General features: G+C 41.9%; 51 protein-coding genes (1 of these 51 cut by a window edge). 23 read left to right on the top strand and 28 right to left on the bottom strand.

Annotated features, from left to right (window positions below; all coding sequences use genetic code 11):
• Together CDC33_RS28355 and purT are read left to right on the top strand one after the other, a co-directional pair.
• Nucleotides 1–297: the 3' portion of a pentapeptide repeat-containing protein gene (locus CDC33_RS28355; protein WP_109011768.1), read on the top strand. Its footprint begins 186 nt before the window's first position; 297 of the gene's 483 nt are visible here — the last part of the coding sequence; its start codon lies beyond the left edge, outside the window; the stop codon is at nt 295–297.
• A 64-nt stretch (nt 298–361) separates the two neighbouring features.
• Nucleotides 362–1,525 (top strand): formate-dependent phosphoribosylglycinamide formyltransferase, encoded by a 1,164-nt coding sequence (gene purT / locus CDC33_RS28350; RefSeq protein WP_109011767.1) that lies wholly within the window; start codon nt 362–364, stop codon nt 1,523–1,525.
• 113 nt (nt 1,526–1,638) lie between these two features.
• Here the strand turns inward: purT and CDC33_RS28345 are convergent, their stop codons facing one another.
• Both CDC33_RS28345 and crtH read right to left on the bottom strand, forming a co-directional pair.
• Nucleotides 1,639–2,214 (bottom strand): TetR/AcrR family transcriptional regulator, encoded by a 576-nt coding sequence (locus CDC33_RS28345; RefSeq protein ID WP_109011766.1) that lies wholly within the window; start codon nt 2,212–2,214, stop codon nt 1,639–1,641.
• Between the two features lie 252 nt (nt 2,215–2,466).
• Nucleotides 2,467–3,963 carry a carotenoid isomerase gene (crtH, locus tag CDC33_RS28340; protein WP_109011765.1) on the bottom strand — a complete coding sequence of 499 codons (1,497 nt, stop codon included), beginning with the start codon at nt 3,961–3,963 and terminating at the stop codon, nt 2,467–2,469.
• Between the two features lie 338 nt (nt 3,964–4,301).
• Here crtH and upp point away from each other — a divergent pair, with 338 nt between their 5' ends.
• From upp to CDC33_RS28325, 3 genes are all read left to right on the top strand, one after another.
• A complete protein-coding gene (gene upp / locus CDC33_RS28335) occupies nt 4,302–4,952 on the top strand; it encodes a uracil phosphoribosyltransferase (protein WP_109011764.1) in 651 nt (216 codons plus the stop codon).
• 75 nt (nt 4,953–5,027) lie between these two features.
• Complete coding sequence (locus CDC33_RS28330) at nt 5,028–5,381, top strand: ssl2009 family thylakoid membrane protein (protein WP_109012741.1); 354 nt, start codon at nt 5,028–5,030, stop codon at nt 5,379–5,381.
• Nucleotides 5,382–5,508: 127 nt separating this feature from the next.
• The gene (locus tag CDC33_RS28325) at nt 5,509–5,766 is read left to right on the top strand and encodes a YggT family protein (protein WP_109011763.1); all 258 of its coding nucleotides are present in this window, start codon (nt 5,509–5,511) and stop codon (nt 5,764–5,766) included.
• A gap of 248 nt (nt 5,767–6,014) precedes the next feature.
• Here CDC33_RS28325 and CDC33_RS39175 read toward each other — a convergent pair whose 3' ends face one another.
• Nucleotides 6,015–6,185, bottom strand: coding sequence for a hypothetical protein (locus CDC33_RS39175; protein ID WP_219930070.1), 171 nt, complete (start codon nt 6,183–6,185; stop codon nt 6,015–6,017).
• 31 nt (nt 6,186–6,216) lie between these two features.
• Complete coding sequence (locus tag CDC33_RS28315) at nt 6,217–7,599, bottom strand: cytochrome P450 (RefSeq protein WP_109011761.1); 1,383 nt, start codon at nt 7,597–7,599, stop codon at nt 6,217–6,219.
• A gap of 273 nt (nt 7,600–7,872) precedes the next feature.
• On the opposite strand from CDC33_RS28315, the gene CDC33_RS28310 reads away from it, so the two are divergent.
• The 7 genes from CDC33_RS28310 to CDC33_RS28275 all read left to right on the top strand — a co-directional run bounded on the left by CDC33_RS28310 (nt 7,873) and on the right by CDC33_RS28275 (nt 13,591).
• Nucleotides 7,873–8,505 (top strand): AAA family ATPase, encoded by a 633-nt coding sequence (locus CDC33_RS28310; RefSeq protein WP_109011760.1) that lies wholly within the window; start codon nt 7,873–7,875, stop codon nt 8,503–8,505.
• A gap of 2 nt (nt 8,506–8,507) precedes the next feature.
• Nucleotides 8,508–9,131, top strand: a complete 624-nt coding sequence (locus CDC33_RS28305) for a hypothetical protein (RefSeq protein WP_109011759.1) — start codon at nt 8,508–8,510, stop codon at nt 9,129–9,131.
• A gap of 28 nt (nt 9,132–9,159) precedes the next feature.
• Nucleotides 9,160–9,540 carry a tautomerase family protein gene (locus CDC33_RS28300; RefSeq protein WP_109011758.1) on the top strand — a complete coding sequence of 127 codons (381 nt, stop codon included), beginning with the start codon at nt 9,160–9,162 and terminating at the stop codon, nt 9,538–9,540.
• Nucleotides 9,541–9,792: 252 nt separating this feature from the next.
• Nucleotides 9,793–10,104: a BMC domain-containing protein gene (locus CDC33_RS28295; RefSeq protein WP_100899977.1), complete on the top strand. Its 312-nt coding sequence runs from the start codon at nt 9,793–9,795 to the stop codon at nt 10,102–10,104.
• 85 nt (nt 10,105–10,189) lie between these two features.
• Nucleotides 10,190–10,537, top strand: a complete 348-nt coding sequence (locus CDC33_RS28290; protein WP_109011757.1) for a carbon dioxide-concentrating mechanism protein CcmK — start codon at nt 10,190–10,192, stop codon at nt 10,535–10,537.
• Nucleotides 10,538–11,261: 724 nt separating this feature from the next.
• Complete coding sequence (locus CDC33_RS28280) at nt 11,262–12,437, top strand: HetZ-related protein 2 (protein ID WP_109011756.1); 1,176 nt, start codon at nt 11,262–11,264, stop codon at nt 12,435–12,437.
• Nucleotides 12,438–12,907: 470 nt separating this feature from the next.
• Entirely contained in the window at nt 12,908–13,591 is a 684-nt protein-coding gene (locus CDC33_RS28275) for a Crp/Fnr family transcriptional regulator (protein WP_109011755.1), read from the top strand.
• Between the two features lie 293 nt (nt 13,592–13,884).
• On the opposite strand, the gene bcsA is transcribed toward CDC33_RS28275, so the two are convergent.
• From bcsA to CDC33_RS28250, 5 genes are all read right to left on the bottom strand, one after another.
• Complete coding sequence (bcsA, locus tag CDC33_RS28270; RefSeq protein WP_109011754.1) at nt 13,885–16,497, bottom strand: UDP-forming cellulose synthase catalytic subunit; 2,613 nt, start codon at nt 16,495–16,497, stop codon at nt 13,885–13,887.
• A 57-nt stretch (nt 16,498–16,554) separates the two neighbouring features.
• Complete coding sequence (locus CDC33_RS28265) at nt 16,555–18,894, bottom strand: cellulose biosynthesis cyclic di-GMP-binding regulatory protein BcsB (RefSeq protein ID WP_109011753.1); 2,340 nt, start codon at nt 18,892–18,894, stop codon at nt 16,555–16,557.
• A 180-nt stretch (nt 18,895–19,074) separates the two neighbouring features.
• Nucleotides 19,075–20,331, bottom strand: a complete 1,257-nt coding sequence (locus CDC33_RS28260) for a family 8 glycosyl hydrolase (protein ID WP_109011752.1) — start codon at nt 20,329–20,331, stop codon at nt 19,075–19,077.
• Nucleotides 20,332–20,370: 39 nt separating this feature from the next.
• Nucleotides 20,371–22,728, bottom strand: a complete 2,358-nt coding sequence (locus tag CDC33_RS28255; RefSeq protein ID WP_109011751.1) for a tetratricopeptide repeat protein — start codon at nt 22,726–22,728, stop codon at nt 20,371–20,373.
• Nucleotides 22,725–24,464: a porin gene (locus CDC33_RS28250; protein ID WP_369694367.1), complete on the bottom strand. Its 1,740-nt coding sequence runs from the start codon at nt 24,462–24,464 to the stop codon at nt 22,725–22,727. The genes CDC33_RS28255 and CDC33_RS28250 overlap by 4 nt, the downstream gene beginning before the upstream one ends.
• A 321-nt stretch (nt 24,465–24,785) precedes the next feature.
• Between CDC33_RS28250 and CDC33_RS28245 the strand changes: the two genes are divergently transcribed.
• The gene (locus CDC33_RS28245; RefSeq protein WP_109011749.1) at nt 24,786–25,580 is read left to right on the top strand and encodes a hypothetical protein; all 795 of its coding nucleotides are present in this window, start codon (nt 24,786–24,788) and stop codon (nt 25,578–25,580) included.
• 306 nt (nt 25,581–25,886) lie between these two features.
• On the opposite strand, the gene CDC33_RS28240 is transcribed toward CDC33_RS28245, so the two are convergent.
• Nucleotides 25,887–26,681, bottom strand: a complete 795-nt coding sequence (locus CDC33_RS28240) for a hypothetical protein (RefSeq protein ID WP_109011748.1) — start codon at nt 26,679–26,681, stop codon at nt 25,887–25,889.
• Nucleotides 26,682–27,353: 672 nt separating this feature from the next.
• Here CDC33_RS28240 and CDC33_RS28235 point away from each other — a divergent pair.
• Together CDC33_RS28235 and CDC33_RS28230 are read left to right on the top strand one after the other, a co-directional pair.
• On the top strand, nt 27,354–28,958 hold the full coding sequence (locus tag CDC33_RS28235; RefSeq protein WP_109012740.1) for a cellulase family glycosylhydrolase: 1,605 nt from the start codon (nt 27,354–27,356) through the stop codon (nt 28,956–28,958).
• An 83-nt stretch (nt 28,959–29,041) separates the two neighbouring features.
• Nucleotides 29,042–30,826: a M61 family metallopeptidase gene (locus CDC33_RS28230; RefSeq protein ID WP_109011747.1), complete on the top strand. Its 1,785-nt coding sequence runs from the start codon at nt 29,042–29,044 to the stop codon at nt 30,824–30,826.
• A 96-nt stretch (nt 30,827–30,922) separates the two neighbouring features.
• On the opposite strand, the gene pyk is transcribed toward CDC33_RS28230, so the two are convergent.
• On the bottom strand, nt 30,923–32,692 hold the full coding sequence (pyk, locus tag CDC33_RS28225) for a pyruvate kinase (protein ID WP_109011746.1): 1,770 nt from the start codon (nt 32,690–32,692) through the stop codon (nt 30,923–30,925).
• 379 nt (nt 32,693–33,071) lie between these two features.
• Between pyk and crtR the strand changes: the two genes are divergently transcribed.
• Nucleotides 33,072–33,962 carry a beta-carotene hydroxylase gene (gene crtR, locus CDC33_RS28220; protein ID WP_109012739.1) on the top strand — a complete coding sequence of 297 codons (891 nt, stop codon included), beginning with the start codon at nt 33,072–33,074 and terminating at the stop codon, nt 33,960–33,962.
• Nucleotides 33,963–33,983: 21 nt separating this feature from the next.
• Here the strand turns inward: crtR and CDC33_RS28215 are convergent, their stop codons facing one another.
• From CDC33_RS28215 to CDC33_RS28205, 3 genes are all read right to left on the bottom strand, one after another.
• Nucleotides 33,984–34,310: a DUF5615 family PIN-like protein gene (locus tag CDC33_RS28215; protein WP_109011745.1), complete on the bottom strand. Its 327-nt coding sequence runs from the start codon at nt 34,308–34,310 to the stop codon at nt 33,984–33,986.
• The gene (locus CDC33_RS28210) at nt 34,294–34,518 is read right to left on the bottom strand and encodes a DUF433 domain-containing protein (protein ID WP_109011744.1); all 225 of its coding nucleotides are present in this window, start codon (nt 34,516–34,518) and stop codon (nt 34,294–34,296) included. The genes CDC33_RS28215 and CDC33_RS28210 overlap by 17 nt, the downstream gene beginning before the upstream one ends.
• A 288-nt stretch (nt 34,519–34,806) precedes the next feature.
• Entirely contained in the window at nt 34,807–35,358 is a 552-nt protein-coding gene (locus CDC33_RS28205; RefSeq protein ID WP_181374161.1) for an opioid growth factor receptor-related protein, read from the bottom strand.
• Between CDC33_RS28205 and CDC33_RS39170 the strand changes: the two genes are divergently transcribed.
• Nucleotides 35,350–35,514: a hypothetical protein gene (locus tag CDC33_RS39170; protein WP_181374160.1), complete on the top strand. Its 165-nt coding sequence runs from the start codon at nt 35,350–35,352 to the stop codon at nt 35,512–35,514. The genes CDC33_RS28205 and CDC33_RS39170 overlap by 9 nt on opposite strands.
• A 22-nt stretch (nt 35,515–35,536) precedes the next feature.
• Here CDC33_RS39170 and aroH read toward each other — a convergent pair whose 3' ends face one another.
• The 3 genes from aroH to CDC33_RS28190 form a co-directional block, all read right to left on the bottom strand.
• Nucleotides 35,537–35,938: a chorismate mutase gene (gene aroH, locus CDC33_RS28200; RefSeq protein WP_244919370.1), complete on the bottom strand. Its 402-nt coding sequence runs from the start codon at nt 35,936–35,938 to the stop codon at nt 35,537–35,539.
• A gap of 113 nt (nt 35,939–36,051) precedes the next feature.
• The gene (sppA, locus tag CDC33_RS28195) at nt 36,052–36,873 is read right to left on the bottom strand and encodes a signal peptide peptidase SppA (RefSeq protein WP_109011742.1); all 822 of its coding nucleotides are present in this window, start codon (nt 36,871–36,873) and stop codon (nt 36,052–36,054) included.
• A gap of 537 nt (nt 36,874–37,410) precedes the next feature.
• The gene (locus tag CDC33_RS28190) at nt 37,411–37,707 is read right to left on the bottom strand and encodes a hypothetical protein (protein WP_109011741.1); all 297 of its coding nucleotides are present in this window, start codon (nt 37,705–37,707) and stop codon (nt 37,411–37,413) included.
• Nucleotides 37,708–38,193: 486 nt separating this feature from the next.
• Here CDC33_RS28190 and CDC33_RS28185 point away from each other — a divergent pair, with 486 nt between their 5' ends.
• The 6 genes from CDC33_RS28185 (at nt 38,194) to CDC33_RS28160 (ending at nt 45,357) form a co-directional block, all read left to right on the top strand.
• Nucleotides 38,194–38,988 (top strand): MlaE family lipid ABC transporter permease subunit, encoded by a 795-nt coding sequence (locus CDC33_RS28185; protein WP_109011740.1) that lies wholly within the window; start codon nt 38,194–38,196, stop codon nt 38,986–38,988.
• A gap of 284 nt (nt 38,989–39,272) precedes the next feature.
• The gene (locus CDC33_RS28180; RefSeq protein WP_181374159.1) at nt 39,273–39,659 is read left to right on the top strand and encodes a DUF3119 family protein; all 387 of its coding nucleotides are present in this window, start codon (nt 39,273–39,275) and stop codon (nt 39,657–39,659) included.
• A gap of 137 nt (nt 39,660–39,796) precedes the next feature.
• Nucleotides 39,797–41,080, top strand: a complete 1,284-nt coding sequence (locus CDC33_RS28175) for a DUF3086 domain-containing protein (protein ID WP_109011739.1) — start codon at nt 39,797–39,799, stop codon at nt 41,078–41,080.
• A gap of 76 nt (nt 41,081–41,156) precedes the next feature.
• The gene (gene plsY, locus CDC33_RS28170; protein ID WP_109011738.1) at nt 41,157–41,834 is read left to right on the top strand and encodes a glycerol-3-phosphate 1-O-acyltransferase PlsY; all 678 of its coding nucleotides are present in this window, start codon (nt 41,157–41,159) and stop codon (nt 41,832–41,834) included.
• A gap of 288 nt (nt 41,835–42,122) precedes the next feature.
• Nucleotides 42,123–43,337: a lipid-A-disaccharide synthase-related protein gene (locus CDC33_RS28165; RefSeq protein ID WP_109011737.1), complete on the top strand. Its 1,215-nt coding sequence runs from the start codon at nt 42,123–42,125 to the stop codon at nt 43,335–43,337.
• Between the two features lie 283 nt (nt 43,338–43,620).
• On the top strand, nt 43,621–45,357 hold the full coding sequence (locus tag CDC33_RS28160; protein WP_109011736.1) for an ABC transporter ATP-binding protein: 1,737 nt from the start codon (nt 43,621–43,623) through the stop codon (nt 45,355–45,357).
• A gap of 2 nt (nt 45,358–45,359) precedes the next feature.
• Here CDC33_RS28160 and CDC33_RS28155 read toward each other — a convergent pair whose 3' ends face one another.
• The 11 genes from CDC33_RS28155 to CDC33_RS28105 all read right to left on the bottom strand — a co-directional run bounded on the left by CDC33_RS28155 (nt 45,360) and on the right by CDC33_RS28105 (nt 57,069).
• Nucleotides 45,360–45,617, bottom strand: coding sequence for a hypothetical protein (locus tag CDC33_RS28155; protein ID WP_109011735.1), 258 nt, complete (start codon nt 45,615–45,617; stop codon nt 45,360–45,362).
• A 63-nt stretch (nt 45,618–45,680) separates the two neighbouring features.
• On the bottom strand, nt 45,681–45,920 hold the full coding sequence (locus tag CDC33_RS28150) for a hypothetical protein (RefSeq protein WP_109011734.1): 240 nt from the start codon (nt 45,918–45,920) through the stop codon (nt 45,681–45,683).
• A 580-nt stretch (nt 45,921–46,500) separates the two neighbouring features.
• Nucleotides 46,501–47,073, bottom strand: coding sequence for a hypothetical protein (locus CDC33_RS28145; protein WP_109011733.1), 573 nt, complete (start codon nt 47,071–47,073; stop codon nt 46,501–46,503).
• Between the two features lie 274 nt (nt 47,074–47,347).
• The gene (locus tag CDC33_RS28140; RefSeq protein ID WP_109011732.1) at nt 47,348–48,946 is read right to left on the bottom strand and encodes a TrbI/VirB10 family protein; all 1,599 of its coding nucleotides are present in this window, start codon (nt 48,944–48,946) and stop codon (nt 47,348–47,350) included.
• The gene (locus CDC33_RS28135; protein WP_109011731.1) at nt 48,943–49,647 is read right to left on the bottom strand and encodes a hypothetical protein; all 705 of its coding nucleotides are present in this window, start codon (nt 49,645–49,647) and stop codon (nt 48,943–48,945) included. Before CDC33_RS28135 ends, CDC33_RS28140 begins: the two co-directional genes overlap by 4 nt.
• A 253-nt stretch (nt 49,648–49,900) precedes the next feature.
• The gene (locus CDC33_RS28130; protein WP_109011730.1) at nt 49,901–50,728 is read right to left on the bottom strand and encodes a hypothetical protein; all 828 of its coding nucleotides are present in this window, start codon (nt 50,726–50,728) and stop codon (nt 49,901–49,903) included.
• Between the two features lie 366 nt (nt 50,729–51,094).
• Entirely contained in the window at nt 51,095–52,165 is a 1,071-nt protein-coding gene (locus tag CDC33_RS28125) for a hypothetical protein (RefSeq protein WP_109011729.1), read from the bottom strand.
• A 152-nt stretch (nt 52,166–52,317) separates the two neighbouring features.
• A complete protein-coding gene (locus tag CDC33_RS28120; RefSeq protein ID WP_109011728.1) occupies nt 52,318–53,178 on the bottom strand; it encodes a hypothetical protein in 861 nt (286 codons plus the stop codon).
• Nucleotides 53,179–53,353: 175 nt separating this feature from the next.
• Nucleotides 53,354–56,101, bottom strand: a complete 2,748-nt coding sequence (locus CDC33_RS28115) for a putative type IV secretion/conjugal transfer ATPase (protein WP_109011727.1) — start codon at nt 56,099–56,101, stop codon at nt 53,354–53,356.
• Complete coding sequence (locus CDC33_RS28110; RefSeq protein ID WP_109011726.1) at nt 56,055–56,426, bottom strand: hypothetical protein; 372 nt, start codon at nt 56,424–56,426, stop codon at nt 56,055–56,057. The genes CDC33_RS28115 and CDC33_RS28110 overlap by 47 nt, the downstream gene beginning before the upstream one ends.
• Nucleotides 56,427–56,451: 25 nt before the next feature.
• Nucleotides 56,452–57,069, bottom strand: a complete 618-nt coding sequence (locus CDC33_RS28105) for a hypothetical protein (protein WP_109011725.1) — start codon at nt 57,067–57,069, stop codon at nt 56,452–56,454.
• Nucleotides 57,070–57,671: the final 602 nt, after the last annotated feature.

Here is a 57,671-nt window from a genome sequence, read left to right as displayed (position 1 = left end):
AAATTTCCTAATCTTATAGGAGCAGATTTATCTGGTTTAATTTTAGATGGGGTAAACTTAATTCGGGGAAATTTATCAGAAGCTAATCTACAAGGTAGTAGTTTAGTCAATGCAGACCTATTATTTGCAAATTTTACGAAAGCCGATTTGAGAAATGCTGATTTACGAGGCACAACTCTTAACGAGACTATTTGGCTAGAGACTTTAGTTGATAAGTGTCAGTTTGGGGAAGGTATTGGTCTAAATGAACTGCAACGTCAAGATTTGCAACTACGCGGGGCTAAATTTAATTCTTGAAAAAATGGTAATGAAAACACAAAAAATTATAAGATGATTAAATTGAAATTGACTGGATAAGTTAATGAGTATTAAGTTGCCCCAAAAATTGATGTTGCTGGGTTCAGGAGAACTAGGCAAAGAATTTGCGATCGCAGCTCAACGTCTTGGTAATTATGTGATTGCCGTTGACCGCTACGCCAATGCTCCAGCGATGCAAGTTGCTGATGCTTATGAAGTTATTTCTATGCTCAGTGCTGATGATTTAGAAGCTGTAGTAACAAAATATCAGCCAGATATTATTATACCAGAAATTGAAGCAATCAGAACAAAAAAGCTGATCGAATTTGAGCAGCAAGGGATTACAGTTATACCGACTGCGGCTGCTACTAACTATACAATGAACCGCGATAGAATTCGAGAACTGGCACATCAACAATTAGGCATCAGAACGGCTAAATATGGTTATGCAACAACTCTAGAAGAATTGATTGCAGTTTCTGATGAAATTGGGTTTAGTAATGTTGTTAAACCTGTGATGTCATCCTCTGGTAAAGGTCAGTCTGTAGTGCAAGAAAAGAGTGAAGTTGAGAAGGCTTGGAATTATGCGATCGCTAATTCTAGAGGAGACAGTCAAAAGGTCATCGTAGAAGAATTTATTAATTTTGAAATTGAGATAACTTTACTGACAATTAAACAGTGGAATGCACCCACTATTTTCTGTTCTCCTATTGGTCATCGCCAAGAAAGAGGAGATTATCAAGAGTCGTGGCAACCCGCAGAAATTTCTGAAGACAAGATATTAAAAGCTCAAGAAATAGCCATAAAGGTCACTGATGCTTTAGGAGGAGCCGGAATTTTTGGTGTTGAGTTTTTCATTACCAAAGATGAAGTGATTTTTTCTGAACTTTCTCCCAGACCTCACGATACCGGAATGGTGACATTAATCTCACAAAATCTCAATGAATTTGAACTTCATCTGCGAGCAATTTTAGGCTTGCCAATTCCTCATATAGAACAGCTAGGAGCATCAGCTAGTGCGGTAATTTTAGCTTCCGAAAAATCTGATTCTATTGCTTTTAGTGGTGTAGCCGATGCTTTGTCAGAAAAAGATGTAGATATTAAGTTATTCGGTAAACCTAATGCTCATCCATATCGGCGAATGGGTGTAGCTTTAGCGAAAGGTATTAATGTCCAAGAGGCTAGAGAAAAAGCTACGAAAGCTGCAAGTAAAATTCAAATTATCTAGCTCTGTTAACTAAGTTGACTTACATCTTGTACCAGAACACCGAACAACTAGAAGTCACGGTTATATAAGCGAAGTTTACCTAATTTTTTTGTGTAATTGACCATGTGTCTATGTCAATTTCCTATGTTGGCATCAATTAGAACCGAGAGGGCACTTTGAGCAAATGTTGCTCCGTTGGGTGACTGTTCGATTGTTGCCATTAAGCTGGCTCCTCCAATCAGCAGAAGGTACTGTTGCGAAAAGAATTCCGGATTTTTAACGCCAGCCTCAGCCGCCAAGCGCACAATAATTTGTCGAATTGACTCACGTAGGTCTATTGAAACCTGATGTGCTTTATGAGAAGCATCGGCAATTTCCAAAACAGCATTGATAAACGGACAACCCCGAAAATTGGGACTTGAGTACCACTCACGCAACACATCAAACGTTCCTAATAAACGTTCTTTGGGTGTAATACCTCGCTCTGAAACTGCATCCTCAAACCAGTACAACCACTGGATAGCGCGATATTTCATCACTTCCTCGATTAATAAGTCTTTGGAAGGGAACCAACGGTAAAGCGTCCGTTTAGCAACACCTGACGCTGCAATGACTTCATTAATACCGACATGCTGAATTCCCTTCTGATAAAAGAGTTCAGAAGCCGTTTCTAAGATTTGTTGCCGAGCGTGACTTGATTCAGTAGTCATAGTTAAATGAGTAGACAAGGTTGTCTCCTTTGAAATACAATAGCACCAACTTTTAGTAGACAAGATTGTCTACTTTCTTTGTACATTTGAGGCAACAACCAGAAGTCATTCTGGGCATAGCAATTAAAGTGATGCACAACTACACAAACCACATTGCTAAAACGCCTCTTGATAAACCATTCAGCCATATATTTGGTCAAAGCCTGGAATCGAGAGCGTCAATAGCATTTGACGGAACTTTAAAGGGGTAGTTCACAATCCTAAATCTACGGCAATGCGGTGGGCACAAGCAAACCCAGAAAAAGCTACTGCATTCAACCCTTGACCCGGAAAGGTACTATCCCCCACACAATAAAGTCCTGGAATAGCTGTGCGATTAAAAGGCATATTCAATAACCCCCACAACTTGCGCCGGGGAATTGGCCCATAAGTGCCATCTTGACGACCCAAAAAGCGGCGATGGGTGCGAGGTGTTCCCACTTCCAGATAATCCAATCCAGCATCAAATCCGGGAAAAATATTTTCTAAGCGATCAATAATTCGCCAAGCTGCCTCTTCTTTCTTGGCTTCGTACTCACTTGGAGAAAGTTTTTGCCAATCATCAATCCAGTGAGGCGTAAATGCGTGAATGATGTGATACCCAATTGGTGCTAAATCTGGATCAAGCAATGTAGGAATCGAAACGAAAATAGTGCCTTCTGCTGCTGTCATCTTTTCCCAATCTTCCAGCAAAATATGGTGACACTCTGTCCCCGCAGGTAAAACTGACTCCTTTACCCCGATGTGCAAACTCAAGAAGCTTGGAGATTTTTGATAATTTTGTTGCCACTTTTTCTCATTATGTGGCATTTCTTCTACTGATAATAATTGTTCAAATGTATCCCAGCGTGTAGCATTAGAAACTATGCGTTTACCCCGGTATACTTTACCATTAGCTAGTTGCACACCTACCGCTTTTCCCTGTTCTGTAAGAATTTTCGTGACTCTAACTTGGTACTGAATCTTACCTCCAGCTTTCTCTAGACCTTCCACCAGTTTTTGGGCAATTTGTCCCACCCCGCCTTTAGGATAATTAACTCCGCCATAATGCCTGTCAGAAAAGACCATCCCAGCATTAATCATTGGTGTCATGTCTGATGGAACCACCGACCAGCAATAACACTCCATATCGATAAATCTCAATAATTGCGGGTCTTTGATGTAGCGCCGTGCTACATTCCCGGCATTTTGAGGCAGATACTTAGCTAAACCGAGACACGCCAAAGGATGTTGGAAAAATGTTCGCAGTAGATACCGAGGTTCTTCTAGGGACAGCAAATCCATGCTGTTGAGGCATTTGAATACTTTTTGGCATTCGTCATAAAAGCGACGAATCCCCTGGTCTTCATGGGGAAAATGAGCAATAAGATTTTGCAAAAATGTTTCATAAACCCGGTCAACCTTCAAGTTTAAACCTTGGGGTAGATGATAGTGAATCTGTACCGGATCTGCGATCGCTTCTTGGCTAACATTCACAGCTGACAAAGCGCGGGTGAGTAAATTAGTAGTGCCGTTCTGTCCCAGCCCAAAAATCATTGATGCACCAACATCAAATCGATAGCCTTGGCGTTCAAAATAACCAGCACTCCCACCTGGAATCAAATAACGTTCCAGTACCAGCACTTTCGCTCCCTTAGCTGCTAACTGGGTTGCTGTTACTAATCCGCCAATCCCAGACCCAATCACGATCGCATCAATAATATTAGTCATTTGTCATTTGTCATTTGTCATTTGTCATTAGTTATTCTCCCCCATGCCTAATGCTCAATGCACAATCCCTCAATCCCCAGTCCCCAATCCCCAATCAAAAAAAAGAGGGACGAGCCTGCTGCTGCTGGCTAATCCCGTCTGCCGATCCTTAAAAGAGAGGAGAACACTGTATAACAATATAGTTTGATTGAGAATTAATGTCAACTATTAATGAAAAATTTTATCAATAAGATTGATAGCCTTAATTAAGCGTTAATTATCAGCTGTCAGCCGGATGCAGGAAAGAGTATTATGGTGTTTTCAGTTCTTATACAATAAAAAAGCCCTTATTTCTGGCTATGACGCTACAATTGCGGGTTTATGTTCCACCCCATCCCCTGATCAAACACTGGCTGGCAGTTGCCCGTGATGCAGGCACACCTTCAGTGTTATTTCGCAGTGCCATGACTGAATTGGGAAGATGGCTGACTTATGAAGCTGCGCGAGACTGGTTGCCAACCCAAGAAACGACCGTGCAGAGTCCCTTGGATACTTGTTCAGCAACCGTGATTGATCCGCGAATACCAGTGGCAGTAGTACCGATTCTACGGGCTGGACTAGGATTACTTGAGGGAGCGCAGACTTTACTGCCTTTAGCTTCTATTTACCATTATGGTTTGGTTCGAGACGAAGAAACACTGCAACCTCATTGTTATCTGAACAAGTTACCAGAAAAATTTGACCCCGAAACACGAGTGTTAATTACCGATCCGATGTTAGCAACAGGAGGGTCAATCATGGCGGTAATGGCAGAATTGACACAACGGGGTGCTGATCCATCCTTGACCCGGATTGTCTGCGTGGTGGCGGCTGCACCAGCTTTGCAAAAACTGAGTGTAGCTTATCCAGGTTTAATAATTTACACGGCGACTATTGACGAAAAACTGAATAACAAGGGGTATATTGTGCCAGGATTGGGAGATGCAGGCGATCGCATCTTTGGGACTTAAGCTACTATGCAGCTAGGGCAGCAAGATAGCATAACTACTGTAAAAGTTGCAAGGTTTGTTGAAGGCGGTAAAGATATGAGTCAACGAGATGGTTTTGGCAGTGGTTTTGTAGCAGGGGCGTTTGTCGGTGGTGTATTTGGCGGTGTTATTGGGGCACTGATTGCTTCTCGACGCAATCCAGAGTTGCTAGCAGAGGAGGAGACAGAACTAACGGATAGCCAAGCCGAAGCCAAGAAAATAGCAGCAAAGCGGCGTCAGATGAAAGCCTCAGAAAGCGAGAGCATCGGTATAGAGACGGCTAGGCGATCGCTAGAAGATAAAATTGCCCAGCTAAATGCCACAATAGATGATGTGCGGAAGCAACTGGGAAATGTTAATAGTGGTTCACCCCAAGCAAGCAATGACCGCTCCCTCACTAAAGACTCTTGAAGTCTGTTCAGGCGTGGTGAAAATGTCAAGTGTGGTAAGTGCTAAATCCGCAAACATCATGACATAGACTAAATTAAAATTAAAAGATAAGACCGCGTTTGACACTTAGTAGGAAACAAAGCTATCCATGAGTTTACTGATTACGACACTAGTTACCTTTGTCACCTTTTATAGCTATTTGCTACTCATCCGGGTTTTGTTGACCTGGTTCCCGCAAATCAACTGGTATAATCAGCCATTTGCTGCTTTAGCCCAGATAACCGACCCTTATTTGAATCTATTCCGCTCAATTATTCCCCCATTGGGTGGTATGGATTTTTCTCCGATCTTAGCTTTCTTCGCGCTCAACTTAGCTGGTGGCTTTTTGAGAGCCATTCCTTATTAATTAGCCTGCCATCTATTCGTACAGAGATTTTGATTAGTACCCCAATAAAAATTTTTGTAGAGATGCTAATTGTAAAAGCGTCTCTACAATTTTTATCAGGAGGAGTTTATGTACTCGCAATCAGAAAATCGAGTAACACCCCATCACTTTTACTACCGTGTAAGCAAAAATCTTTTCGCTGGCTGGGTTCCAACCTCGAATTAGAAACTTAGTACTCCATTGATTTACCGCAATCGAGGTTTGTTGGATCAGCAATGATAAACGTTTTTGGGAGTTGCAAAGTGTAGCTTCAGCGCGTTTGCGATCGCAGCAAATTCGACTAAATACAACGGCTGATCTGTTTTGGAATCGTTGGTTACAAAGACACCGTAATCAACCGGAATCTGCTTTACTGAGTATATAGCGGTTTTCGTTTGCATGAAGTACATTTTTAAACCTCACCCTACTTGCCTAAACGATCGCTGGTGTATTTGCACGCTTACTTTGAGGTGTTGCAACCATCCGCATTCCAGTCGGTGCGGCTATTGTTAACCCACGGCGCACAGGACGCACAGGACGTTTGTTGACTAGCGATACTTGAAATTCTGACAAAATAGTTGCCAAGACGATTTTCATTTCATACTGGGCAAATGCCATCCCAATGCAGCGACGATTACCGCCACCAAAGGGGAAATATTCATAAGGTGAATATTGTCTTTCTAAAAAGCGTTCTGGTTTGAACTGCTTTGATTGTGGGTAAACTTCTTCTCGATGATGCGCTAAATAAATACTGGGGACTATTGCCGTCCCTTGTGGCAGTTCGTAGCCCATAATCTTAATTGGGGTCTTCACAACCCGCACGAAAGCAGTCATGGCAATTGGGTAAATTCGCAATGTTTCTTGGCACACTGCTGTCAAATAGGGCAATTTAGCTACAGTACTCAAATCGGGGTTAACTCTAATCGTGTTAAGTTCCTGTAGCAACTTTTCACGCACTTCTGGTAAATGGTCAATCCAGTAAAAAGCCCATGTCAATGCAGAAGCGGTAGTTTCATGTCCCGCTACTAGCAGTGTCATCAACTCATCGTGTAATTCTTCATCTGACATTCCTTGACCATCGTCATAACGAGCAGCCATCATCAAACTTAGGATATCTTGGCGATTTTGATCGGATTGTGCCCGACGTTCTCGAAGCAAAGCATAAATAAGTTGATCAATTTTTTGCTGTTGTTGCAGAATTCGGCCCCACGGACTCCACGCACCGAAATCTTTTTGCATGAAGCTGAAAAAGAAGGCGCTAGACATTAGAGGCGAACTGATGAAGTCTAGTAAGTCACTTAGCGATCGCCTCAGTTCTTCAAAAAGTTTTCCCTCATTTAAACCAAATACAACCCGCAGAATAACACGCAAAGTGATTTCTTGCATCGACTCGCGGATCTTAAAAGGCTTGCCAATTTGCCATTCATTACTCACCTGTCGGGTTATTTTTTGGATATCCTGACCATGAGCTAGCATCCTTTCACCATGAAATGGAGGAGTTAGTAATTGCCGTTGGCGCTGGTGGCGATCGCCATCCGCTAACATAAAAGAGCGATCGCCAAGCAAAAATTTTAGTCCTATGTTCCCCCTGCCAACCTCAAAATGGCTGGAATCAGCAGTAAAAATCTGCTCAAGCGCTTGGGGTTGACTAAAGTACACAAGATGGTTATCAGAGCGACTACTTCTGATAGTAAAGGTGTCACCATAAATTTTGGCAAAATCATCCACATATTTTATAGGCTGACCAATAAACTTGATCATCCGCAGCCAGCGCGGCATTTGAGGCCCATCAGGCAAATTGTAAGTTGCTGTCATAAGAGTTTGGGGAATTGATGGCTTCTGATTTTATTGTTACGAGTTTTCATGTTCTTGAGGCCCACATAAAGCGGTATATTCATCATGGGGGAGTAGGGAGTAGGGAGTAGAAAGTGGAAGAGAAGGATGATAACTAATAACTTTTAATAACTAACTCAGTACTCAACACTCTTTCAAGTCAATCCATAATTAAAAAATCCCAATCAAAAATGAAAAAGATTTCTTCCCTATTCCCCACCCCCCACTCCCCACTCCCTTTTCCTAGCTAAAGCAGTGCCAAAAATCATCGCTATTCTCAACGGTAAAGGAGGAGTCGGTAAAACGACCACCGCAGTCAATCTGGCTGCGAACTTTGCGAAGAAAAAAAAGGTACTGCTGATTGACGCAGATATTCAAGGTTCTGCCAGTTGGTGGTTTGGGCGCAGTCAGCAAGGAATGGGATTTGATTTATCTCAAGAAACAGATCCCACACTTTTAGGTGATTTACAAAAGATAACAGGTTACGATTTAGTAGTAGTAGATACGCCTCCCGCGCTGCGCTCTGAAGCATTAGTAGCGGTAGTTGCGATCGCACATTATCTAGTTTTGCCTACACCCCCAGCCGCAATGGATTTAGCTATCCTAGTGGAAACAGTCAAGCAAGCGGTCATTCCCGTGGGAACTCCTCATCGGGTACTGCTTACCAAAGTGGATACGCGCAGTATAGGGGAAGCACTAGAAGCAAAAAACACTCTCACTCGATTAGGTATTCCTGCTTGTAATACCTTTATCCGTGCTTATAAGGCTCATGAAAGAGCGGCACTTGAGGGTGTAGCGATTAGTCAATGGCGAGGAAGTAATGCACGGGAGGCGGAGTTAGACTACCGCCGTGCAGCTGATGAATTACAGCGTGATTGGAGAAAATAATAATGGCTAGGAAACAAAGTCTCTCTGACTTACTACAAGAAGAGGCGCAAAAATTTACACCCTCAGAAGGCGAATCTGCGATCGAAATTACAGCACAAGAAATTGCCGAAGAACAAGCTTCATTAGATGAAGAATCCTCAGCACAAACACCTGAGCCAAATTCTACCAAGCGCACAACTCCAACTAAAGCTGAATTAGAAGCAATTGTCAAAGAGTTGACAGCTAATCTGGAAAAAAGCCATAAAAAGGAAGCATCTCTTGGGCAGGAAATTGCTGATTTGCAATCAAAACTATCTAAACAACAAACATTAGCATCCGAACATAAATCATTAGTACAACAGGTTACAAAAGAACTTGAAGAAACAAAAAAAACAGCACTGCAACTAGCAGAAGCAAATTCTAAGCTTATAGAAGAAATTAATGCTTTAAAACAAACAGCAGAAGATAAGTCTAAACTTGCTGTAGCTGTAAAAGAAACTAGTGCTATAAAACCCGTAAAAGACCACTACAATCCACTTAACTACAAAAAATCACATCGTTCATCAGAAAAATTAGCTCAAAATCAACCACAAAATCAACCAAATGAGTATCCTGAGAGTTCTAATGAGATGTGGTTACTTGACTAGAACCAGTTCATCAGTTAGATAAAGGTCAATGGTACAAATTAAAATCTATGGCACTGCTTCATTTATACGTCATTCTCGCAGTGCCATTTCTGAGGCAATTCATTCTTGTGTTGTTGAAGCTTTAGTATATCCTCAAGACAAGCGTGCCCATCGTTTCTTTCCTCTCGAACCCGATGATTTCATCTATCCCGTCGGACGTTCAGAAAAATACATCATCATTGAGATTAGTATGTTTGAGGGACGCACTATTGAAACGAAAAAGAAACTAATTAGGTTATTGTTTTCCCGCTTATCTGAACAAGTTGCAATTGCACCTATAGATATAGAAATCACAATTACAGAAACTCCAAAACACAACTGGGGTATTCGGGGAACAACAGGAGATGAATTAAATCTAAATTACCAATAAACAACAAAATTACACAAACTAACATGCAAAAAGTTTAATGTGTAATACATAAAACATAGTCCAGAGACTCTCAAAACATTCTAACTTCCAACTCCTAACTCTTAACTCCTAATTGTACAGACGCGATTCATCGCGTCTCTCCCCACTTCCCCAAAAACTATGACATCAAAAAAAGTTTTCTAAAATGTCAAAATTGGGACTAAAGCCACGTACAATTAAAATCGCCTATCCCTTAATCCAGGAGCTAATGCCATGCCAATGGCCGTTGGCGTAATTGAAACTTTAGGTTTTCCTAGTGTCTTAGCAGCAGCAGATGCAATGGTCAAAGCTGCCGCAGTCACAATTGTGTATTATGGTCAAGCAGAAAGCGCTCGTTTGTTAGTCGCTGTCCGGGGACACGTTTCTGAAGTAAATAGAGCTGTTGAAGCCGGAATCGCTGCTGGAGAGCAAGTAAAGGTTGGTACAGTAATCACTCACTACATAGTTCCCAATCCTCCGGAAAATGTGGAAACCATATTACCAATCCATTTCACTGAAAAATCAGAACCTTTCCGCATGTTCTAAGCAATTTTGCTATCAACATCTGTAGCGAAGCTTCGTACAATTAATTTGTAGCCCCCATATCGTTTATTCATACAGGAGATTAATAATGTCATTACAGGCAGTTGGAGCACTTGAAACGAAAGGTTTCCCTGCGGTGCTAGCAGCAGCAGATGCTATGGTAAAAGCTGGTCGAGTCACCCTCGTTGGTTATATCAGAGTAGGTAGCGCTCGCTTTACAGTTAATATTCGTGGTGATGTTTCTGAAGTAAAAGCCGCTATGGCTGCTGGTGTTGAAGCCGCAGAAAATGTTTATGGCGGTACATTAGAATCCTGGGTGATTATTCCTCGTCCCCATGAAAACGTTGAAGCTGTTCTACCAATTGCTTACACAGAACAAGTCCAAGGCTATCGAGAATCTGTAGAAAATCCCATTGTTAGATCCAACAGTCGATAGATTTAACCTCCTGTAGGGGAATTCAAAACAAAAAATTCCCATAAATGAATTTAAAGATAAGTTTCTTGTCAGACTTCTGACTATCAAAACTTTAGAAAATTGCATTCTTTCTGTTTTCAAATTTTGCATAAGTTGAATTTTGGAGCAGAGAGAAAGCAACAGTCAAAGTCAATAGTCAAAATCAATATTGACTGTTGACTATTTATTTTTGAAAATGTAAAAGTTGTAAGAAGAAGAACAGCTTGCCAATGTTAGAGACACAGTTGTGGATGAAGCTAGTTTAGAAAAAATAAATTGGCAAACTTATTCATGCAGATATAAATGCCAGCCTGAATATTACAAGAAAGGTAGTCCCAGCGACGTATAGTTTAGGGATAGAGGATATTGCAGTTTATCCATTTTGCGTAACACCGGGAAAAGTTGCTTGAGGACATTTGTCCATAAAGTTACTAACTGTATACCCACCACTGTAGGCAGATTTTTATTCTCAGTTACAAAACATAACTTTACAAAAAGGTTAAATTAAAAAATAGCGCCAAAAGCTTTATAGGTATGGGTTTGGGGCATTTTGGAATTGTCAGCAAAACATCAATATAGAAATTTCTGCATAATTCTAGTGAATTAAGACGTAATAAAAGTGGAATCACTGAGCTATTTTCATGAGACTCATGAAATTCGGGCAAGTTGCCAGTTAAACAATTAGGTGGGACGAACGGGGGTTGTGATGCAAACTTCAAAATTGAGTTTCGAGGAACGCAATCTCACTATGACAACAGATGTGGAACAACTAGCTCTAGATTGGCGAAAGCGCTTGGCTGCGGAATGTCCAGACCAAAATGAAGCTGCTAGAGAAAGCATTATTCTCTGGCTGTTGGGATCTGACTCCAAACGGTTTGATCTGTTTAACCCTAAAGAATTCGACATCGCCAAGCAAGCGATGGAATATCGCTGGAGAATTTTACGTCAACGCTATTTGGGGCTAGGGCGAGAACGTGCTTATCGGAACTTGATAACGCGATTGGGGAGTTTAGTAACATTACGGAATAAGATTCAGACTTGGGTTGCCCTAAGCCGCGATCGCCAGCGTAGTGTCATAGATGTATTGCAAGAAGTACTCCAAGAATTACTGCAAAGCGACAGCCAGATGCAACAGCAAATGGCTGATATTGCCAAATATACAAGTGATAGACGATTGGGAGATGCTCTGCTATTTGCCAGTGTAGAAGAATATTGTCTGCGACCAGTACGCAATCAGCCCCTATTAGCTTATCGGTTTGTAAATTACCTGCGCCGCACTCAGCGCGGTGGCTTAACCCAAGTGCCGGGTCGTGACTTGATTAGAATGGTGTCAGAAGAAGTTCTCACTGACGACAATGACAATCGAGTTAACTTAGTTGATAGTCAGGCGATCGCAGAATATCAAGAAGCACAACAACTAGAGGAACAACTTGCCCTACGTCAGTCAGTACAAAAAGAATTTGAAAATTATTTACAAGAAAATTTGGGAACAGACGCACTACAGTGGCTACGACTATATTTACAAGGTAAATCCCAGGAAGAGATCGCCCACAGATTAAATAAGCCGACTAAAGAAGTATACCGTCTGCGAGAAAAAATCAGTTACCACGCTGTGCGTGTTTTTGCCCTCAAAGGTAAACCAGAGCTAGTAGACAATTGGCTCTCAATTTCCTTGCAAGAACATAACTTGGGTTTAACGCAAAACCAATGGCAGCAACTAGATGAAAAATTAACTCCTCTGGGGCGGCAGATTTTAGATTTGCGGAAAACAGGTAACTCAATAGAAGCAATAGGCCAACAGTTAAAACTCAAAACCCATCAAGTGCTAGGTGAATGGACAAAAATCTATCTTGCTGCCCAATCTTTAAGAAGCCAGGAGTAGCCTGTGAGGCATTTAGTTGCTCAATTAAGGTGGTGTACCAAACTAGGAGATGGCAAGCAGGGGAGAATTCATAGCAAGTTCATCCCCTCATGCCTCAGTTACTAAACTAAAAGTTCAAAAGGCAGAAGCAAGAAGAACCACGCTTAAAAGCATGGGATTAATTTTGAATGCGTTATGTATCGTGGCAATTTTTAATTGATATATTTTTTATACTAGTAAGCTTTATATCTACAACTAAAATTTTGATTAATTGATTAAACCTTAAATCATATTTCTGTAAGTGAAATCGCTGATTCCAATTTTATACATAATTGTTATGTTGTAATCGAACTCTAGACTAATCAAGCTTAGAGTTAAACTCAAATAGATAGAGATTTTGCTACCGTATTCTAAATAAGATTACGGTCTAAACAAATTTATATTGACAAAGTTAGTTTCCTACTCTTGAATCCATTTTTTATAAATATTTCATGCAGACTGAGGTTTTTAGTGAGCTTTTCCCCTTAATGAGTACAGCCACCCCCCAAACTTTGGAATGGCTACTCAACGTTGCAATTGAACATGAATACCCATCTGGGCGAGCCGTTGTGATGGAAGATGCCTGGGGTAACGCCGTTTACTTCGTTGTTTCAGGTTGGGTCAAAGTCCGGCGTACCGTCGCAGAAGATTCAGTAGCTCTGGCAATTTTTGGTAAGGGCGATTTTTTTGGAGAAATGGCAATTTTGGATGAATCTCCACGCTCAACCGATGTCATAGCCCTTTCGTCTGTGAATTTGCTGAGTGTATCTAGAGAGCGTTTTATTCAAATCTTGTTCAAAGACCCACAGTTACATCATCGGATGTTACAACTGATGGTGCGGCGATTGCGGCAAATTAACTTGCGCTTACAAATGCGGTCTTCACCACCAGCAGTCAAACTTGCCCATACTCTAGTGACTTTAGGCGAAAGCTATGGTCAAGAATCGAATTGTGGAAAGGAAATTTTTAACATTCCTTTCAAAGATTTAGCAGAGGTAACAGAAATTGGTGTTGACGAAACCACCAAAATTATGGAAAAGCTGCATGAGAAAGGGTGGATCAAAATTGACAGCACCAACAATATCATTTATCTCGTAAACTTCAAACAGTTGATGAACTTGGCTGGCAAAGTTTGATTGCTAAGGGTTATTAGGGACTGACAAATTATAAAAATATTCGATTATTTATTTTGGGGTGGGTAGCGCTTAGTCGAACGCTACACACCCCACAATAATTGAATTGACTTTTGCAATTTAAAACACTCCCAAGCGCAAGCAACATCTGGACTTAAATGGAGCTTGCGCTGGTCAAAATCTAGTCAAGTAGCTCTGTTAGGACTTACGCACACTCTACGAATTCTCGGCGCTCTTGGCGTCTTGGCGGTTCGAGAAATTAAGCTTTTTAGCAATTTTTGCGTAAGTCCTATCTGTTACAGAACCTCCAACAATTGCTTAATTTTTGTGTCTTGACGTTCTTTAAATTTTTCTGGAAAATTTAACTCAAGCGCAATCTTGCCATTGGTTTGTTCTTCTACCGCATAAATTTCAGCAACAAATCGATTAGATGAGAGATTATCCTCATCCTCATTCAACAGTAAACCAACTAATGGTTTAACAGTTCGCATCGTGTGCAAATCCTGTTGTCCTATCATTTTGTGAGAAGACACGGCTTTTGTATCCTCTATTTCCAAGCGCAAACCCGTTGTTCCTAATTCTGTCGCTACTGCAAAGAAGAAGTTACCATCCCAGTAGAGTCGGCTATGGCTATTTACCTGCTTACGTACCTTTTTACGGCTAGTTTGTTTCACGTCACGCAAGGCCCGAGTCAGACTTGTAGCTAAGAATCCAAGAGAAGCGAAGGGTCGGTCTACATACTGGCCCTTTTGAGAATACCACTCTCGGACATCAGAATATAAAACTAGAGTTAAAGCATCGCGTTGGGCATTGTTGAGCTTCACGAAATCAACAGCCAAAAGCGTTTCTGTGTCATTAATAGGAGAAACTCGGACAATCTGTGCTGTTAAAGAGGCGCTAGCAGTATAATCTCCCATCACCTCAACTTCCGCTTCCTCCAGTAAATTGGGCCAAGTTTCTAAAGAAATTAATGCCCCAGTTTCTGAAATATTCACCGTTTTGCCCATAATTGTTTGACCGTTACTGGTAATTAAGATGGGGAGGCGACGCTGTAAACGGTGGGCGGTACGTACTTGTGGTTGTTCAAAGCCAACCAGCAAAGCAGCTATCAGCAAAACCAAATTAAAAATAGACCACATGGTATTGACTAAGACCGCTTGCCAATCTTCAGGATGTAGCAGCAGCCAATAGGGAACAGCTAGTAAGGAAGAGACTACAAGTGCTGTCACCACCAAAAGACCACGCATCGATTCCCAATCAAAGGTGCGTTTGGTTATAGACGTTCCTTTGTCGGTAACGTTAAATGAACCCAGCTTGGGATTAAATAGCGCTAACATCGTCACCCACCCAGCCTGGAAAGCCATCGCAAATTCAAAAATTTCGTTCCAGAAGGAGAAACGGACGTTTTTGTAAATGATGTAGTTAGTAAAAAGGGAGAGGAGAATATGTGGTAGGGCGTAGGCTAGAGTTTCTAAACCTAAACCTTGGACAGAGTTAATGCCAAATAATAGGAATAGTGTGGGAGCGATCGCATATATTAGTCGAGGATAGCCATACAAAAAGTGTGAGGTCGCGCTAAAGTAACAAATCCGTTGTGCAAATGTTAAATTCAGCTTCGGATTAAAAATGGGGTTTTCTAATCGCAAAATCTGTGCCATCCCTCTTGCCCAACGCACTTGTTGTCCCACGTAAGAAGAAAACGTTTCTGGCGCTAAACCAGCGACCATAATTTTGTCGTAGTAGATAGACTTGTAACCCAGCGAATGCAATCGCAAAGCAGTGTGGCAATCTTCCGTCACGGTTTCCACTGCAATTCCCCCAACTTCTAAAGCGTGGGATTTGCGGATTAACGCTGCGGAACCGCAGAAAAAGGCGGCATTCCAAAAATCGTTACCTTTTTGCAGTACCTTATAGAACAGTTCATTGCCTGCGGGGATTCTACCTTTAGTGACTAAATTACGCTCGAAGGGGTCGGGGTTATAGAACCAGTGAGGAGTTTGGACAAACGATACTTTGGGATCGAAGAAAAAACCCATTGTATGCAAGAGAATTTGCCGCGATGGAATGTGGTCGCAGTCCAAAATCAACACCAAATCGCCGTCGGTTTTGTAAAAGGCGGTATTGATATTACCAGCCTTAGCGTGATCGTTATTGTCCCGCGTCATGTGGATACAGCCTAGCTCTTGGCACATTTGCCGTAGCTGTTCTCGTCTTTTGCTAAACTGTTCTCGGCGTGGGTCGTTCTCTTTATACTTTTCTGGACGACCATCATCAAGGACATAAACCTTTTTTTTATCAGGAGCATAATCACAGGCTAAGGCTGCCACAGCCGTCTTGCGAACAATCTCCACATCTTCGTTGTATGTGGGGATGTAGATATCAACTTTGAACCATTCCTGTTGAGGAATGTTTGTTAGATTAACTGGTTGGCGTTCTTGAATTTTCAGGGTTTGAAAGTATGCCAATACCAAGGTGAGGATGGCATAAAGTTCGGCGGCGTATAAGAAGACACAAGCGATGCTGTTGAGCCAACCATCGAAGTTCAGGGTGTAGCTGGTGCGGTAGTATAAATAACGCAGCGTTGTTACCATACTCAGCCACAGCATAAACAGGTGATAATAATGGCTGATTTCTGAATAAGACTCTTGAAACTCTGCGTGTATCACCAATTGACCGAGTAGCACAAGAAACACTGCTACCAATCCCTGCTGCCAAACTTCTATTGGAGTAATAATCAGTGGTACTGAGAGTACCAACAGCAGCAAGATAAACCACTTAAATTGTTTCACACCCACCTTTTGGAGAGTGCGGTCAAAAAATCTAGGGGTAATATCAATCAACCAATTGCTCAATTTTAAGCGCTGGCGATCGCGTGATTTCCGGGGCGATGTGGGGGGGGAAGATGACATTGTGGATCTAAATTTTGAAATTTAAATTTAAGATTGGCGATACCTGACCGAAAGTGTCTACTTTTTATCAGCAGTCAAACGCTTGATATACAACTGAAGAATCCCGTAAAGAATTAGAGACACACTAAAAATGCCCACAGGTAGCAATAGCCAATTTTCTTGTAAAAAGCGTGATGCTTTACTGAGGATAGTGGTATTTTCTAAGCGACGAGTGTTTGAGGCGCTTTGGAAAAACTGTAGTTGATAGGCATCAGCATCGTAGGAAACTGGGTCTTTTTGATCGCTACTAATTAGCACCGTATCCTTCTTGAGTTGGAAGAACCAAGGGTCTTGATTGAGGACTTGTCGCACTCGCTCTAAACCAGTTTCGGTTTGAGATGTTAAAGCTAGAACAACGCGATCGCTGTTCCAAGGAGAGATAATTTGCTTAATCATGCCTTGTGTATCCTGCGGGGTCTGAACCACAGCATTGGCAGAGGAGCGGGAATATGCCTGACTCAAGTTGAAGCCTGTAGAATTAAATACTTCGGGAAAAGGAAAGTCTTCTCGCGTTCCAATTCCTACCAAATGGTCATTTTTGCGGGCTTGTGTTGGCAAAGCATCTGGTGTATAAACATTTAGTTTGACAGCATCTGCTTGACTAAGCCTTCCCAAACGTTCGCTAAAAGCCAACAAGGTCAACACATCTGTCTTCGAGGGGGTTTGTGGCACAACAATCGCTGTCTGAGACAAATCCTGTGGTGCAGCAAAGGGGAAACCGAATTTCAGCAGGTTCAAGTCTGGTAGTTGTGTAGAGATTTCCCGCTTCAGGTCGAAGCTAGTATCAGAATGCACCGTACCTGTAAGTTGTTGGTCTGGTGGCTGAAGACAGTTCTGTTTATCAAAGGGTTCTCTCGGATTCATCCGCAAGAAAACTTGCAGTTTCGAGTTGGGTTTAATCAAGTTTTCCGGCAAATTAACTTTAAGATTTTTGCGAGTTTCTCCCGCCTCAGAATCAAGACGTGCGCCACCAATGAAAACTCCATCCAGTAAAACTTCGATCGCAGAAGTTCGCGGATTAACCTGCGGCCCGTAGCTGTACACCAGATTCATGGAACTACCCCGGAGAAATCTATCATCTGGTAGAGCATGAAAATCAATTTCGACTGGTGGCGCTCCGATCCCACGTACAGTTACATCACTAAACGGCTCACCGTTTACTTGGGTTTTGATGTCGCCTAGTTTAAAAGAATTTTGTTCTGGCAAATAACGAGGCCATTGGCGGAGTCCTGGTGTCGAAGGTTCCTTGAGAGTATCGACAAAAACCACCTGACCAGTACCCATTTTCCGCAAGTCTGGCTGTGATAAAAATTGGGTTGCCTTTTCTACGGCTTTTGCACTGTTGCCAGTAGCAATTAAAACCGGAACCCCGCTCTTTTCAGCTTTAGTTATAATCAACACCCCTGTTTCATCTGGTACGGGGTTATTATCACGATCAAGAATTTGATTGCTGACAACTTTCAGGGGCAAATTCTTCCAAGTATTTAAGGTCGGTTGCTCGTTGGGAGTACCAATGATCACCAAGCGATCGTTTGCCTTCGCATTTGCCACATCAGACACTACGCTCGTCTGAATCGGGCGAAAATCTGCGATTCTCCCCAATGCCGCTTGTAAGCGAGCTGCTGCTGTCAACCAGGATTGATCGACTTGACTCGGTTGTAAATAAGCAATTTGGTTAGTTTCTAAGCCAAATTCGTCAAAGAAAGGATAAGGGTAGCGGCTGAAATTCAAAAGAATCGGCTGCCGTTCATAGTTAAAGATTAATTTGGAATCTGGCAGAATCTCTGTCCACAAGTCGGGGCTACTAGGGTCGCTACATTCGAGCGTATTATTCTGCTGTGCCACCAATGTGAGTTCGTTGTAGTCTTGCAGCAGCTTGGGTGGGATATTGAACAGTACTTGACCTACTTGGGACTCTTTACGATTGAGTGGTACACTACCAACACTGATGCCATTCAATAGCACAGTCAGGTTAGAGCGATTGGCATACAGCGATGGTGAGTGTTGAAAACGGATTAAAGCTTGTACCCTACCCCGATCTAGTTTCCAGCCACGAGGACGGGTAAATGCTAGACGACCTTCTGAGTAAACCCCGCGCAAGCGCATCCGATTACCCACAATCGGACTACGATTAAATTCTAGGGTGTAAGTTGCCAGGTTCTTGGCACTAGGAGCTTTTAAGTCTGCTTTACTAGTATTTTCTGATGTCGTTGCTTGAGCTAATAAAGTTACTTCTTGTTGCAGATCACCTTTGGTTTGAGCTTGAGCGCTCAATAATGAACTAGGAAACAAAAAAAAGCAAGAAGTAACAATAATTGCTTTTTTACTAATTTGGGAAAGATGGAACAATTGCTTCATGGTAGAGCGTGATTTTAGTGTGAATTTACTGAATTTTTTTACGTAAAAAGCACAGGTGTTTTGTTGCTTTTAGAACTTCAAAATATCCCATCAGATTTTTTCAAAAAATCTACGGAAGTCAATCTGTCGTAAGTAAAAGGTGGTTGGGAAGCTTGTACCCTAACTCAGCATCAAGGGATATCATTTAAGCAATCGCTGGGGAATTGTCTTTGGAGGTAGCAATCCTAACCAAGCCAAATTCTGGGTGTAATAAGCAGATTGGTCTCCCCAAATTCCCTGCTTGTATTGAGGCAGTATTTTTTTCACAAGCAGTTCTTGAGCGATCGCTGGTTTCACTACCTGCATGGCGGCATACAACATAGCGTATTGGGATGTAGCTTCGTAATCCACTAATGGTTTCCCTTGCAGATCAATGCGTGCTGGTATGGATTGTTTACTCCATAGTTTTTGCAGGTGCTGAGTAGATGTCACTAGATAGCGCTGCGCTTGGGGTGAGTTGAACCAAGCAGCATCCAACGACAAACGCCACCAGACTCGATAGGAATCAAAACTATACAAACTCTTCAGAGTGCTAGATGCTGGTAGGGTTTGGTATTGTCCTGTTTTGGTATTTAGAGCTACCCAATCACTGGGTAAACCTACGCTAGAAAGCTTTGCAGAATCTTCTAGCACTTGATAGCTGCTGTCTACCAAACTCAACCAATCATGTTGGGGATCAACTTGTGCAAAGATGCGAAAAGCATAGGGTGCAAAATAAGAGGGATTCAGGTAAACGGTAGATGCATTCGGAACAAATGCAGCTACAGGCCCTGGTAACAGGTAGCGCTTACCTTGGGTTTTTGAGATAGTGGACAAATTCCACAAATCTTGCAGTTTGAGTTTTGCTAGTTTCAAGTATTCGGGTTGATGCCAACGCCGTGATGCTAAAATCAGGGCAGTAATCGCATCTATATCTCCATCGCTAGCAAAATTGCTGTCGATGACACCCCAGTTACCATCTTCTTTTCGTCCCCACTTCCAAGCCCACAAACTATCTGTGCGTTTACCACCTACTTGGCGCTGGAGGTTATTTTCCGACCAGTTTAAAGTCAGGGCAAAAGTTGTCGGATCGTTAATCAGTACTGCTCGAAGTAAAGCATAAGCTTGACCTTCACTAGTTGAGCGATCGCTTGCTTCGTAATCAATCACCCGCCCATCTGACTGAATAAATCTTTGGCGGTAGCTATCCCAACTTTGGGCTAGTAATTCCCGGTTGGGCGTAGATTCAGGGAGATCAGCTAATAATCCAGTGGGATTTTGACTACTACCTTCAGTGGGGACATTTGCCACCGGAGTTTGCTCATCCGGCGTTTTGGGGTTTGCTGCCGAGTAACTAGAGACACAGGCAGATAAACCAATCAGGCAGGCAATAGCTGCCACTTTTGGGAAGTGCCACATCCTAAGAACAGTTTGATTTGTAAAAGATTTAAGCGATCGCTAATTTCTGTTTCGACGTTGATAATCTTCCCAAGGGGGTTGAAATCCTCGTCGTAGCAGAAAGTCTGTTTGGATTTGCTGTATTTGCCGAGATGCATCGCTATCGTTTCCTCCTTCTGCGGCTGCTTCTAATTGCAGTTGTTCTAGCTGTGCCAGTGCTGTCAAAGGCTGATCTAAAATTGCATTTAATCCAGCAAGGGCGCGGCGTGTGCCTTTGTCTTCCGGTTTTTGTGCCAACACTTGAGCATAAATCTCCTGTGCTGATTCAAAGCGGCGCTGTTCAAAGCGAATTCCGCCTAAAGCCGCTAAAGCATCGATGTTATCTGGTTGCTGCGCCAAAATATTCTGATAGGTACTGCTAGCCAAATTCAAATCACCTACAGATCGAGCCAACTCTGCCTGCAACTGGTATGAGTCAGAAGTGTTGGGAATACGGGCAATCAACTGCTTCATCCGCGCTTGTGCTTGGGCAGGATTGCGTTTTGCTATCACCTGTAATAGGCGCAGTTGTAGTGGTATGGAAGTAGGGTCAGTTTCTACCAGATAACTATATAAAGCTTCTTTTTGCGGATCAGTAGGCAGCGTTCCTATCAAACTGTATAGTTCTGGAGGAGTATTGGTTGCAGGTTGTGTAGCTAACCAATTGTTGAGAACTGCCTCTGCTTCTGCTTGGGAGATCCGCTTGGCTTGATAGGCGATACTAGCCCGCCCTAGTTGAATCGACAAATTTTGCGGATTGCGAGCTATTAATTGGTCATAAACTGTCACAGCCTCATCAAAATGCTTTTGTTGCAGTCGCACTCCAGCCAATCCGCCCAAAGCAGCATCAATAATATCGCTATTATTTGGCTTGCTAGCAATCACAGCTTGGTAACGTTGAGCGCTAGCTTCGAGATTACCCTCACGACGCTCAATTTCTGCTGCTAGTAATTGGGGTGCGAGGTCTTTAGCACCTGCGGGGGTAGCTGTGTAAGCTGCCAAAGCTTGCCTTGCACCATTCAACTCTTGGCGCTGCACATACATTTGCGCCACCCGGAAATTCAAAAACGGTACGTTAACCCCCATTTGTAAAAGATTTTGGTACACAGGTAAAAATTCTGGGTCGGGAACATCAATGTTCACTAAAGCATTAGCTAGCTGTTGCAACTGGACGCGATCGCTCGGCGTTGATTGTATTGCAGTAGTTAAACGCTGTTTCAAGTCATTTTTACCGAGCAAACCTAGCTGATTTTCCAAAGCTAATTGCTGCACCACCAGACTTTGATCGTTGGGAAATTCTAACGCCACCCGTCGATACAGTTGCAGTGCTGTTTGTCGTCCTTCGGGGAACCCAGTAAAAACATCAGCGACTTCGCGCAGTAGTTTGGGGGAAGGGTTGGGATCGGTTTGCAGTGCTTGACGGTAGAGATTTAAAACTTGCTGGGTAAGGGTGGGGTTATTGGTGTACTTGCGAATTTCATTGAGCGATCGCGCTAAGGGCAAAATAGCATCTGGCCTTCCCTGTAATACATCCAAAACCGCCAACGCTTGAGCTTGTTGTTGATTGGCAAGGTATGCTACAGCTAGTTCTTTACGGGTTTCAAACCCCATCTCGTTAAGTTTATTGGAGCGCTGCAACTGCGCTTCTAACACCTGTACTGCCCCTCCAGGATTGCCTGTTTCTCGTAAGGTGCGACCGTAGGCTAGTGCTGCATAATCTGTAATGGCTTTGCCAGTGGCGCGATAACGGTTAAACAACTCCAAGGCTTTCGGAAAATCCCCACTGTAACTATAAGTTTGGGCTGCATCAAGGACTGCCTTTGGTGTGGGGTTGTTGTTCAGCACGATTTGGTAATCTGCCAGGGACTCGCTTAAACGTCCTTGATAAGAGTAGAGTAGAGCACGGTAATGACGACCTTCTGAGTCATTAGGATTTAACTCTAATAAAGTTGTTAGAGCTTCAATTCCTTTTAAATTCCATTCAGGACGATAAGTAGCCAATATACCAACTGTCTTTAAAGCTAGTTGGTTGTTGGAGTCTGCCGCCAGTACTTGTTGATAGGTAGCCCAAGCTTCGGGAATACGTCCGGCTTTGCGATAGGCGATCGCTAATCCTAACCTAACTTGCGAAGATTGTGGTTGAGTTTTAAGGGCTTGTTGGAAGGCTGCGATCGCATCATTAATCAAGCCTTTTTTTAAGAATGCAAAACCCTTTTGTGCCGATGTTGATAAGCTCTGTGCTTGAGCAGGGGCAATACTGCCCAAAGGTGGCACAGTTAGCAAGTAAGTAAAAAGGAGAAATGAACAAGTAAAAAGAGAACGATATTTAATTTTTTTAGCTTTTCCCTTTTGCTTTTTATTTATATTATTTTGGCTCATTGAGTAATTCTCCCTCTGGGAGTGATACCAAATTCTGATTTCACTCTGATACCGAAGACTGTTTCTGAGAAATCATCACGCGCTTGAACCGAGAAGCCTAGCCGTAGATTGTCAAGAAATTTAAAATCATAGAACATTTCTAATACATCGGGATTATTTCCACGACGTAGCTGTTCGTTAGAGAGAGCGCGTCCATAAGCTATTCCTACCCGGTCATCTGGGGTAAACAGATCCACAAAACTAGCTCCCAAGACGTAAGTATTTGCACCCTCTCCTAAAGTGCGGTTTTCATAGTGACCGTAGCGCCCAAACAAACCTAATTTCAGGTTGGGAATAAAGACTTCGGCGTTAAGACCGTATGCTTCTTCGCGATCGTTTTTATCAGTGCCAAATTGATTGTTACCTCTGGCAATGCTATAGCTTTCAAGGAAGCTATCATTAACACCAGCGTCGCGATCGCTAGCATAAGTACCACGAATAATTGCATTGCCGTAACGGACGCCGACTTCGCCAGCAAATCCATCTAAAGAAAAGTCACCGATTTTATCTGCTGATGAAAAGACTGCCGCTTTGGCTTCAATATTGTCGGTGATACTCCAATCGGTTAATAAACCAGTGCGGGAACTAATTCCTGTTGCCGCCAGTGCTGGGTTAGTTTGAAACACCGGATTAAAAAATTGACTAGCTCCATCTTTAGCAAAGCTGTTGCGATCAAAATAAGACGTTAAATCTATTTGACCGATCACAAACCGCAGATTAGGTACTCCTGCTAGTGAAGTCGCCAAATAAAGCTCGTTGATGTTCAAACCATCGTTTCGGGAGTCATCGAAGTTGCGGTTACTGCCTTGGCTTGTTAAGTCCAGGGTTGCTCCAATCAAAGCTTGAGGAGACAATGGGTAGACTCCGGTGACTCTCGCCCGTGCTGAGGTGTCGCCACCTTGGTTAATATAAACTCCTTGGAATTGTAAAGAGGGTTCCCTTAAACTACTGCTGGTGAGCTGGCGGCGTTGTTGAGTAGTTATCGATGGGGTAACTGGCACTGCTGTGCTTGGAGTGGGAGTTGTATTAAGAAATGATGGTGTTGTCTGTGGATTGGGTAATTGTTGATTAAAAGTTGGTGTTACTCCTGGTGCAGTTGATTCTGGGGTTACAGGTAAGTTAGGAAGTGGTGGCAGAGGGGCTGTTTGAGAACTGAGTAATTGATTAAAAGTTGGTGCTACTCCTGGTGCAGTGAATTCTTGCGTTGCAGCCGAGTTGGGAACTGGTGATAGGGGGGCTGTTTGAGAACTGAATAGTTGATTAAAAGTTGGTGCTGCTGGTGCAGTTGATTCTGGCGTTGCAGACGAGTTGGCGAGTGGTGGCTCCGAACCGTTCATCTGTCCCTGCAATCCTAAATTCAGGTTAGAAGTGTCCCCACCTGCTGCCACTCGTGGTGCAACAGAACTATGTGCTGCTGCTGGGGCTTTTCCAGTTACCTGCTGCTGGATGAAGACACTCTCCATTTCTTGGAGATCGTTGACTGGTTTGGGTTCTACAACTTTCAACACTGGATTAGCGATCGGTGCAACTGCTACACCAGTCGTTACGCGTGGAGAAGGCAATGTTTGCGACCCTAACTGAGATTGACTTTTATCAACAGATAATTTAGGCACTGGTGGGGGTTCTGCTAAACCCAATTGGTAATCGATAGTTTTTAGCTGAGATGGGTTGACTTGAGCTGAAGATTTTTCGCTCACTGCCAGTACCCAGCAAATCGAGACGGCGACAGTACAAAGCAGTGGATAAACCTTGTGGTACTGGCTTGGAAAAGTAAATTTATAACAATCGAGTACTGTTTGCCTCATCAGCCTAGTTGGGTAACAACTACATATTTAGGTTATTCAATGTCGCTACTTTAGCAAACCAAATGAGTATTAACCACTAGATTAAATAAAATTTTTAATTTTCAATTAATTGATTAAGAGTCGATAAAAGTTGTTATTTTTCAAAACAAATTGGGCATAATAGGTAAAAATCTAAGCTGATTTGCAAATAAACTAGATAATCTGCTTTTTGCCATGCAAAATCTTGATTTAAAGACTATTTTGACTAAACTTAAAGCTTTATTTCCTACTAATCTCCAGATAGGTGCTTGCCTAATACTTTTAGCTGGCAATTATGGCTGTGTTCAAAAAGCACAAGAACAGGTAGAGATGAAAATCGGAGATATACAACCTATATCAAGTAAAGGTATATACAATGTCGTAGGTAGTACCAATCTGCCCGAATCTAGCAAGATTACAGTGGCCGCTGTGCGTTACTTGCATCCAGTATCAGGACAAACAGAAGCTTTACTGAATTCAGATACGAATACTAACCGTTCAATTCTGGCTCGTCAAATTGTGGAAGTGAAACAGGGAAAATGGGAGGCTGCGCTGAATCTGTGGCAAGTTTCACCCAATGGTAGTTTTCAAGAAGTCTGGCAAGTAAATCCAGCACAAATACGACTGTTTCCAGAAGGTGGCGTTACATTTGTAGCTATTTTCGATCCTGCTACTCAGTCGGAACAGCCAGATAATCAAAACTCTCAAAAGTTGAAGTTAGAAAATCAACAGCTTGAAAAGCTTGAAAGTAATTTGATTCGCTTTACTAACGAAGGTGAAAAATATTTACAAGTTAGCCAAACTTTAACAGTACCCCTACCTACGGGGAAAACAATACCACCTCGTCAGCAATCGGAAGACTTAAATGGTGGTTGGGGAAACCGATATCAAATCCCGCCGCAATCCATAGCTTCTAAAAGTACCTTACCTCTACCGATTAAAAATAGGCAAACGAATGCCTATCTGACTCCTTCAGAATTTCTCCGGTGAGAATTATACCGGTTCTCAATTAGGTACTAAACCCCACCTTCAACCCCTTTCTTGCTTACCAGAAGGGGGCTATAATGTACCTCATTTAATTAGGAAAAGCTCTAAGGGCATCAAACCCATAAAATAATTCTGTCTCTATTTACCCCTACCCTACTTCCTACTTGATTGAGGACGGGATACTGTAGCCTTCCATCCCTCTGTTTTTGATAGATAAAAACTGGAATACCAGCGCTCATATTGAGGCTGGTATCCAGATATTAATTACCCAATAACCACCAATTCAGTGGGCATTGATTTGAGTAGATTTTAAAGGACAGTATTATAGTAAATCTGAAATTTAGCTGGGGATTCTACCTCAGTATTTGTTGCTTGAGACGTTATTTGCAAATTCTCCTGCATTGCTTGCATCTGTAGCATCATCTCTTTAATTTGTTTTTGTAACTCTTCAAATTCTGATGGCATAATTGCTGTTTGATTCACTTCACCAGCAGTAATTTCTTTGATATTGTTGGGATTTTCTTGAGCATAGCCAAGGAAAGTCTGAGCAGATGCAAACGCAGAAGTAGCAGCAATATCTCTAATAGTGGTATTTGATTGAGTTGCAACCTTTGGTATAGGATTTACTGGCTGTGCGTGTATCTGCGTCGGGGTTTGCGCTCCAATAGGTTGAGATGCAGTTATTGGATTTTTTGAGATGAGAGCTTGGTCAAAAGGTGCTTCGTCATCTAAAAAAGCGCTTAATCCAGAAATTTGCAATCGAGGCTCGGAAACTTGCCATTCTTTTAGTAATGTCTCTTTTTGCTGTAGATGTTGTTCTAGATTAGATAATTCCTGCTGAATTTTCGCTGATTTGGAAGAAGAATTTCGCCAACCACAGAAAGCAAGTGCTGAAATTCCAGACCCTATACTCAGTGCTGTTGCAAAAACTACGTAAGGGATAGCAATATCTCTAAGCTTGCCATAAAAAATAGGTTCTTCCTGAAATTTGATAGCAATTTGTTTATCGCCTAGTGTCGCAAGGGGAAATGACATTAAAGAAAATACACTTAGAGAAGCGATCGCAGGTGGTAGTAAAAATTTTTGCAGTGCAGAAAGTGTCATATTTAGAAAGCTTTTGTCAAATAAAAGACTATGAGTAGATTGCAGCAGATCTAATTACCGCTCATAACATCTAGCTTGTATAGAGTTTTCACGGTCACTCAATATGTGTACTGCCTTAGTATCTAAATTATTCTCTATACGAGATATGTTCAATAGAAAACTCATGAAGAACTCAGTAAATTACGTAAATTTTTTGTAAATTAAGCAACTAATGCAAATTATCTAAAGGGAAATACAAAACATAGATAGGACTTACGCACACTCTACGAATTCTCGGCGATCTTGGCGTCTTGGCGGTTCGAGAAATTAAGCTTTTTAGCAATTTTTGCGTAAGTCCTAATAGATAAAAGTTTATACGTATAATCAGGCAAAGATTTTAGCGTTATTGACTTCCACTATCCAATTTTTGCGGATACAGAAACAAAAGTAGCTAAGTATTGCTCTAAGATTACTAAGATGGTAGATGCATGGAAAGTTAATGAAGTAATACAAATAACAGTCAAATAAATGCATTGTAATTAGAGTAAAAATATTTATCGTCGGCTAAAAATAACATTTACAGAAATACTTTTTACCTAAAGATGCTATAAAATCTTCTTGCTCGTAAACAGCATCATATATTTTTTTGCTGATTCGACTTAGATGTTGCCCCACCAGAAAAGTAATAATAGTATGCAAATTATCGATAAAAATAAACCAAGAGCAGTGAGATTACACAAGCAATTACTAATATTTTCCCTAAGTCTAATAGTATTTCTAATAATTATCTTGACTAAGACACCAGCTAGTATTCAGCTAGATGCTGTTAGGGCTGACATGCAAACAGCGCTACCATTTTCAACGAGTGGTAGAACAATTGTTGATGCAAAAGGCAAAGTTGTACTACTCAGAGGTGTTAATTGGTTTGGTATGGAAACTGATACGCACGCCCCTCACGGTTTATGGCAACGAGATTATAAAGAAATGCTGGCTCAGATTAAAAACTTAGGATATAACGTCATCCGGTTACCTTATTCTGTGGCAGGATTGCGATCGCTTAATGTAAGTGGCATTGACTATACAATTGGTAGCAACATAGAACTTCAAGGTAAAACCCCCTTGGAGGTAATGGATTTAGTTATTCAGGAAGCAGAACGTCAAGGATTGCTAATCTTGCTCGACAGCCACCGTCTCAACGACCAGCAAATTCCAGAGTTGTGGTATGGGGACGGCTTTACCGAAGCAGACTGGATCGATACTTGGACAATGTTAGCAATCCGATACAAGAATCAAACTAACGTTATTGGCGCAGACTTAAAAAATGAACCCCACGGCAAAGCTAGCTGGGGTGATAACAATATAAGTACTGACTGGCGACTAGCAGCAGAACGTGCAGGCAATGCAATTCTGGGTGTGAATCCTAATTGGTTAATTGTCGTTGAAGGAGTGGAAAAGAATGTCCCCGGTCAAAAATTGCCGCAGCACTGGTATGGTGGAAATCTGGAAGGTGTAAAAAACTACCCAGTCCGTTTGTCTCGTTCTAATAAGCTAGTCTATTCTCCTCATGAGTACGGCGCTGGGGTGTACAATCAGCCCTACTTTTATGACTCTAACTTTCCTAACAATCTGATTGATCGCTGGCAGATAGGATTTAACTATATCGCTAGTCAGAATATTGCTCCGATCTTGATTGGGGAGTTTGGGGGACGGCAAGTAGACTTAAATTCTAAAGAAGGTATTTGGCAAAATGAGTTAGTGAAATACATTCAAAAAAATAACTTGAGCTTTACTTACTGGAGTTGGAATCCTAATAGTAGTGATACAGGCGGAATTTTATTAGATGATTGGCAAAGTGTTAATCTACCCAAGCAGCAATTACTATCCCAATTGCTTCCACTAGTACAAGTTCAACCGAGTAATCCTCCTGTTTCCCCAACCCCTTCTGTTTCTCCAACTCCAACTCCTTCTGTTTCCCCATCTACTACTAGTACTGCTCAACTAAAAGTCACTACTGAGATCAATTCCAACTGGGAAACTGGATTTTGTGTCAGTTTCAAAATTACAAATCAGGGTAATACCAAGGTTAATAACTGGCAACTGGCATTTAACAGGAATCAAGCTAAGATTAATAACTTTTGGAACGCAGATTTTAAACAGCAAGGAGCTATACAGTATGTAGTAGCTCCTTTGGACTGGGGAAAAACGATTGAACCAAATCAAGTACGAGATACTGGGTTTTGTGCCAACAAACTTGGTTCTGACTATCAGCCGCAGCAAATAGCTGCCGTCTCGATTTGAAGTCAAAAGTTAAAAGGCGAATTTGTCATGATAGGAGAAATCACCCATTCCATTAATCATTGAGTATTAACTCAGCACAAAAGATGACTGAAGCAACAGCAACTCGTCTCAATACTCACGTCCAGGGAAGCAGGCCAACGATTCATTACCTGGTGGCAATGTCCCAACCAGAAACCCATCTGTTTGAAGTGACTTTACGCCTTGTGGATTACCAGTCGCCGATTCTCGATTTAAAACTACCGGTGTGGACACCCGGTTCCTACTTAGTCCGAGAATACGCCAAGAATTTACAGGATTTTGGGGCTTTTGCAGAGGGTAAGCTTTTACCTTGGCGGAAGATCAGTAAAAATCACTGGCAGGTAGATAAAAAGGGTGTTTCAGAACTAACTGTACGTTACCGTATTTTTGCGAATGAGCTATCGGTACGGACAAATCACTTAGATGCTACGCACGGTTATTTCAACGGTGCGGCACTATTCTTTAGAATAACGGGCTGGGAGAACCAACCTATTCGCGTCACCATCGTACCACCACGTCCGGAATGGCAGGTAACTACTGCCTTGCCACCTATTGGTGAGGAAACAAATACTTTCTTAGCTGGCGATTTTGATACTCTTGTTGATACTCCTTTTGAGATTGGTCGCCACCAATTGTATAATTTTGAGGTTTTGGGAAAACCCCATGAACTGGCAATCTGGGGGCAAGGAAATTTCCAAGCCCAGCAGATGATTGCTGATATTCAAAAAATTATTCAGGTAGAAGCACAGATGTTTGGCGGTTTGCCATATCAACGATACGTGTTTCTACTACATTTATTTAGCCAAGCTTTTGGCGGTTTGGAGCATAAGGACTCTTGCTCTTTAATTTACCAGCGTTTTGGATTTCGCGCTCAAGATAAGTACAATCGCTTTATCCAATTGGTAGCACATGAATTCTTTCACTTGTGGAATGTCAAGCGAATTCGCCCAAAAGCATTAGAGGTTTTTGATTACGACCAAGAAAATTACACACCATCATTATGGTTTTGTGAAGGCACTACTAGTTACTATGACTTGTTAATTCCTTTGCGGGCAGGAATTTATGATGTTCAATGGTATTTGAATAATTTGGGTAAAGAAATTACTAGATATGAAATGACACCGGGACGCAAGGTACAACCCGTTTCTGAGTCGAGTTTTGATGCCTGGATAAAACTCTACCGCCCGGATGCCAATAGCGGTAATTCCCAAATCTCCTACTATTTAAAGGGAGAAATGGTATCGTTGTTGCTAGATTTACTGATTCGCTCTACTCACGACAATCAAAGCTCCCTCGATGATGTGATGCTGAAAATGTGGCAGCAATTTGGGAAAGATGAAATTGGGTATACTCCAGAACAGTTGCAGGAAGTTATAGAATCTGTAGCTGGAATTGATTTGACTGATTTCTTTAAACGCTACATTGATGGCACTGAGGATTTACCCTTGAATCAGTATTTAGAACCTTTTGGCTTGCAGTTGGTTGCTGATCAGCAGGAAGAACCTTACTTAGGCGTGAGGATAAATACAGAGAATGGGCGGGAGATAATTAAATTTGTGGAGGCGGGTTCACCTGCACAAGCAGGGGGAATTGATGCAGGTGATGAATTACTAGCAATTGATAGGATTAAGGTAACAGTCGGTGGCTTAAGCGATCGCCTAAAAGATTACCAACCAAACGATAAAATTGAAGTCGCAGTTTTCCACCAAGACGAACTCCGTACTTATTCCATCATCCTCGCTTCACCACATCCCACTCGGTATCAGGTAAAGCCTGTTGAAAATCCTAACTCCACACAACAGCAAAACTTTGCTGGATGGCTTGGAGTTGCGATCGCAACTGTTTCGTAAAGGAATTGGGGATAGGGGATTGGGCATGGGGCATTAGGTATTGGTATATTAATTCTTCTCCCCCTTGCCCCCTGCTCCCCTGCTTCTTCCCCACTTCTAAGCCGTTCTCACTGCCCCTGAGTAAATCAAACCCCGTTGCAGATCCAGGGTTATAATCGCCCCATCCCGAATCGCCTGCGTTGCGTGTTTCACACCGACAATCACTGGCACACCAAGACGCAAGCCAATGACTGCTGCGTGACTTGTGAGACTTTCCTCTTCAGTAATAATCCCGGCAGCTTTACGAATTGCCTCGACGAAATCGGCACTAGTGCGAGGTGCAACTAATATGTCTCCAGGATTAAAGTTACTCACATCCATACCAGTATTAGCTACCCGTGCGCGACCACTAACTGAACCTTGTCCTAGTCCAATTCCGTAACCTAGTACTGCCGTTACCACCTCTACCTTAATCAAATCTGTAGAGCCAGAAATTCCCTGGAGTGTGCCAGCCGTCATCACTACTAAATCTCCCTGGGACAGTAACTGAAGTTCCTGAGCCACGTTAATCGCAGCTTGAAATGTCTGACCGGTGGAAGGTAATCCTAGCACCAACAGGGGTTTTACTCCCCAGACCATTTGTAGCTGCCGCGCCACATTTACATGGGGTGTTACTGCCAAAATCGGTGTACGAGGACGAAACTTAGAGACATTGCGAGCTGTTGCCCCCGTTTGCGTTAGGGTCATGATTGCTGCTGCGCCTAGTTGTTCGGCAATTTGACCCACAGCTTGACTAATAGCATTAGGAATGGAGCGTCGCGCATCTTTTGAAGAACGTAAGTTTAAGTGTTGAGCTTCCTCCTGCTCCATCCGCTCGGCAATTCGTGCCATCGTTGCCACTGCTTCTACTGGGAAACTACCCACAGCAGTTTCATTGGAGAGCATTACCGCGTCCGTGCCGTCTAAAATTGCATTAGCCACATCCGATACTTCAGCGCGAGTGGGACGGGGATTGCTCACCATGCTGTCTAACATCTGGGTGGCGGTAATGATCGGAATTCCCAAGCGATTTGCTGTAGCAATTAGCCGCTTTTGGAGTACCGGAACATCCTCTGCTGGCAATTCCACCCCTAAATCACCTCTGGCAACCATTACGCCATCACACAAAGCCAGAACCGCCTCCATTTGTTCAATGGCTTCGTGCTTTTCAATTTTGGCAACCACTGGCACTTGCTTGCCTGTACTGGAAATTAGTTCTTTAATTTCGATCATGTCCTGCGGATTGCGGACAAAGGAAAGTGCCACCCAATCTACACCTTGATCTAGACCAAACATCAGATCCTCTCGGTCTTTGTCGGTCATTGCTTTAATTGAAAGGTAAACGCCGGGAAAGTTTACGCCTTTGTTGTTAGAAAGTTTTCCAGGCACGGTGATCTGACAATGCAAATCACCTTTGTCCCGATTAATCTCCTGCACAACCATTTCTACTCGTCCATCATCAAGCAGGATTTTTGCACCAACTGGGACTTCTTCGGCTAAATAATCGTAAGTAACGCAACTAATTTCTTGCGTACCTATAACTGGACGATTTGTCAAGGTGAAGCGATCGCCTTTTGCCAAAACTATAGACCCGTTGTCAAATTTCCCCAAGCGAATTTTTGGGCCCTGCAAGTCTTGCAGAATAGCCACTGGTTGATTTAGTTCAAAAGCGGTTTGCCGAATTAAGCGAATACTACGCTGATGGTCGGCATGAGTTCCGTGGGAGAAGTTTAGCCGTAGCGTCGTGGCTCCCGCTTCAATAATCGCCTTGAGCATTTCAGGACTGCTAGTGGCGGGGCCAATAGTAGCGACAATTTTTGTCCGGCGTAGAGAATCTCTTAATTGCATAGGGGCTGAAGTTAGGGAGCTATCTGGGAAGTCATCGTAACTTAAATGGCATCTCCTTTTCAGTCACTGCTATATCAATAGATATAAGCAGTTAGAGAGGGCTTATGGGAGAGTGGAGGCTGTGGGATAGACTAGATATAGTACATCAATCTTGTGTCCATACTCCCAACGAAGGTGTTTATCCCATCAACTTCTTGCCAATTGTCATACCCCGCTTATCAGTAAAGACTAGTCCTCGTCTGGAATCATAGCGTTATTCATCTACTGATATGCAAAGCTATAAATAAATATTGCTATACAAAACTTTACAAAATTTTATTCTTTCCTAATCTTTATCGTATATTTGTAATGTTTGATTAAGAAGGAGTCAATGTTAGAAATGATCGCATCGGAGGCACAAAAGCCACTGACAATCCCGCCAAAGGAATTTTTAGCGCCTCCTGGTGATTTTAATCCCACGCTACTGCTGTTTTTGGTAGCTGTAGCAATGCTGGTGTTATCTAACTTTGGTTACTGGCTTTGGGAATGGCCGCACTGGCTATGCTTTAGCGTTAACACTATTGCTTTGCATTGTGCTGGGACGGTAATTCATGATGCTTGTCACCAATCTGCCCATCGTAACCGGGTGATGAATGCGATGTTAGGGCATGGCAGTGCATTGATGCTAGCTTTTGCTTTTCCAGTGTTTACGCGGGTGCATTTACAGCATCATGGACATGTCAATCATCCTGAAGACGACCCAGATCATTATGTCTCTACGGGCGGCCCACTATGGCTGATTGCGGTACGGTTTTTGTACCATGAGGTATTTTTCTTTCAACGGCGACTGTGGCGGAAATATGAGCTATTGGAATGGTTCATCAGCCGCTTAATTGTCGGTGTAATAGTTTATATATCAGTGCAATACCACTTTTTGGGTTATATTTTGAACTTTTGGTTTATACCCGCTTTTGTGGTGGGGATAGCACTGGGATTATTTTTTGATTATTTACCGCATCGTCCTTTTGCAGAGCGCGATCGCTGGAAAAATGCTCGCGTCTACCCGAACCAAGTTCTCAATATTCTGATTATGGGACAGAATTACCACCTAATTCATCATTTGTGGCCTTCTATTCCTTGGTATAATTATCAGCCTGCATACTATGTCATGAAGCCCCTGTTAGATGAAAAAGGTTGTTATCAAACTTCAGGATTGTTGCAGAAAAAGGACTTTTTTGAGTTTGTTTATGACATCTTTTTAGGAATTCGGTTTCATCATCAAAAAGAATAGAGTTGTTGTACTAAGCTCGCGTCAAAAATCTCTGATTTCAACAAACACACCCGGAGCGATCGTTGCTAGGACATTACAAACACTGGGTATCAATGGAAGCAAATCAGGTAGGCGATTACTAGATGCTACTAGAACAACGACCGCAACTCCAGCGTGTTGCAAGTTTTGCTGATATCGTAAGTTTTGGTCTGTTGTGAGAAGAATCGTGAAACTCTCCTGCTTCATCAATTGCAACAGTTCGCCATTCTTTTTGCCTGACCATCCCATTTCCACAACTGTGCGTACCTCATAATCAGTGAGTTCACGCCTTAAGGGTCGTGGAACACACTCATCAAGTAGAATTCGCATAGGCCGTTAGCATTTCCTTCGCTAATTCGAGAGTGGCGATTGCTTGCTCACGGCTGACACTGGGAAAGTGATCTAAAAATTCATCCAGTGAGTCACCCGCTTCTAGATAATCGAGTAAAGTTTTTATCGGCACACGAGTACCAACAAAAACGGGGGTTCCCCCCAATATATCGGGGTCGCTATGAACAACACGCGATGTAGATGTCATATAGTTAGCATCTGTTCGACAGACTACTTTCCGATCCTAACTCTCGTCATCTCGGAAATCTCAGCATATATTTTATTTTCCCTTTGCAAAGGGCGATCGCTATTTTTTACCGATTTATCCCTCAAGGTACAACTTCAAAAGACTGATTACCACGAAATCGATAGATGTGGAAATCTCGATCAAGAGTAAAAATTCGTCTCTTACGATTGCCTACAGATAGCTTTAAAGTGCATCAGACTCTGAGGCTAAATCAAACTACTTCAATCCTGCCGACATCCAAGGAGATTGTTACATTTTCGCCTTGGGCTTGACTGCAATTGTCCAATACTGAAATGTTTCACTTCCAATGCGATCGCTATCCTCACGGTAGATTTGCTGCAAGCATTCATAAAATGCTTGGGCTTCATTCTCCAATCCAAATGTTATTAAACACTTTAATATACGGGTGATCCGAAGATAATTGTGGTCAGATATACAGACCCATTCCACTTTACGATTCGGATAGTCTTCTGACTGGCTGACAATTATTTTTCCGTCATTACTCTGGTGGCGTTGCAACCCATAAAATTTAAGCATGACTGTGAAGGAACGCAGCAAATTTTGACGTAGGTGTGGGTTGCTTTGAAATGCTTGAATTACTTTCTCATCAACAATGGGTGCATCACGATTGAATGCACTTCGCTCAGACAAAGGGAACAACCACTGAATGTAATTGTGGATGCACTCCAATTCTTCAAAATCCCAAGTCCACATCTCTTGAATTGTGCGACCTTCTGAATCTCGTTGCTCCCCTAAGTAGAATGGAACAAGCATTGCACTGAGCTGTTTTTGATGATTCATTGCAAACTACCTTTACAACTCAACATCTTGATTTTGGACGCGATCGCCTCACTAATAGACTTCAAATCACTGCAACAAAGTAATATTCTTCTACCAACAGCAGGTTTAGCAGCCGCAACATCACAAAATTATATTTTTATACTTTTTGCTACATAAATTTTTATTTTATTTAAAGAATTTATACTTTTGACTTAACTGCTGGCTGTGATGTTTGTAAAGACTGGGGTAAACTCCAGTCGGGACGCAAGCTAGCAGCATTGCGTAAATAAATATGATGAACCGAGGCGGAGGCTGGCAGATAAGCGTGGATTAAGAACCGAATGCAGCGCTGTAAGCTGCCTTCGACGTGCATTTGCTGCACATCCAACATGGCCACATTATCCCAACCAGGACGCGATCTAGCGATCGCAGCTGGAAAAATCGCATCCAAATCGCGTGTAACAGAGAAAGTCACACTAATCATGTCACTTGGCTGGAATTGATTTCGATTTTCTAGTTCATCTAGAAGTTCTGTTACTACCTCTCGCATTGCCTCTACGGTATTTTCTGAAACGGTTGTTGCTCCGCGAATAGCCCGCATTTGCCACTCCACGCCCAAATCCTCCTTAAAAGAAAAAAGTTAGGGGTTAGGAGTTGAGAGTGAGAAATTAAGAGTTTTAACTCCTAACTCCTCACTCATACTCCTAACTCATATTAGGGTCGATATAACCACAACGGTAAACCACTAGTAGACATTTCAAATTCGAGCCAATCAATTCCAGATCGAATTCCTGATGAAACTTGACGACTTCCTGGTAGAAGGCGATTTAATAAAGGTTTACGTTCTTCTAGGGTATAGCAGAGAGTTTTTTCTGGATCAAGTCCCACTAGTTCTGCTGTCCAGCGACGGGCATCTTCTTCTGTACCCAGGCGATCTACAACACCTAACTCTAGGGCTTGCTGTCCAGTAAAAATCCGGCCATCAGCGAAACTTTTCACAGCTTCTACTGTTAAAGAACGTCCATCAGCTACCGTTTGGACAAACTGCTGATAACTTGTGTCAATCAACTCTTGCAGGATATTCTCTTCTGGTTGAGTCAGTTGCCGATCAAAAGACAATATGTCTTTGTAAGGGCCAGACTTAATTACCTGGAAGGAAACACCAATTTTTTCTAGCAAGCGTTCCAAGTTATTTCCACGCAAAATCACACCAATACTACCCGTAATCGTACCTGGGTTGGCTACGATGTGTTCGGCTCCCATGCCGATGTAGACTCCTCCAGAAGCCGAGATATTGCCAAAGCTAGCGACGATTTTAATTTTTTCGCGCAGACGCTTTAGAGCGCTGTAGATTTCTTGGGAATCTCCGACTGTACCGCCAGGGCTATCGATACGGAGCAATAATGCCGGAAATTTTTTTTCTTCTACAGTTTTTAAGGCTTCTAGGACGCGTTTGCGGGTAGCACCGGCGATCGCACCAGTAATTTCAATCCGCGCAATTTGTTTTCTAAACTTGGGCTTAAACGGCCAAATCATGAGCTGTCAACATACCTCGTAATAAACTCAATATAAGATGCCCAACGGTCAGACGACCTCTTTTGCTCTGTTAAGAAACATGAGCAGGCATTTTGAGCATCAATATTTTAAGGAAATTTTTATATTTTGCAGTGAGTTTTGTTTGATATTCTCAATGGATACTAATCAAGTCCTTAAAGATTGCAGATAACACAAAACGCCAAACTCTAGTCTAGCGTCCAGCATGATGATTTAGCACAGACTATTTTAGCTGTTTTGTAGAATTAAAATCCTACAACCCTTGGTATTCTAGCTTTTTAACTTTTAAGGATTGTTTTACTAGGGTCGCGCACCTGTACTAGTTGTAAGTAATTAATAACTAATAACTAATGAATAATAAATATTTAATCAATAATTCCGGCACTCAATTTAATTAATAAAATTCATTGAGCAACACTAATCCCTATTTAGGTAAAAACCAGTAGTACTTTCACTTTAGGGAATATGACTTTTCCCTATTTTTTACAGACCATGAGCGCCTGACGAAGCTATTTATACTTATGAATCAATTCGTAAAATTTGACACCGATAGTAAACGTACATATCAAACAGTGCGCCGACGAAACTACAGGTCAAACTAATCACAAATAATCCACGTAGGGGAGTTCCACTGCCAAAGGTGGCGAGAAAATGCATAATTTGAGTAGCGATCGCCTCAGTTAACTCTTGTAAGCCGGGGAAGTAACCAATGAGGGGTAAAAGGAACAATCCGCCGCCAACAAGTAACATGGGAGCGACAAAACTAAAAATAATCGTCAGCAGTAGAGAGCGGAGAAAGTTAGTAAAAATAGCCATTTAAGACAAACTCCGTGAGTAGAGATGACAAGAGCTAGATAGCAGTTCGTCATTTTCTACAATACGTGCGATCGCTCCTGACCAACCAATCTGTCAAAAATCTTAAGTTTTCATTAAAATAAACGGCTACCAGCTACAGTACATGATGGGTATCTCAAGAATGATTTTAATTTACAAAACCCTTGCACAATCAAGTTTATAGCTAAAGTCAGCCCTATTTAGTGGTTTGCAACACCTTTAATAACAGCTTCATTTTCTGAGAACATCTTTAATCAAAGTTAATATTTAGCACTGTGGGGGGTGGGGAAGAAGCAGGGGGAGAAATCAATTCAAAATTCAAAATTCAAAATTCAAAATTAAAGAACTTCTGCCTTCTGCTTCCTCTTTCCCCATTCCCCATTCCCCATTCCCCATTCCCCACTCCCCATTCCCTATCCCAATCACTTCCGCTATTCTTAAGGCAGTCACCGAGTTAGCTACAGAACATTGAACCAGACTACATCCAAATCCAGTTTAGGAGAATGGAGTCAGCGACTGCTGGCGGCGATTTTTCTGGGTGGGCAAGTACTAGTTCACCTATTGAGGGGCAAAATCCATCGGCGCAACACCTTGCAACAAATGGCAGCAGTTGGGCCAGATTCCTTATTTATTGCGCTATTGACGGCTATTTTTGTCGGCGCGGTGTTTACCATTCAGGTGGCGCGGGAATTTATCAACTTTGGCGCAGGAAACATTATCGGCGGAGTACTTTCTGTCGCGTTGACACGAGAACTCTCTCCCGTGTTGACAGCAGTGATTTTAGCCGGGCGAGTCGGTTCTGCTTTTGCAGCCGAAATCGGTACCATGCGAGTCACAGAACAAATCGATGCCATGTTGATGTTGAAAACAGATCCAATCGATTACCTAGTTATTCCCCGCGTCCTTGCTTGCTGTTTAATGCTACCAATTTTAACCCTCTTGTCTTTGGTAACAGGGATGTTCGGGGGATTAATAATTGCGACAAATCTCTACAACCTCTCTGATACGGCATTCCTAGACTCAGCTCGTAACTTTCTTGGTATCTGGGATATTTTTAGCGCCTTGATTAAGGCGTGTTGTTTTGGCGTTTTAATCGCCGTAATTGGTTGCAGTTGGGGGTTGACTACAACAGGAGGAGCCAAAGGTGTAGGACAGTCAACCACAACTGCTGTTGTGACTGCCTTGCTAATTATATTTGTTAGCAACTTTTTTCTTTCTTGGTTAATGTTTCAAGGGACTGGCAGTGCATTCATAGGGCTGTAAAAGTTAGGAGTAGAGACGCGATTAATCGCGTCTGTACAGGAGTTAGGAGTTATGAGTTAACAAAGTTAAAGGGTTTAATTCTCCAGCAAGACAGGCAGAACGTTTTGCGTCGGGGTAAAATTTCCTTTACAAAACTTAATTGCGTTAGCGACGTAGGAGCGTCATTGCGAATTCTTTAAAACTCCTCACTCCTAACTCTTAACTTCTAACTCCTGACTTCTGACTCCTGACTCCTAAAATAAATAGGAGAGAGATGCCTAGTAAATAAAGCAGGATTTAAAACTGTGACCAGTTCATTTGCTCCTAACTCCACATCTACTGTGGAACTCAAGCCTAGTTACAATATACCTATAGTGTTGGTGATTGCCGCTATTCCACTACTGTTGGTACAACCGTGGGTAGGCTCCGTTTTTACACTGTTTGGTTTGTTTCTCATGTTTCAGGCGTTAACGCTGCGTTTGCAATTTACCGCCACCGACTTAGATATTTACAGAGGCGAAAAATTGATTCGGCGCTTTCCCTACCAAGAATGGCAAAACTGGCGGATCTTCTGGGATGGAGTCCCCATTTTGTTTTACTTTAAAGAAATTAAAAGTATTCACTTTTTGCCGATTTTATTTGATCCCAATACCTTGAAAACTTGTTTAGAACAACGTTGTCCGCGTATTTAATCCTGAGTTCCATCTGTGCTGAGTCGTTTCGATCTAGACTCATAACTCAGCACTCATAACTCAGGACTTTTATGGCAGGTCAATTGTAATATTTCTGAAAGCTATTTATTCGCGTCATAGGAATTACACTATTGTTTATGAACTCAGAGGCATCTCAAACCCCAGAACCAATTGATGAGCGGTTGGCAGAAAAACAAGAACAGAACAATGCAGTTGAACATCCACTCAATCAATCTGTTGAGTCAGTGGGAGAAACAGGAGCCATTAGCTCATCAGAGGACTACACAACTTTCGAGCCACTCATCTCTAATGCAGAAGTAGTAGATTCTGAAGTGGTAGATTCTACAGTAGAGCTAACAGAAAATTCAAATGGCGAGTTTGTAGCGCAGTCGGAACCGGAAAATACCGCACTCGGATCAGAAAATCATTCATTATATGCACAAGCAGAGCAGCGAGTTGCAGAGTTGCAGAGCGCTGAAGCTGCTCTCAAGGAAGAAATAGCCAAGCTACAAGCTTTTTACAAAAATCTTCAGGCACAAGTTGGTGAAACTCAGACATCGCTGGGACGACTTGTGCAAGAGTCGTTGGTGCAGTTAGAACAACGCAAACAAACCCTGCAAATTTCTGTAGAACAACTAGAACGCCGACAAGAACGTATCCGTAATGAGATGCGAACCACTTTTGCCGGTACATCCCAAGACTTGGCGATTCGGGTGCAGGGTTTTAAAGACTATCTCACTGGTAGCTTACAGGATTTGGCCGTTGCTGCCGAGCAGTTGCAACTGACGCCAAGTGTGGTGGAACGAGAAAAACCATCTGTAAAAGAAAAAGAGGCTAAACCAGTTGAAAACCAACCTGGAATACCGCAATTTGCCCAACAGCAGTTTCAAGATACTACTAAGCAAATTCGCCGCCTAATTGACCAATACCGCAATAAACCAGATTACTATGGGCCAGCCTGGCAACTACGCCGTACCTTTGAACCAATCCACGCAGAAAGAGTTTCTAACTGGTTTTTTACTCAAGGGGGACGGGGTGGTTTGCGGACAATGGGTAGCCGCTTACAAAATATTTTGATTGCCTCAGCTGCAATTTCGATATTACACAAGCTGTATGGCGATCGCGTCCGTACCTTAGTCTTAGCTAATACACCAGAGAGATTGGGTGAATGGCGGCGCGGCTTGCAAGACTGTCTAGGAATCGGTCGCCCAGATTTTGGCCCAGACCGGGGCGTGGTATTATTTGAAGCGTCTGATGCTGTGGCTCAGAAAGCAGACCGATTGACCAAAGCCAATCAATTGCCTTTAATTATCATTGATGATTCAGAGGAGCAAATTAGTCTGTCACTGCTGCAATTTCCTTTGTGGTTAGCTTTTGCTCCTGACCCCAAAACCGTGAGAAACTATGATGATGACTTTTAAATTAGTCATTAGTCATTAGTCATTGGTCAAGAGGTATTACTCTTGACTTTTTAAATTTTGAATTTTGAATTTTATTATGGCTATTTGGTTAACTCTGTGCGGAGCAATTGTAGTTATAGCTTACCTATTGGGTTCTTTTCCCACTGGGTATATTGCTGTGAAGCAGTTAAAAGGTATTGATATTAGGCAAGTTGGTTCAGGTTCCACTGGAGCAACTAACGTACTAAGAACCTTGGGCAAAGGGCCAGGAGCATTTGTTTTAGTACTTGATGCCTTGAAGGGAGTATTAGCGATCGCTCTAGTCTATTGGTTATTCAATTTTAACCCAATTCAAAATTATATCCCCCCAACGGTAGATGCACAAGTGTGGCAACCGTGGTTAATAACAATAACTGGGTTAGCTGCCATCCTGGGACATAGTAAATCAATTTTTTTAGGTTTTACTGGTGGTAAATCCGTTGCTATCAGCTTGGGGATTTTGTTGGCTATGAGTTGGCAAGTAGGTTTAGCAACAGCAGGTGTGTTTGCCATTGTGGTGGTGATATCGCGGATTGTCTCTTTGAGTTCAATTGCAGGTGCGATCGCTGTTTCCATTTTTATGGTAATTTTGCATCAACCACTACCATATATTTTGTTTGGAATTGCCGGTGGATTATATGTAATTTTGCGTCATCGCCCTAATATTGAACGGCTGCTTGCGGGAACAGAACCAAAAATTGGGCAAAATGTAGCGACACCAGAACAAACTACATAATGAGTTTTTGCTACATACCTTGCCCCAACCGATGCCCACTTCTCCAGTATTTGGTTGTATATTGAAGAATTTGCTTGGACACACAGAATAATTTTCGTAATCTACCTGTAATAAGGCACGACACACAGCATCTATTTGCGTAGTTTACCGCCGTAGGCGACTGGTGAATCCGAAGGGCGGTTCGTTCTTTATTTCTTGCACTATAAGCGCATCTTCATACAGAATTGGTATCACCCAACGTAGGCAAAAAAGATCACCAAGCATTTTAACCTAATCCAAAATCCCAAGATGTCTTCTAAGCGAATCTTGTTTATCAGTAACGGCCACGGAGAGGACAACCACACCTCTCATGTTATTCAGACCCTGCGCCAATTGTGTCCTTCTATCGAGATGGCAGCAATGCCGATTGTAGGGGAAGGAAAAGCTTACCGCAACTTGGATATTCCCATTATTGGCCCCACACAAACAATGCCCTCTGGAGGATTCTTCTACATGAAGCGCCTCTATTTGCTCAAAGATTTTCAATCGGGATTGATTGGGTTAACGTGGCGACAATTACAAGCGGTATTGCAGTATGCTCCTAACTGCGATTTGATTATGGCTACTGGGGATTTTGTCTCGCAGACATTTGCTTACTTAACAAAGCGCCCCTTCGTCTCGTTTATCTCTTGTCTTTCTGCCCTCTATGAAGGTCGATTGCCTATCAATCCTCTGCTGTGGCACGATCTGAATTCTTCTCGATGTCTGGCAGTTTTTACCAGAGATTCTTATACAGCTTCTGACCTCCAACGGCAAGGTATAGCTAAAGCTCGGTTTGGTGGGATTCCAGCTTTAGATCGCCTCGTTCCTGCTGGCAAAGATTTGCATCTGAAACGGGACATTCCTATGATCGCTCTTTTGCCAGGTTCACGGATGCCAGAAGCAGCGCGAAATTTCTGTTTGCAGTTACAACTGGTGGTAGAAATTGCCAAGGTGATGCCTGAATCAGGATTCCAGTTTCGCGCCGCCTTAGTACCAAACTTGATGGAGCAACTAAACGATATTGCTAAAAGTCAAGGTTGGCAATTGACTCAAGGCGTACTCACCTATTCTCCTCCAGGAAGTTCTGCTGAGGAGTCACCGCTTGTAGAAGTCAGATGTTACTCAGATGCCTTCAACGATATTGTATATTACTCTAACCTCGTCATTGGGATGGCAGGGTTGGCAGTGGATTTAGCGGTAGCGATTGGTAAACCGATTATCCAGATTCCCGGAGAAGGGCCTCAATTTACTTATCAATTTGCAGAGGCGCAAACGCGGTTATTGGGCATTTCTGCCCAAACTATCGGCACTGGGCCAGCAAGCCCAGAGACTCTCAAACAAGCGGCTCGCCGAGTAGTCGAGACTTTACAAGATGCAGACTATCTCGCTAAGTGTCAACAAAATGGCCCTGAGCGATTTGGGCCGCCCGGTGCATCTGAGAGAATAGCCCACTTTCTGCTAACCTCTTTAGGAGAAACTTAGTAGAAATTGCGTCAGGAGGCAGGAGGTAAACCCTATGAATAAATCTAAGGGTTTCATATAAGGACGCAGTATTTATTGTGGCGCTTTCCGCGACGCTCCTATGTCGCTAACGCTGCGCTATCGAAATACATATTTTCTTCTTTTTTCATAAATAAATTTACTTGTTCTAAAAGAAAGTAGCAAAAGATAAAAAATATATTTTCTTCCTCCTGCTCCCTCTGCTTCCCCTGCTCCCCCTGCCCCCTGCCTTTTTTCGGTAAGGATAACAATAAAGAATTAAACTATGAAAGTCCGCTCTAGCTACTGGCAATTGTTACCTTATCTGTGGCCTCAATGGCCGCTGTTAGTTCGGGGATTCGTTTGTATCTTAGGATTTGTATTGCTCACCCTAGCAATACCCTACCTAGCAGGTCAGGTCGCTGTTTTTCTTGGTCAGGGAAATGTTAACCAAATTGCCTACTGGCTCGGAGTAGCTACTGTAGTATTTTTAGTTCGAGGCTTTTGTCAATACGGGCAGAATGTCTTTATGATTGCTGCCGCTCTGAATATGGTTTTGAATTTGCGTAAGCGGGTTTACGCTCACTTGCACAAACTCGGATTGGATTATTTTGAAACCACACAGACGGGTGACCTCACTTATCGACTGACTGAAGATATCGATCGCGTTGGCGAGATTGTAGATAAATTATCCCATCAGTTTCTTTCCAATCTGTTGCAGTTAATTGCGATTCCCATTTACATGCTCTATCTGAATTGGCCACTTACCCTTGCGGGTTTAATTTTGGCTCCTTTGATGGCTTGGTTGATCGGGGTATTTGGTCAGCGATTACTTTTGCTATCTCGCCAGAGTCAAAATCAAGTTTCCAATTTGTCGGCTCTGTTAACTGAAGTATTTAGCGGAATTCGCGTCGTTCAAGCTTTTGCAGCACAAGGGTATGAGGTCAAGCGATTCAATCAGGAAGCAGAACATAATCGTCAAACGAAGTATCGCGCTCAACAACTCAAATCTCTTCAGTTTCCTGTTGTTGGTTTTTTGGAAGCAGTTAGTATTATGCTGCTGTTTCTCTTGGGAGGATGGCAGATTTCTCAAAATCAGCTGACATCTCAAGGCTTTATCAGTTTCTTAGCTGCTGTGGCATTACTGATTCAGCCAATCGACTTGCTGATTAGCAATTACAACGAGTACAAGCAGACAGAAGCTTCCGTCGAACGCATCTTTGAATTGATGGCAAAGCAACCTAGTTTAATTGAAAAACCCAATGCTAAGGAACTGCCACGAATTGCTGGTAAGGTAGAGTATCGTCATGTCAATTTCGCTTACAATCCCGACGAGCCAGTGCTTAAGGATCTTTGTCTGCACGCTTCTCCTGGTAGTGTGATTGCCTTGGTTGGTTCTTCTGGGGCAGGCAAATCGACTTTAATTAACCTTTTACTTCGTTTTTATGACCCCCAGGCGGGTGAAATTTTGATTGATGATATTGATATCCGTGATGTCACACTCACAAGTTTGCGCCATCAAATTGGCATTGTTCCCCAGGATATTACTCTTTTTTCGGGAACGATCGCCCAAAATATTGGTTATGGTCAAGAAGAATTAAATTTGCCAGCAATTGAGTCAGCAGCAAAGATTGCCAACGCTCACTCGTTCATCACCCAGTTTTCCCAAGGTTATCATAGCTGGGTTGGCGAACGCGGAGTTAACCTATCTGGAGGACAGCGCCAAAGATTAGCCATTGCTAGAGCGATCGTCAACGATCCTCGAATTCTCATCCTGGATGAAGCTACTTCTGCCTTAGATTCGGAGTCAGAAGCACTAGTTCAAGAAGCGATCAAGCGAGTCATGCAAAACCGTACCGTGTTTGTTATCGCCCATCGCTTGAGCAGCGTTCGTAGGGCTGACTGCATTCTCGTACTAGAACAAGGACAGGTGGTTGAAGCTGGCACTCATACCTCCCTCCTGTCTCAGGAAGGACGCTATGCCCGTTTTTATGCCCAACAGTTTTATTCTGATGAGGATTAAGCTTACGAATTAACCTTGCTTTTAATTAAACGGTGGAAAAGCCGGCAAGGCCACAAAAAAGCTCCACATATACTTACTGAGGCGATCGCAGCCACAACTCGCCAAGTCGAACTAGATTCAGTGGCAGAATCTGAAGGGTGAGTTTGTGTGTTTTTAGCTAATTCTGGCACTGAATGAGATAGCTGACTGGCTGTAGTCACCCCTTCAATCGCTGCTCCAATTAGATAAGCTACTAGGGCAATTACTAGCCAGTTATTCATAATATTCAACTGTTTCAACTCTGAGCGTATGCTTGGCGGTGAGAAATCATTTGATTTCTCGTACTAATGATTGCCACCTTGCCCGAAGGATAATCGACCTTCAGCCGTATCACGAATCAGGGGCAGTTTAGATTTTATATAACTATTGAGACTGCTATCTGCCTGGGGATCAATAGCCTGCTTCGCTTTTAACTGTTGCAGAAGCACTTGTACTAAAGCAGCATCGTCAAACTGGAGCAGGGTGCTGACCTGGGTAGACTCGATTACAGCCCAAAGCTGTTGCATCATTTTGGCAGTGACCATGAGTCTGTAACCTCTTAAGCTTTTCTTTATATTTACACAGATTTGGAATTTGTAGTTAGTATTTAGCTGAAGATTTATAAAGTTATAGGCTGAAAATGGCTGAATCGGTTAACTAGTTGAGTCATAGCGTTTTTCAATTCATTGAACTAGAGCAGTGCCTAACCTTTAGGCTAACCTTGCTCTATAAAGAAAAAAACTGCCCAAAGAGTTAGATGCTCTCTAACCCAATATGCTTGGGTTGAGAAACGTAGACTAAAAGCAGGGTGGTTTCATACGAAAAAAGAAAAATACATAAATTTTGATTTCTTTGGCTTTTCACCCCTCTCCAAACCTCTCCCCGAAACGGAGAGAGGCTTTGAAACCCAGTTTTAGTTTTTCTCTGGTTGTATGAAACCACCTTGCGCGTCGGGAAGGGGGTTAGGGGGTTACTTTTTTGTGGGCTTTCCTAACTAAATAACGTGAAAAGTCAGAATTAGAGTAAGCTTTTTGAAAAGCCACAATGCAGACATACGTAGGCTTCAGCGCTTTTTGTGGAGGGAAAGTTCAGTTGTCTTCGCTGTCGGGTACTTTTGCGAGAAATTTATTGTGGAACTCTCGCACAAGCTCCTTCCTGACCAGAAGGATCGGCAAAAACTGCTAAAGTGTGATATTCAGGGTTATCTGTTTTATATATCACTTTAAAAGTATACAACTTATTTCTACCTTGCCCTTCGGTAACAACTGTTAAAAGTGTATTACTAGTGGGAGGAAGCCCAGGAATATTTAGTTTTTGAATTCGTCTGAGTTGAATTACATTCGCTGAGGAGTTTTTACAATCTCCTCCACTACTATTAGAGTCTTGACCAAACTGCATACATACTGGCCCATCAAAGTCTATAGTTACCTGTGATGGATCGTTTAACCAAACTTTTTTAATTACTTCTCCAGCCTGAATAAAGCTTAAGTTTGTTCCTTGTTGATACCAAACGTCAATCGTAGGTATTGCTCCCCCTAAACCCTGTGCTTGACAGGAAAATATGGAACGCAGAACAGCGTTATTAGCGACAGCGCGACCTACCAACAATAACATAGCAACCGAGAAAATTAAGGAAGCTATAGGTAGGAAATAAGAATTACTTGGCGTATTTCCTGACAAGTTAGAATTCTTTTTCATGGTTGCAAATGGGGAGATTGGTAGATAGAACAGGATAACATGGGAAAGATATAGGAATCATATTTAATTTTTGAACAAAATTAGGTATTGTAGGGTGTGTTAGAACGCAGTTCGTAACGCACCAAACCCTTGATGATGGTGCGTTACGCTGTCGCTAACACACCCTACGTATCTTTTCATAAATCAAATACTAGTCCTATAGAAAGAAAACTAATTCCCAATTACTATTACCCAATCAAAAATCTAAAATTGGTATAAATCCTATCTTTTAAAACTAGATTGGTTGATTAACGTATAGTTCAACATTTGTACCAGCTTGCATAAACCAAATATTAGTTGGTTGTGACATTTGGGCGATCGCCTGTTGATTACGTTGTCCAATTTGTTGTGATAAAGAGGTAGTACCACCTTCCAGAACCGCCGCTGCAAGGTTGCGTTTGTTCTCAGTGATAGTACCAGTAGTATAAGTAGTGACGGGGGTGGTGTTGCCCTCGCTATTAGTGGTGGTGGTGGTGCTGGGTAAGGAAACGAGTGTGGTATCAGGGGTATTTATTAACGCTGCCGCTTTACTAATACCATTCACAAGGAATGATCCTACATCCATTGATGCTATGGGCGAACTTTGACCGGGATATTTACTTGCTACTAAAGGTTTACCTTGGGAACCGCGAACAATAATTGCATTGCTGGGTAAGCTTTGTTCGGTAGGGTTGCCATTATTTTGCGAGATAAGTTTAGTTACGTTCATCTGCACAAGACCTTGTTCGTTAATGGAACTAATTTCAGCTAGAAATTCGGTGTTTGCAGGTATGACAGTAGTACCATCCTTAGCTTTTAGTGCTTCTTGCGATTTGATGATCACGGATACGTTTTTCGCTTGGCTTCCTTCATCACCACCGCCTGATCTAGTAGTAGTTTCCCCAGATATCGCTGTTGCTAACACAGCTCTAGCACTAGTCCCTACTGCTAAGGATTTCTGTCCCACAGGTTGCGCTTGACTCACCTCAGGAGCAGAAGTTTGTGGTGGTGGTGGTGTCTGTTGTTGCTGCGGCTGCGGATTATTTACAGGTTCAGGAGCTGTTGCTATGTTATTAGATTGATTCGTAGCATCTAGTTGACCGTAGCTACCTAACTTTGCTAACCTTCTCCACTCTTGCAATGGGTTTGGTGGAGATGGTGGAGTTATATTAACTACGGGTTGAGGTTGACGTTGAGTGCTTGGCTGCACAACTGGTAGTTGGGGCGAAGGTTGAGATGCAGGTACTCTAACGACACGCTCAACTGTCACTGTCCGAGGGACGTAAGCTGTTGGTGGGGGTGTTGGGATCACTCTTTGTGTACCTCTAGAAGAAACTGACGGTTGTGGTAAAGGTACTGTAGACGCTGATTTGGCAGTTCTAAGCTGTTGTTGCGCGGCTTTCACCATCTCTGCTTGTTCAGTCAGGGCTAATTTCGTTTTCAGAGTATCTACTTCGCCTGCTAGTTGTTGAGAGGTAGATTCATCAGTTGGCTGCTCAGGTACTTGTGGAGCAACAATAGTTTTTGGCTTGGGATTGCTACTCATTAATTGGGACAAAAACACGCCACCCACCAAAACGATCGCAAAGGTAGCGGCTCCTACCAAGCCTAACTTTGCAAAGGGATTAGATGAGAGGGGTTGCTTAGTCTGAACTTCTTGTGGAAGAGATAGCGATTCTTGCGATGTTACATCTTCTGATCCTTGGGTATCGGGAGAAGATTCTTCATCAAAGCCGACCAACCTTGACATCCGCGATTCCCAATCAAAAGATTCTACATCTTGTTGTTGAGCATCGGGAGGTAGAGTAAATTCATTTTGAGCAGGTGTTTCCGCAGGAGTTGAGTATTTAGTCATGGTAAAGCTTGATTAGGATTTGCAGAACAATTTTTATCTTTGATATCACATACATTATAAATTTCTAGTCTGGCTTCACCAAGGCGGTAAGCTGCGAACTGCAATGGTAGTGCTGCATTTGGTAGGGAAGTTGCGGGTTCATCTATTGCTCTAACTAAAATTTGTTTATTAAACGAAGTTGATTTTCCCAACCTATCATAACCGCTAAATACTAGTTGATTAGCAAACATCTCCACTTTCCACTGTCCATTACCTATTTCTGTAGGTTGAGAGATTTTTTGGATTACTAATACACTCTCTGCTCCTCTATTAACATTTTCAAATTGGCTATCTGGATTTAAATTGGTAATTTCTGATTGAAGTTTTTGTTGAAAATTATCAGCTACGAGTTGGGAAGTGATTTCCCAGACTTGCGTTGGCGGCTGTTGATCTGACCAGGTAAGCATTAAGCTCATAGTTTCACCCACAAATCGCCGAATAGCCTCTGGCTGTCGCTCTAAATTTGGTTCGGGGTCTACGGTTATAGCGCGACCATCAACAAGTTGCACTAAACTTTGAGGTGTGAGTTGTCGGCCTAGTTGTTGTAACATAGACCCGTGAAATAGTAGTAAAAGCAAGGTCAATACATGTAACCCAAATGTTCCTACTGCTAACAGTGGCAATGGGTTATTTTTCCTATTTTCTGGTTTGAGTAATTGCATTAATAATTATAGGAATCGTATTTGATTTTTGAAATTATCTATGTGGGTGGGGAGTGGGGAGTGGGGAGTGGGAAGTAGGGAATTAGGCTTTTCGATCTGTACCGAGCTTTTTCATAAATAAAATATTAGTCCTATAAATTGAATTAGTGAATTAGAAATCTATAGGTCTTATTTGATTTTTTAAAAAAACCCTCAACTCGAAAAGGCTGATTCCCCACTCCCCACTCCCCATTCCCTACTCCCCACTCCCTACTCATCTAATAAAGCTATCAGATGTTTGTCCAGGGCCGCATTGGGTTAATTTATCATTGTTAAGGCTGTTGTTGCCATCTAGCAAACATAAGTTACGAACTTCATAAATTTCTAATCTATCAGCGCGGACACTATAAATTGCTTTTTGCAAGTCTGTGCCACTGTCGCCTTGGGGATTACCAAAATAATCTGCTGCACGTACAAGTAAATCTTTGTTAAAAGGAGTTATAAGTCTTGCACCACCAACTCGGTTTTTTTGGATTAAGTCGGCTACCATACCGACTCGCCACTTACCTGGTGCAATTTGTCTTGGCGGATAAACTCGCTTAATCACTAATTGTGATGTCATAGCTAGATTGGGATTTTCAGAGAAAACTTCTGCTGGTGTCATTTCTGCAACTGTGCTTAAGAAACCTTTGCGAAAGTCTTCGGATAAGGCAAAACTAGCTATCCAACTGCTGGTACTAACTTTTTGGCTACCCCCTTGAGGTGCTTGAATAAGAACTCCTAAATCTGGTTTGGGGTTTGCAACTTCTTCAATATTTTGTACTGGTAAGGTTCCAGACCAGCTAAACATTGATATCATCGTTTTGCTGACGAATTGGCGAATAGCTTCGGGTTCTCTTGCTAAATCATCAATATTAGCTACTGGTTTACCGTCTATTAATTGCACGAAGTTAGGAGGTTTTCTCACACTGAGTTGGCGAATATTTAGCCCTTGTAATAATAAAAAAAATAAAACTAGTATATGTAAACTGAAGGTTGCGATCGCAAAAATCGTTAAAACACTTGCCGTCGTTCTTTGTCTTTTTTCTAGTAAACGCACCATTTACTCATCTTCTCCTGCAAAAAAATTCAGCTATTCTATAAGTCTGAAATAGTTTACTCACCTGGTTTTTCGCGTCAGTTTTACCCCACCCTAACCCTCCCCTTGGAAAGGGGAGGGAACTAGATTCCTGTTTGCCCCCTTGGAAAGGGGAGGAGGGAACTAGACTCCTGTTTCCCCCCTTTCTAAGGGGGGATTAAGGGGGGTAATTTGACTTGTGTATATGTAGCCCCGCAAGCGGGAAGGAGTTGGAGGTGGGGTGCTAGAAACTTTTGCAAGAGGGCTTATGTTAATTACGATTTGCATATAATTCCGCAGTCAGGACACTTATCAAAATTTTATTCATTTTAAATTTTTAATTTTTAATTGTTAAATCCTCTCCCTTACTAAAGAAGCTGTATTACTGATCCCACTGAAGAGGGCAAAACCGCCAGCAGCAGCCACAAGTAGCGATAAAATTGGTGCTAAAATTCCCAGAAAAATTATGAACCACATTAAATCTGGATCAGCATTAAAATTTTGACCTGGGCCATTTACAATAACTGCGGCAGTCAGCACAGCAATAATATTGAATGAAATCTTGGCAATTCCAATAGATAAAAATCCGGTCAGCCATGCAAAAATTGGTTTACCAGCTACAGGTAGTAAAGATCCACCTACAGCTATTGGCCCTAAAAGTGCTATCAGCAACATAGTAGCTTCTATCAAATTCTGAAACGCATATTGTAAGGAAACTAAAAAGCTTTTGATGCTTGTTTGCACTGTAGAACCTAACAAAGAATTAAATGACGTTTCTGATACTATGCCACGAACAGAACTAACATTATTTATCTCATTTACTTTATCTTGTAGTCTAATTATCCAGTTTTTATTTCCGTATGTAGTTCTATATCTCCTCAAGAGAATAATGATTCTATCGGTAGCTCTCTTAAAGCATTCACTTTGTTGTTCACCAGTTAGCGATTGGCAAGGACGCAGAAAAGAACCAGTTACTTCTTCTGCAACACTCATATTCAGCGCTTCTTGGTACATTTTACTCGTATTTGGTGATACCACTAATTGCTGATTCACAGTGTTTAAATAACCCCGTAACCCCAGTGTCAGATTAGAAAGGATACTTCCTTTACCTGAATTACTTAAGAGAATCACCACTACAAAAGGCCAGATTAAAGCTGATATTGGACGACTATATTCGTAGGATATTAAGTCTTTGAGGAATTGTATCATAAAAAATAACAGGGTTCCTACTGCAAAAAAAATACCCAGCGTTGTCAGTGTTCCATACAAAGTACCATTGCCAGTATTTTGTAATAAATTCAGCCATTGACTATTCCAACCCTCGGCAATACTTTGGGAAGTTACAGCACCCTTAGTGAGAACCTCATCAATGCCTAATTGGGGTTCTAATTGGGCAAAAATTAGTTGAATAGCAAGTTGCATTTTGAGTTAATTGACTGTTTTTTGAAATTTCGTAGAGTGCGTTACGTTCTTAACGCACCATTTCGGATGCTTTCGGTGCATTAGCGACAGCGTAACGCAACCTACCAAACTGTTTTTTAGACTTACTGTTAGCTTGTAGAAGTTTAAGTATTTTAAAAATTTATTTTTGTACGGATAGTTATACTTCTTTTGATCCTAAGATCCTCATTCCCAATTTTTTCTTTACCAAACAAATCTAGTTGAGAAGTAGCTCGTAAAAGTCGCGCTGTTTCTGTAGATGTATCTACTCTTCGAGCGCGATTTGCCTCTTCTGCCTGCTGAGAAATGTTTGCTAAATTTAAATTAGAATATTGTAAAGACTGATTCGTTTGTATTGACTGGACAAATGTTTCGGCTACAATTTTTGCTTGTAATTTTTGCATTTGAATGGTTTCGTTGTTTAGATTTAGCAATGTAGTTGTTAATGCTACTACAGCATCACATGCTTGTTTCTGAACAGGATCACCAGTACAATTTGTTGGTGGTGGTGGGGTACTTCCTCCATCATTAAGATTTCCAAAAAGCTCATCCTGAATATTTTCTAACTTTCCTTTTGTCCGACTTTGTGCATTTTTACCAAGAACACCTACCGCTATTCCACGGGTCATTAAACGATTGAGTTCATTACTAGCTAAATTTCCCCGTACTGCTGCATTATTTTCAAAGCGGCTTGCTTTAGACTGTGAACGATAAGAGTAGTAATTCACATTATCACGAACCTTTTGTCCCGCAGCGACGGGGTTAGGTATTTTTAATTCTCCCTCGTTACTGGTAGCACTAATAGCATTTTGACCATCTGATTCAGGGTTTAAGTTTTCGTTAACATTCCTATATTGAAAGTAATCTTGCAAATCTCTAGAATATGATTGAAAATCACTCCAAACCTGACCTACTAGCGTTTGATCTTGTTGTGCCATTACTGGTAGGATTGCTAGGGATAGCAACGTCAGAGTAAAAATGGTAGTTTTTCGCATACATTTGTGCCTGAAAAAGGTAATTTAGCTTTTTAATTATGATTTATAAGAAGGTAGGGAGTAGGGAGTGGGGAGTGGGGAATCGGCTTGTTTGAGTTATACGGAGTTTTTTCAAAAATCAAATGAGGGTTCTATATAACTTTTTCAATCACTGTTAACTGCTTACATAACCCGATTAACTACTACGCAGATTAGCCACTAACTGACGTGCAAATGCAGAAATTGCTTCATATTTATCGCTATGAAGTTGCATCATTTTACTGCGTGCAGTTTGTTCAGCAGGGTTATTAGCAACTGCTGCCAATTGTTCGTAACCTGGATAATAACGACAGAATGTATAAATACCGTTATCATCTAACAGCCATTGGCTATAAACGCTTTCTTTGCGGGGAAAAAAGCTTTCTGAGGCATTACGAGCAATAATATTGCGGGGATATTTTAAGATATCTGCAAAACTATCGACTGCAACCGGCTGAATGCGTCCAATCAATCGTGTTGTCAAGTTTTGCAAAATCTTAGATGCAGCTTTAGACTTGGCAATTGTATCAGGATCTTGTCCTGATAAGATGACTCTGATACCGGCTTTAGCGCCGTTTGCACAAACTCTGCCAACTAAGTCAGAAATTTGCTCGAATTCAAATAGAATTGGTGCTTCGTCAATGAAGAATATAGAAGCTGGACTACCTAATGCGCGTCGTAATGCTGCTGAATAGGCACTTAGAGATAGTACGGCTGCATCTTCACTATCTGATAGGTTTCTCAGAGCAAAAACTAAAAGTTGTGCATCGGTGGGAAAGCTCGATGGTGCAGAAATAGCTTGTCCCACGCGACTAGAAAGCCAAAACCGCAAGCGCAACTGAATTTGACTAAGAGCATCTTCTACTCTGCCTGTTAAAGTATTTAGCTGCAAGTGTTCTGATGAACAGAAATACAGAAAATCTTTTAAAGTAGGAGTTTTCAGCCAAGCCTGAGTGCCAAATCCTCCCGCCATCGCCTGTATATATCGCTGTTTTATACCCTCATCAGCAAAGAAGGCTTCTAATGCCAAGTTGAGGAGCGATCGCACGGTTTGCGATAAAATTTGACTTTCAGTCGATGATCCTAAAACCATTGTCATCAAAGCTGATTCTAGGAAGGCGGTATAATCGTTAAAGCGATCGCGCTGTTGTTCTGGATCTAGCGATCGTAAGTCTGGCTGTTCAAATAAGTTATTCGATTGTTTGGAGATATCAAAGTACGCTCCATTGACCCCCATAAACTCTGTGTAATCAGTAAAAGTAGATGTACCATCAGGTTTTGGGAAATCTAACGCCACAACCGGAATACCATGCGCCAAAGCCTGAGTTAAAATCCCTGATACCAACACCGATTTACCAGCACGCGTTGTGGCAAACAAAGCTAAATTTTTGTGCTGATTAAACAAATCTAAATGTATGGGTGTTCCACCTTCTTCAGCAATCAACTCAAAGCCTTGTTTATCACCCTGTTTAGTTAAAACTAAAGGCATTAATCCGGGAACTTCACTGGTTAAATATAGCTGGCGACGATTGAAAGGTGTCGCTAACAAACCTTCCCAAACTATTGGGAGAGTTTGCAGCCAAATTTTCCAGGCGTATTCAGTTTCTCTAATTAATTTTGCTGGACGTTGAAAACAGTTTTCAATATATCTTGTTGCCTCATCTAATTTATCGACAGTTGGACGATGTACTAAAATAACGATACTCGTATAAATCGGGACTGCACCTTCAAATAATTGTTCTTGTGCTGCTACCGATTTCTTCAACTTTAATTGCGCGTTGACATCAATAGTTTTACTTTTTTCTTGAGCCATGATTGTTGTCATGTTTGACTGCTTCAAGACTCGTTGCAAAGTAGTTTTCACCATTGCTGGATTTGCCGCAGTCAATTCACAAAAAATCTCTGTATCTACTACTGTTTCTCTAGCCAACAGTTCCCATAAATAGCGCAGTTGAGTAGATTTATTTGCCCAACCTCCGGGTTTTTCGAGAAATGAGAGTGCGCCAATATAACGATTGTTAACATTAACCCAACGGCGATCGGCACAAGGTACGCTAGACTCCATCAGCAAAGTTGTGCCGTGGATATTGTCTAAAAGCAATTTAGTACTAGCTAAATCTGAATTAACTTGCTCGTGCAGTCCTTGTTCATCTAAAGTCAGCAATTGGGGAATCGGTATTGGCTGCGTATCATTAAACCTTTTCCAGATGCCTTCCCAGAGTTCATCAGCTTTCAAAGGTTTGACATCCAATCCCATTTGGTTAGATAAAATTTGCTCCCAGCGTAGAAAACCTTGCTTGTAAGCATTTGTTATCAGCGTTTCTATGCGCTGGTTTTCTACATCTGAAAGATCCCCTTTAAATTTTAACCACCATGATTCTGCTCTCACTAAAAGTTTTTCTATCCAATCATCTGCATTTCTGGAGTTGGATTCAATGGTGTAAGTGACATAAATTCGCAAAAATTTTGGCTTACGAACACCAGATATAGTTAATTCTTTGACTCTGGCTCTTTCTGCCATCAACAAATATTTAATATCTCGTGATGGCGCATTTCTGATTAACGATACTAATTCTTTTTGGCGCTCTTTGTCGGAACTAAAAGATCCTAAATGCAGTGTCATTCTTTCACCGCTAGGAATGTCTTTCAATCCGGCTTCAATGTTATTAAAGAGTGTATCGATTTGTTCGGCTCTTAAAGTGGTATGAATTCCCTTACAGTCAAAACCAAAAACAAAGCAAAACCTATCTCTTTGAGTGCCTTTTGTCAAAAGGTAAGCGCCAATATCACGTCCATTCATTGCGACACGTAGCATTGTCGCCAAGTGCAAGGCATCTTCAAATGGTGTTAATCTACCTTCATTTCCGGCGACGCCGACGCTTTGTTTTCCGATTTTTTGCTTCATGATTAACTTCTAATAAGCTTTGATAACGAGCAAAGCCTCTTGTCCAAGCGGGAACGCCTATAAATTTACTTAAAAAACTCCAACTCCTACCACCAGTTAAAATCCACCAAGTTCCTATTCCCCAACCAGTCATTAGTATTGTCCACAACCACTTTTGAAACTCTTCTTGGAAAAGACCACCAAAAACTCCGTTGACAATAAAATAGGAAGCTAAAGCAATTACTGTCCAAGGAAGAATTTGATCAGCAGGGATTGGCCCTAATGAGGGTTGGCTTCCTAGAACCTGATTGACTGGACGAAAATCTTGTTCCCGCTCTTGAGACATTTGAAATATGAAATATCTAAATTATTTACTGCCCTTGTGGACCAATTACAAAGCGTGTGAGTACATCAGCAACGGTAACAGCAACAACGACTAATAGAGGAGTTCTGGCAATGCTTTGCCAATCCTCATCCTTACGCACTGCGTTAATCACACCAACTAGAGAAATTGCAATATAGAGTAAGTATATCGCCCGCAACACATTAAATATCAAACTTATTGCTGTCTCACTACCACCACCAGCTGCTTGTGCTCCACCTAAGTTTCTTTTGAAAAACTTTTCAGCTTCTCCAAAAAACTGTGCTTGTGCAGGGGCTGCAAACCAGTCTAACCAATACAAACTCAAAATTACGGCTGCTGCTAATATTTGTAATATTATTAGCGATCGCCTTGGTAAATTTACCTGTTGCCCAATTTGCTGGGTGATGACTGCAATTAAACTACCAACTAGTAAACAAAAAAGCAAAATAGGACTATTTAGGCTGATAACGCTTACAAGTACAGCACAAGCAATCAAAAAGGGTACAGATTCCCCCAGAATCATCAAGCTAGATTTTAGTCCCAGTCTTAACTTCTGAGATCCTTTGAGTGCGCTACCAGTTAAAGCTTTGAAAAAGTTTCTCTTGTGAGAACTTTGTCTAGACATTGCTAATTTTCCTATGGTGTACTTGAGTGTTTATTGTCTAAAAATTTACAATATTTCAGTCAATTTAACATGAATTAACATTTATTTTTAATAAAATTATAAATTTTTCAGTAAAATGTTACATTGGATACAAATTATTATTCATTTCAGTTAATTAAATATTAATTTTAGTTTAAAAAAGAATTATGCATGGTTTGAGAAGCTAGGTTTCGAGCTTTAAACCAGAACTGCTACAGTCCTTTTAAGCTCTTTCTATGCCAGCGCTTTTGCCTCAACCAGAGGTTGGTATCGGTAGAAACGCCAGACAATGCTTGGCAGCATTGTTACAAGTTCTATACTAAACATTTTATTACTCCAAGCCACTGTTTTGTATGGATAAGACCTTACAAAATATACTACATTAACATTACCATTCGCATGTAGTTAATTTCAGTCTACCGTTACCAGTAGGAAATAGACTACACTTTATCCTTTTAGCTAAATATCGCAATTCTATTTAATTTTTGAGAGAATACTTACAAAAAGCAAGCTATTTTTGTAACTAAGTGCAGAGTTGGCATACGCATTTGCTATTTCGGCATACTCATTTGCTATTTCGGCGT

The organism is Nostoc commune NIES-4072 (assembly GCF_003113895.1).
Classification (GTDB): Bacteria; Cyanobacteriota; Cyanobacteriia; order Cyanobacteriales; family Nostocaceae; genus Nostoc; species Nostoc commune.
Note: the sequence above shows the minus strand (reverse complement) of the source record. Positions and strands in the feature narration are given on the sequence as shown.

What these genes read in the sequence shown, in the direction of transcription:
- CDC33_RS28255 (WP_109011751.1), bottom strand. Translation starts at nt 22,728, where the DNA reads ATGAGCCAAAATAATATAAATAAAAAGCAAAAGGGAAAAGCTAAAAAA.
- crtH (WP_109011765.1), bottom strand. Translation starts at nt 3,963, where the DNA reads ATGACTAATATTATTGATGCGATCGTGATTGGGTCTGGGATTGGCGGA.
- CDC33_RS28160 (WP_109011736.1), top strand. Translation starts at nt 43,621, where the DNA reads ATGAAAGTCCGCTCTAGCTACTGGCAATTGTTACCTTATCTGTGGCCT.
- CDC33_RS28210 (WP_109011744.1), bottom strand. Translation starts at nt 34,518, where the DNA reads ATGACATCTACATCGCGTGTTGTTCATAGCGACCCCGATATATTGGGG.
- pyk (WP_109011746.1), bottom strand. Translation starts at nt 32,692, where the DNA reads ATGCAATTAAGAGATTCTCTACGCCGGACAAAAATTGTCGCTACTATT.
- CDC33_RS28295 (WP_100899977.1), top strand. Translation starts at nt 9,793, where the DNA reads ATGCCAATGGCCGTTGGCGTAATTGAAACTTTAGGTTTTCCTAGTGTC.
- CDC33_RS28315 (WP_109011761.1), bottom strand. Translation starts at nt 7,599, where the DNA reads ATGACAGCAACTTACAATTTGCCTGATGGGCCTCAAATGCCGCGCTGG.
- CDC33_RS28140 (WP_109011732.1), bottom strand. Translation starts at nt 48,946, where the DNA reads ATGACTAAATACTCAACTCCTGCGGAAACACCTGCTCAAAATGAATTT.
- CDC33_RS28290 (WP_109011757.1), top strand. Translation starts at nt 10,190, where the DNA reads ATGTCATTACAGGCAGTTGGAGCACTTGAAACGAAAGGTTTCCCTGCG.
- bcsA (WP_109011754.1), bottom strand. Translation starts at nt 16,497, where the DNA reads ATGTCATCTTCCCCCCCCACATCGCCCCGGAAATCACGCGATCGCCAG.
- CDC33_RS28145 (WP_109011733.1), bottom strand. Translation starts at nt 47,073, where the DNA reads ATGAAAAAGAATTCTAACTTGTCAGGAAATACGCCAAGTAATTCTTAT.
- purT (WP_109011767.1), top strand. Translation starts at nt 362, where the DNA reads ATGAGTATTAAGTTGCCCCAAAAATTGATGTTGCTGGGTTCAGGAGAA.
- CDC33_RS28165 (WP_109011737.1), top strand. Translation starts at nt 42,123, where the DNA reads ATGTCTTCTAAGCGAATCTTGTTTATCAGTAACGGCCACGGAGAGGAC.
- CDC33_RS28105 (WP_109011725.1), bottom strand. Translation starts at nt 57,069, where the DNA reads ATGTCTAGACAAAGTTCTCACAAGAGAAACTTTTTCAAAGCTTTAACT.
- CDC33_RS28325 (WP_109011763.1), top strand. Translation starts at nt 5,509, where the DNA reads ATGAGTTTACTGATTACGACACTAGTTACCTTTGTCACCTTTTATAGC.
- CDC33_RS28245 (WP_109011749.1), top strand. Translation starts at nt 24,786, where the DNA reads ATGCAAAATCTTGATTTAAAGACTATTTTGACTAAACTTAAAGCTTTA.
- CDC33_RS28235 (WP_109012740.1), top strand. Translation starts at nt 27,354, where the DNA reads ATGCAAATTATCGATAAAAATAAACCAAGAGCAGTGAGATTACACAAG.
- CDC33_RS28130 (WP_109011730.1), bottom strand. Translation starts at nt 50,728, where the DNA reads ATGGTGCGTTTACTAGAAAAAAGACAAAGAACGACGGCAAGTGTTTTA.
- CDC33_RS28345 (WP_109011766.1), bottom strand. Translation starts at nt 2,214, where the DNA reads ATGACTACTGAATCAAGTCACGCTCGGCAACAAATCTTAGAAACGGCT.
- CDC33_RS28240 (WP_109011748.1), bottom strand. Translation starts at nt 26,681, where the DNA reads ATGACACTTTCTGCACTGCAAAAATTTTTACTACCACCTGCGATCGCT.
- CDC33_RS28330 (WP_109012741.1), top strand. Translation starts at nt 5,028, where the DNA reads ATGAGTCAACGAGATGGTTTTGGCAGTGGTTTTGTAGCAGGGGCGTTT.
- CDC33_RS28205 (WP_181374161.1), bottom strand. Translation starts at nt 35,358, where the DNA reads ATGAATCATCAAAAACAGCTCAGTGCAATGCTTGTTCCATTCTACTTA.
- upp (WP_109011764.1), top strand. Translation starts at nt 4,302, where the DNA reads ATGACGCTACAATTGCGGGTTTATGTTCCACCCCATCCCCTGATCAAA.
- sppA (WP_109011742.1), bottom strand. Translation starts at nt 36,873, where the DNA reads ATGATTTGGCCGTTTAAGCCCAAGTTTAGAAAACAAATTGCGCGGATT.
- CDC33_RS39175 (WP_219930070.1), bottom strand. Translation starts at nt 6,185, where the DNA reads ATGCAAACGAAAACCGCTATATACTCAGTAAAGCAGATTCCGGTTGAT.
- CDC33_RS28230 (WP_109011747.1), top strand. Translation starts at nt 29,042, where the DNA reads ATGACTGAAGCAACAGCAACTCGTCTCAATACTCACGTCCAGGGAAGC.
- CDC33_RS28190 (WP_109011741.1), bottom strand. Translation starts at nt 37,707, where the DNA reads ATGGCTATTTTTACTAACTTTCTCCGCTCTCTACTGCTGACGATTATT.
- CDC33_RS28275 (WP_109011755.1), top strand. Translation starts at nt 12,908, where the DNA reads ATGCAGACTGAGGTTTTTAGTGAGCTTTTCCCCTTAATGAGTACAGCC.
- CDC33_RS28260 (WP_109011752.1), bottom strand. Translation starts at nt 20,331, where the DNA reads ATGTGGCACTTCCCAAAAGTGGCAGCTATTGCCTGCCTGATTGGTTTA.
- CDC33_RS28120 (WP_109011728.1), bottom strand. Translation starts at nt 53,178, where the DNA reads ATGCGAAAAACTACCATTTTTACTCTGACGTTGCTATCCCTAGCAATC.
- plsY (WP_109011738.1), top strand. Translation starts at nt 41,157, where the DNA reads ATGGCTATTTGGTTAACTCTGTGCGGAGCAATTGTAGTTATAGCTTAC.
- CDC33_RS39170 (WP_181374160.1), top strand. Translation starts at nt 35,350, where the DNA reads ATGATTCATTGCAAACTACCTTTACAACTCAACATCTTGATTTTGGAC.
- aroH (WP_244919370.1), bottom strand. Translation starts at nt 35,938, where the DNA reads ATGCGGGCTATTCGCGGAGCAACAACCGTTTCAGAAAATACCGTAGAG.
- CDC33_RS28215 (WP_109011745.1), bottom strand. Translation starts at nt 34,310, where the DNA reads ATGCGAATTCTACTTGATGAGTGTGTTCCACGACCCTTAAGGCGTGAA.
- CDC33_RS28280 (WP_109011756.1), top strand. Translation starts at nt 11,262, where the DNA reads ATGCAAACTTCAAAATTGAGTTTCGAGGAACGCAATCTCACTATGACA.
- CDC33_RS28265 (WP_109011753.1), bottom strand. Translation starts at nt 18,894, where the DNA reads ATGAAGCAATTGTTCCATCTTTCCCAAATTAGTAAAAAAGCAATTATT.
- CDC33_RS28155 (WP_109011735.1), bottom strand. Translation starts at nt 45,617, where the DNA reads ATGAATAACTGGCTAGTAATTGCCCTAGTAGCTTATCTAATTGGAGCA.
- CDC33_RS28135 (WP_109011731.1), bottom strand. Translation starts at nt 49,647, where the DNA reads ATGCAATTACTCAAACCAGAAAATAGGAAAAATAACCCATTGCCACTG.
- crtR (WP_109012739.1), top strand. Translation starts at nt 33,072, where the DNA reads ATGATCGCATCGGAGGCACAAAAGCCACTGACAATCCCGCCAAAGGAA.
- CDC33_RS28175 (WP_109011739.1), top strand. Translation starts at nt 39,797, where the DNA reads ATGAACTCAGAGGCATCTCAAACCCCAGAACCAATTGATGAGCGGTTG.
- CDC33_RS28300 (WP_109011758.1), top strand. Translation starts at nt 9,160, where the DNA reads ATGGTACAAATTAAAATCTATGGCACTGCTTCATTTATACGTCATTCT.
- CDC33_RS28110 (WP_109011726.1), bottom strand. Translation starts at nt 56,426, where the DNA reads ATGTCTCAAGAGCGGGAACAAGATTTTCGTCCAGTCAATCAGGTTCTA.
- CDC33_RS28125 (WP_109011729.1), bottom strand. Translation starts at nt 52,165, where the DNA reads ATGCAACTTGCTATTCAACTAATTTTTGCCCAATTAGAACCCCAATTA.
- CDC33_RS28115 (WP_109011727.1), bottom strand. Translation starts at nt 56,101, where the DNA reads ATGAAGCAAAAAATCGGAAAACAAAGCGTCGGCGTCGCCGGAAATGAA.
- CDC33_RS28305 (WP_109011759.1), top strand. Translation starts at nt 8,508, where the DNA reads ATGGCTAGGAAACAAAGTCTCTCTGACTTACTACAAGAAGAGGCGCAA.
- CDC33_RS28150 (WP_109011734.1), bottom strand. Translation starts at nt 45,920, where the DNA reads ATGGTCACTGCCAAAATGATGCAACAGCTTTGGGCTGTAATCGAGTCT.